59 protein-coding genes and 1 tRNA gene (2 of these 60 only partly in view) are annotated in these 57671 nt (G+C 40.6%); 36 read left to right on the top strand and 24 right to left on the bottom strand.

The genetic code is table 11. From position 1 onward, the window contains the following. The 5 genes from ispH to agaF all read left to right on the top strand — a co-directional run. A protein-coding gene (ispH, locus tag L4F93_RS02375) for a 4-hydroxy-3-methylbut-2-enyl diphosphate reductase (protein ID WP_250350950.1) crosses the window boundary here: on the top strand, window positions 1-718 show its 3' portion. Its footprint begins 227 nt before the window's first position; 718 of the gene's 945 nt are visible here — the last part of the coding sequence; its start codon lies off the left edge, out of view; it ends in the stop codon at window positions 716-718. 375 nt (window positions 719-1093) lie between these two features. Further along, a complete protein-coding gene (gene agaV / locus L4F93_RS02370; protein WP_250350949.1) occupies window positions 1094-1567 on the top strand; it encodes a PTS N-acetylgalactosamine transporter subunit IIB in 474 nt (157 codons plus the stop codon). Between the two features lie 18 nt (window positions 1568-1585). Continuing rightward, window positions 1586-2362, top strand: coding sequence for a PTS N-acetylgalactosamine transporter subunit IIC (gene agaW / locus L4F93_RS02365; RefSeq protein ID WP_250350948.1), 777 nt, complete (start codon window positions 1586-1588; stop codon window positions 2360-2362). Continuing rightward, window positions 2352-3194 carry a PTS N-acetylgalactosamine transporter subunit IID gene (agaE, locus tag L4F93_RS02360; protein WP_250350947.1) on the top strand — a complete coding sequence of 281 codons (843 nt, stop codon included), beginning with the start codon at window positions 2352-2354 and terminating at the stop codon, window positions 3192-3194. Before agaW ends, agaE begins: the two co-directional genes overlap by 11 nt. A gap of 59 nt (window positions 3195-3253) precedes the next feature. Next, window positions 3254-3688, top strand: a complete 435-nt coding sequence (agaF, locus tag L4F93_RS02355) for a PTS galactosamine/N-acetylgalactosamine transporter subunit IIA (protein WP_250350946.1) — start codon at window positions 3254-3256, stop codon at window positions 3686-3688. Window positions 3689-3703: 15 nt separating this feature from the next. On the opposite strand, the gene greB is transcribed toward agaF, so the two are convergent. From greB to L4F93_RS02340, 3 genes are read right to left on the bottom strand one after another with little or no spacing between them, the layout of a single operon-like run. Continuing rightward, entirely contained in the window at window positions 3704-4180 is a 477-nt protein-coding gene (greB, locus tag L4F93_RS02350) for a transcription elongation factor GreB (protein ID WP_250350945.1), read from the bottom strand. A 33-nt stretch (window positions 4181-4213) separates the two neighbouring features. Further along, complete coding sequence (locus tag L4F93_RS02345; protein ID WP_250350944.1) at window positions 4214-4633, bottom strand: type II toxin-antitoxin system VapC family toxin; 420 nt, start codon at window positions 4631-4633, stop codon at window positions 4214-4216. A 7-nt stretch (window positions 4634-4640) separates the two neighbouring features. Further along, window positions 4641-4901, bottom strand: a complete 261-nt coding sequence (locus L4F93_RS02340; protein WP_250350943.1) for a type II toxin-antitoxin system Phd/YefM family antitoxin — start codon at window positions 4899-4901, stop codon at window positions 4641-4643. 160 nt (window positions 4902-5061) lie between these two features. Here L4F93_RS02340 and L4F93_RS02335 point away from each other — a divergent pair, with 160 nt between their 5' ends. Further along, entirely contained in the window at window positions 5062-7380 is a 2319-nt protein-coding gene (locus L4F93_RS02335; RefSeq protein ID WP_250350942.1) for a Tex family protein, read from the top strand. Window positions 7381-7392: 12 nt separating this feature from the next. Then, window positions 7393-8715: a branched-chain amino acid transport system II carrier protein gene (gene brnQ, locus L4F93_RS02330; protein WP_250350941.1), complete on the top strand. Its 1323-nt coding sequence runs from the start codon at window positions 7393-7395 to the stop codon at window positions 8713-8715. 32 nt (window positions 8716-8747) lie between these two features. Here brnQ and glpE read toward each other — a convergent pair whose 3' ends face one another. Then, the gene (gene glpE, locus L4F93_RS02325) at window positions 8748-9083 is read right to left on the bottom strand and encodes a thiosulfate sulfurtransferase GlpE (RefSeq protein WP_250350940.1); all 336 of its coding nucleotides are present in this window, start codon (window positions 9081-9083) and stop codon (window positions 8748-8750) included. A 130-nt stretch (window positions 9084-9213) separates the two neighbouring features. Between glpE and ubiA the strand changes: the two genes are divergently transcribed. The 4 genes from ubiA to hslU all read left to right on the top strand — a co-directional run bounded on the left by ubiA (window position 9214) and on the right by hslU (window position 12394). Then, window positions 9214-10089 carry a 4-hydroxybenzoate octaprenyltransferase gene (ubiA, locus tag L4F93_RS02320; protein WP_250350939.1) on the top strand — a complete coding sequence of 292 codons (876 nt, stop codon included), beginning with the start codon at window positions 9214-9216 and terminating at the stop codon, window positions 10087-10089. Window positions 10090-10171: 82 nt separating this feature from the next. After that, on the top strand, window positions 10172-10696 hold the full coding sequence (hslV, locus tag L4F93_RS02315) for an ATP-dependent protease subunit HslV (protein WP_017805350.1): 525 nt from the start codon (window positions 10172-10174) through the stop codon (window positions 10694-10696). Beyond that, complete coding sequence (locus L4F93_RS02310) at window positions 10696-11016, top strand: DMT family transporter (RefSeq protein WP_250350938.1); 321 nt, start codon at window positions 10696-10698, stop codon at window positions 11014-11016. Before hslV ends, L4F93_RS02310 begins: the two co-directional genes overlap by 1 nt. Window positions 11017-11062: 46 nt before the next feature. Then, window positions 11063-12394 carry an HslU--HslV peptidase ATPase subunit gene (hslU, locus tag L4F93_RS02305; protein WP_250350937.1) on the top strand — a complete coding sequence of 444 codons (1332 nt, stop codon included), beginning with the start codon at window positions 11063-11065 and terminating at the stop codon, window positions 12392-12394. A 75-nt stretch (window positions 12395-12469) separates the two neighbouring features. Here hslU and ligA read toward each other — a convergent pair whose 3' ends face one another. Together ligA and zipA are read right to left on the bottom strand one after the other, a co-directional pair. After that, window positions 12470-14494 carry an NAD-dependent DNA ligase LigA gene (gene ligA, locus L4F93_RS02300; RefSeq protein WP_250350936.1) on the bottom strand — a complete coding sequence of 675 codons (2025 nt, stop codon included), beginning with the start codon at window positions 14492-14494 and terminating at the stop codon, window positions 12470-12472. 118 nt (window positions 14495-14612) lie between these two features. Next, entirely contained in the window at window positions 14613-15605 is a 993-nt protein-coding gene (zipA, locus tag L4F93_RS02295; protein WP_250350935.1) for a cell division protein ZipA, read from the bottom strand. 149 nt (window positions 15606-15754) lie between these two features. Between zipA and cysZ the strand changes: the two genes are divergently transcribed. Together cysZ and cysK are read left to right on the top strand one after the other, a co-directional pair. After that, window positions 15755-16603: a sulfate transporter CysZ gene (gene cysZ / locus L4F93_RS02290; RefSeq protein ID WP_250350934.1), complete on the top strand. Its 849-nt coding sequence runs from the start codon at window positions 15755-15757 to the stop codon at window positions 16601-16603. Window positions 16604-16721: 118 nt separating this feature from the next. Next, window positions 16722-17672, top strand: a complete 951-nt coding sequence (cysK, locus tag L4F93_RS02285) for a cysteine synthase A (RefSeq protein WP_250350933.1) — start codon at window positions 16722-16724, stop codon at window positions 17670-17672. A 281-nt stretch (window positions 17673-17953) separates the two neighbouring features. Here cysK and L4F93_RS02280 read toward each other — a convergent pair whose 3' ends face one another. The 4 genes from L4F93_RS02280 to L4F93_RS02265 all read right to left on the bottom strand — a co-directional run bounded on the left by L4F93_RS02280 (window position 17954) and on the right by L4F93_RS02265 (window position 19234). Then, window positions 17954-18244, bottom strand: coding sequence for a type II toxin-antitoxin system RelE family toxin (locus tag L4F93_RS02280; RefSeq protein WP_250350932.1), 291 nt, complete (start codon window positions 18242-18244; stop codon window positions 17954-17956). Continuing rightward, entirely contained in the window at window positions 18234-18494 is a 261-nt protein-coding gene (locus tag L4F93_RS02275) for a type II toxin-antitoxin system Phd/YefM family antitoxin (protein ID WP_250350931.1), read from the bottom strand. The genes L4F93_RS02280 and L4F93_RS02275 overlap by 11 nt, the downstream gene beginning before the upstream one ends. Window positions 18495-18625: 131 nt before the next feature. Then, window positions 18626-18916, bottom strand: coding sequence for an Arm DNA-binding domain-containing protein (locus L4F93_RS02270; RefSeq protein WP_250350930.1), 291 nt, complete (start codon window positions 18914-18916; stop codon window positions 18626-18628). Window positions 18917-19144: 228 nt separating this feature from the next. Further along, window positions 19145-19234 (bottom strand) — tRNA-Ser (locus L4F93_RS02265). Window positions 19235-19464: 230 nt separating this feature from the next. On the opposite strand from L4F93_RS02265, the gene mfd reads away from it, so the two are divergent. The 3 genes from mfd to mltF all read left to right on the top strand — a co-directional run bounded on the left by mfd (window position 19465) and on the right by mltF (window position 25070). Beyond that, a complete protein-coding gene (mfd, locus tag L4F93_RS02260) occupies window positions 19465-22899 on the top strand; it encodes a transcription-repair coupling factor (protein WP_250351604.1) in 3435 nt (1144 codons plus the stop codon). Between the two features lie 86 nt (window positions 22900-22985). Then, window positions 22986-23570 carry a D-sedoheptulose 7-phosphate isomerase gene (gene lpcA, locus L4F93_RS02255; RefSeq protein WP_250350929.1) on the top strand — a complete coding sequence of 195 codons (585 nt, stop codon included), beginning with the start codon at window positions 22986-22988 and terminating at the stop codon, window positions 23568-23570. Window positions 23571-23681: 111 nt separating this feature from the next. Continuing rightward, window positions 23682-25070, top strand: coding sequence for a membrane-bound lytic murein transglycosylase MltF (gene mltF, locus L4F93_RS02250; protein ID WP_250350928.1), 1389 nt, complete (start codon window positions 23682-23684; stop codon window positions 25068-25070). Window positions 25071-25530: 460 nt separating this feature from the next. Here the strand turns inward: mltF and mutT are convergent, their stop codons facing one another. The 3 genes from mutT to secM form a co-directional block, all read right to left on the bottom strand. Further along, a complete protein-coding gene (mutT, locus tag L4F93_RS02245) occupies window positions 25531-25932 on the bottom strand; it encodes an 8-oxo-dGTP diphosphatase MutT (protein WP_250350927.1) in 402 nt (133 codons plus the stop codon). Window positions 25933-26046: 114 nt separating this feature from the next. Beyond that, entirely contained in the window at window positions 26047-28755 is a 2709-nt protein-coding gene (gene secA / locus L4F93_RS02240; protein ID WP_250350926.1) for a preprotein translocase subunit SecA, read from the bottom strand. A gap of 85 nt (window positions 28756-28840) precedes the next feature. After that, the gene (secM, locus tag L4F93_RS02235; protein WP_250350925.1) at window positions 28841-29152 is read right to left on the bottom strand and encodes a secA translation cis-regulator SecM; all 312 of its coding nucleotides are present in this window, start codon (window positions 29150-29152) and stop codon (window positions 28841-28843) included. A gap of 106 nt (window positions 29153-29258) precedes the next feature. On the opposite strand from secM, the gene L4F93_RS02230 reads away from it, so the two are divergent. Beyond that, on the top strand, window positions 29259-29573 hold the full coding sequence (locus L4F93_RS02230) for a DciA family protein (protein WP_250350924.1): 315 nt from the start codon (window positions 29259-29261) through the stop codon (window positions 29571-29573). Here L4F93_RS02230 and L4F93_RS02225 read toward each other — a convergent pair. The 8 genes from L4F93_RS02225 to L4F93_RS02190 all read right to left on the bottom strand — a co-directional run bounded on the left by L4F93_RS02225 (window position 29561) and on the right by L4F93_RS02190 (window position 35832). Next, window positions 29561-30427, bottom strand: a complete 867-nt coding sequence (locus tag L4F93_RS02225; RefSeq protein WP_250350923.1) for a Dam family site-specific DNA-(adenine-N6)-methyltransferase — start codon at window positions 30425-30427, stop codon at window positions 29561-29563. The two genes, L4F93_RS02230 and L4F93_RS02225, sit on opposite strands and share 13 nt — an antisense overlap. A 5-nt stretch (window positions 30428-30432) precedes the next feature. Continuing rightward, window positions 30433-31521 (bottom strand): 3-dehydroquinate synthase, encoded by a 1089-nt coding sequence (gene aroB, locus L4F93_RS02220; RefSeq protein WP_250351603.1) that lies wholly within the window; start codon window positions 31519-31521, stop codon window positions 30433-30435. Between the two features lie 20 nt (window positions 31522-31541). After that, a complete protein-coding gene (gene aroK, locus L4F93_RS02215) occupies window positions 31542-32090 on the bottom strand; it encodes a shikimate kinase AroK (RefSeq protein WP_326938203.1) in 549 nt (182 codons plus the stop codon). Between the two features lie 135 nt (window positions 32091-32225). Further along, the gene (locus tag L4F93_RS02210; protein ID WP_250350921.1) at window positions 32226-33638 is read right to left on the bottom strand and encodes a type IV pilus secretin PilQ; all 1413 of its coding nucleotides are present in this window, start codon (window positions 33636-33638) and stop codon (window positions 32226-32228) included. A gap of 9 nt (window positions 33639-33647) precedes the next feature. Further along, window positions 33648-34013, bottom strand: a complete 366-nt coding sequence (locus L4F93_RS02205) for a pilus assembly protein PilP (RefSeq protein WP_250350920.1) — start codon at window positions 34011-34013, stop codon at window positions 33648-33650. Further along, the gene (locus L4F93_RS02200; protein WP_250350919.1) at window positions 34010-34549 is read right to left on the bottom strand and encodes a hypothetical protein; all 540 of its coding nucleotides are present in this window, start codon (window positions 34547-34549) and stop codon (window positions 34010-34012) included. Before L4F93_RS02200 ends, L4F93_RS02205 begins: the two co-directional genes overlap by 4 nt. Further along, window positions 34530-35054, bottom strand: a complete 525-nt coding sequence (locus L4F93_RS02195; RefSeq protein WP_250350918.1) for a hypothetical protein — start codon at window positions 35052-35054, stop codon at window positions 34530-34532. The genes L4F93_RS02200 and L4F93_RS02195 overlap by 20 nt, the downstream gene beginning before the upstream one ends. Then, window positions 35044-35832 (bottom strand): competence protein ComA, encoded by a 789-nt coding sequence (locus L4F93_RS02190; RefSeq protein ID WP_250350917.1) that lies wholly within the window; start codon window positions 35830-35832, stop codon window positions 35044-35046. Before L4F93_RS02190 ends, L4F93_RS02195 begins: the two co-directional genes overlap by 11 nt. Before the next feature lie 157 nt (window positions 35833-35989). Between L4F93_RS02190 and L4F93_RS02185 the strand changes: the two genes are divergently transcribed. Then, window positions 35990-38563 carry a penicillin-binding protein 1A gene (locus L4F93_RS02185; protein ID WP_250350916.1) on the top strand — a complete coding sequence of 858 codons (2574 nt, stop codon included), beginning with the start codon at window positions 35990-35992 and terminating at the stop codon, window positions 38561-38563. 100 nt (window positions 38564-38663) lie between these two features. Here the strand turns inward: L4F93_RS02185 and L4F93_RS02180 are convergent, their stop codons facing one another. Continuing rightward, the gene (locus tag L4F93_RS02180) at window positions 38664-39041 is read right to left on the bottom strand and encodes a helix-turn-helix domain-containing protein (protein WP_250350915.1); all 378 of its coding nucleotides are present in this window, start codon (window positions 39039-39041) and stop codon (window positions 38664-38666) included. A 125-nt stretch (window positions 39042-39166) separates the two neighbouring features. Between L4F93_RS02180 and L4F93_RS02175 the strand changes: the two genes are divergently transcribed. Further along, on the top strand, window positions 39167-39508 hold the full coding sequence (locus L4F93_RS02175) for a hypothetical protein (RefSeq protein ID WP_250350914.1): 342 nt from the start codon (window positions 39167-39169) through the stop codon (window positions 39506-39508). A 210-nt stretch (window positions 39509-39718) separates the two neighbouring features. Here L4F93_RS02175 and L4F93_RS02170 read toward each other — a convergent pair whose 3' ends face one another. Together L4F93_RS02170 and asd are read right to left on the bottom strand one after the other, a co-directional pair. After that, window positions 39719-40351 (bottom strand): FKBP-type peptidyl-prolyl cis-trans isomerase, encoded by a 633-nt coding sequence (locus L4F93_RS02170; RefSeq protein WP_250350913.1) that lies wholly within the window; start codon window positions 40349-40351, stop codon window positions 39719-39721. A 25-nt stretch (window positions 40352-40376) separates the two neighbouring features. After that, a complete protein-coding gene (asd, locus tag L4F93_RS02165) occupies window positions 40377-41261 on the bottom strand; it encodes an archaetidylserine decarboxylase (RefSeq protein ID WP_250350912.1) in 885 nt (294 codons plus the stop codon). 773 nt (window positions 41262-42034) lie between these two features. On the opposite strand from asd, the gene bioA reads away from it, so the two are divergent. The 17 genes from bioA to hflK all read left to right on the top strand — a co-directional run. Next, window positions 42035-43324, top strand: a complete 1290-nt coding sequence (gene bioA, locus L4F93_RS02160; RefSeq protein WP_250350911.1) for an adenosylmethionine--8-amino-7-oxononanoate transaminase — start codon at window positions 42035-42037, stop codon at window positions 43322-43324. After that, a complete protein-coding gene (gene bioF / locus L4F93_RS02155; RefSeq protein WP_250350910.1) occupies window positions 43317-44486 on the top strand; it encodes an 8-amino-7-oxononanoate synthase in 1170 nt (389 codons plus the stop codon). Before bioA ends, bioF begins: the two co-directional genes overlap by 8 nt. Before the next feature lie 5 nt (window positions 44487-44491). Next, window positions 44492-45196, top strand: coding sequence for a DUF452 family protein (locus L4F93_RS02150; protein WP_250350909.1), 705 nt, complete (start codon window positions 44492-44494; stop codon window positions 45194-45196). After that, window positions 45196-45957 (top strand): malonyl-ACP O-methyltransferase BioC, encoded by a 762-nt coding sequence (gene bioC, locus L4F93_RS02145; RefSeq protein WP_250350908.1) that lies wholly within the window; start codon window positions 45196-45198, stop codon window positions 45955-45957. Before L4F93_RS02150 ends, bioC begins: the two co-directional genes overlap by 1 nt. Before the next feature lie 10 nt (window positions 45958-45967). After that, entirely contained in the window at window positions 45968-46618 is a 651-nt protein-coding gene (gene bioD / locus L4F93_RS02140; protein ID WP_250350907.1) for a dethiobiotin synthase, read from the top strand. A gap of 80 nt (window positions 46619-46698) precedes the next feature. After that, entirely contained in the window at window positions 46699-47223 is a 525-nt protein-coding gene (yceD, locus tag L4F93_RS02135) for a 23S rRNA accumulation protein YceD (RefSeq protein WP_250350906.1), read from the top strand. A gap of 17 nt (window positions 47224-47240) precedes the next feature. Continuing rightward, complete coding sequence (gene rpmF, locus L4F93_RS02130; protein WP_005544470.1) at window positions 47241-47411, top strand: 50S ribosomal protein L32; 171 nt, start codon at window positions 47241-47243, stop codon at window positions 47409-47411. 23 nt (window positions 47412-47434) lie between these two features. Further along, window positions 47435-48466 carry a phosphate acyltransferase PlsX gene (gene plsX, locus L4F93_RS02125; RefSeq protein ID WP_250350905.1) on the top strand — a complete coding sequence of 344 codons (1032 nt, stop codon included), beginning with the start codon at window positions 47435-47437 and terminating at the stop codon, window positions 48464-48466. 141 nt (window positions 48467-48607) lie between these two features. Beyond that, window positions 48608-49558 (top strand): beta-ketoacyl-ACP synthase III, encoded by a 951-nt coding sequence (locus L4F93_RS02120; protein ID WP_250350904.1) that lies wholly within the window; start codon window positions 48608-48610, stop codon window positions 49556-49558. 47 nt (window positions 49559-49605) lie between these two features. Then, entirely contained in the window at window positions 49606-50550 is a 945-nt protein-coding gene (fabD, locus tag L4F93_RS02115; RefSeq protein WP_250350903.1) for an ACP S-malonyltransferase, read from the top strand. 17 nt (window positions 50551-50567) lie between these two features. Then, window positions 50568-51296 carry a 3-oxoacyl-ACP reductase FabG gene (gene fabG / locus L4F93_RS02110; protein ID WP_250350902.1) on the top strand — a complete coding sequence of 243 codons (729 nt, stop codon included), beginning with the start codon at window positions 50568-50570 and terminating at the stop codon, window positions 51294-51296. Between the two features lie 295 nt (window positions 51297-51591). After that, window positions 51592-51822 carry an acyl carrier protein gene (gene acpP, locus L4F93_RS02105; RefSeq protein WP_005544465.1) on the top strand — a complete coding sequence of 77 codons (231 nt, stop codon included), beginning with the start codon at window positions 51592-51594 and terminating at the stop codon, window positions 51820-51822. Window positions 51823-51987: 165 nt separating this feature from the next. Beyond that, a complete protein-coding gene (locus L4F93_RS02100) occupies window positions 51988-53322 on the top strand; it encodes an anaerobic C4-dicarboxylate transporter (protein WP_250350901.1) in 1335 nt (444 codons plus the stop codon). Window positions 53323-53469: 147 nt separating this feature from the next. After that, a complete protein-coding gene (gene htpG / locus L4F93_RS02095; protein WP_250350900.1) occupies window positions 53470-55353 on the top strand; it encodes a molecular chaperone HtpG in 1884 nt (627 codons plus the stop codon). A gap of 70 nt (window positions 55354-55423) precedes the next feature. Then, entirely contained in the window at window positions 55424-55687 is a 264-nt protein-coding gene (locus L4F93_RS02090; RefSeq protein WP_250350899.1) for a DUF5339 family protein, read from the top strand. A 30-nt stretch (window positions 55688-55717) separates the two neighbouring features. After that, window positions 55718-56455 carry a 4'-phosphopantetheinyl transferase family protein gene (locus L4F93_RS02085; RefSeq protein WP_250350898.1) on the top strand — a complete coding sequence of 246 codons (738 nt, stop codon included), beginning with the start codon at window positions 55718-55720 and terminating at the stop codon, window positions 56453-56455. Between the two features lie 97 nt (window positions 56456-56552). Continuing rightward, window positions 56553-57671: the 5' portion of an FtsH protease activity modulator HflK gene (gene hflK / locus L4F93_RS02080; RefSeq protein WP_250350897.1), read on the top strand. It continues 102 nt past the right edge of the window; the window shows 1119 of its 1221 coding nt (coding positions 1-1119); the start codon lies at window positions 56553-56555; its stop codon lies beyond the right edge, outside the window.

Here is a 57671-nt window from a genome sequence, read left to right as displayed (position 1 = left end):
TTCTCAAGCTGTTCGTCAAGAAGCCAAAAGACGTGCATTGAAAGTCTTTGATGCGACTTGTCCGTTAGTAACCAAAGTGCATATGCAAGTGGCACGAGCTAGCCGAAAAGGCACTAAAGCTGTGCTAATCGGACACGAAGGCCACCCAGAAGTAGAAGGTACAATGGGGCAATATGATAATGCAGAAGGCGGAATTTATTTGGTGGAAGATGTGGAAGATATAGCAAAATTAGCCTTAACAAAGGATGATGACATCACTTTTATGACGCAAACCACCCTTTCTATTGATGATACCAGTGAAGTGATCGCCGCGTTGAAAGAGAAATATCCCGCTATTCAAGGACCGCGTAAAAATGATATTTGTTATGCCACCACCAATCGCCAACAAGCGGTAAGAGAATTAGCTAAGATGGCGGATTTAGTCATCGTAGTTGGCTCAAAAAACTCTTCAAATTCCAACCGCTTAGCAGAACTTGCCACAAGAATGGGGGTAACGGCTCAATTGATTGATGATGCTAATGATATTGACATTGCTTGGCTCAAAGAGGTCTCCACCATAGGCATTACCGCCGGCGCTTCTGCGCCAGAAGTGCTAGTGCAATCTGTGGTAAATCGCTTAAAAGAACTAGGTGTAACGCAAGTAGAAGAGCTACAAGGCTGCGAAGAAAACACCGTGTTTGAAGTACCAAAAGAGCTGCGAATTAAAGAGGTGCATTGATCCTCAATCCGTTACGAAACCACTTATAGGATAAGTGGTTTTTTTATCGCTAATCAAAATTAAGAATAATACCCTTGCTTTCTTATTATCGTTAGTTGAAATCATTATTTCATATCAGTTGTAACTTATTGTCTTATTTATTTGAAAGGTAAGTGATGTGTATTTTGCGTATAATCTATGTGCTTGTCTTTTTTCTTTTTATTATTCTATTTTAAAATGAGACCGCATAAGCTGATTTTTATGATGCTAATGTTCCTTACTATACGATAAAAATATTTTTAGATCTTCATCACACTTCCTTATTTTGTTCTTTGCATTTCCTATTTTTTAGGCGTAAAAAGAAGATACTCAGAATGAGTTATCAAGGAGTGTACTATGCCAAATATTGTGTTAAATCGAATTGATGAGCGTTTAATCCACGGGCAGGTTGGGGTGCAGTGGGTTGGTTTTGCGGGAGCTAATTTGGTGCTGGTTGCTAATGATGAAGTGGCCGAAGATCCAATGCAACAAAACCTAATGGAAATGGTATTAGCGGAAGGGATCGATGTGCGTTTTTGGCCATTACAAAAGGTGATTGATAATATCCATCGCGCAGCGGATAGGCAAAAAATCTTGCTTGTGTGCAAAACACCGAGTGATTTTTTAACCTTAGTGCAAGGTGGGGTACCCATTGACAAAATCAACGTAGGCAATATGCATTATGAGGAGGGCAAAACGCAGATCCATAAAACCGTATCCGTAAATGAGAAAGATAGAGCGGCATTTGAACAGCTACGTCAGCTTGGTGTGCAGTGTTTTATCCAAGGTGTACCAACCGAAGAGGCAATAGATTTATTTAAATTATTGTAAGAAAGAAGAGAGGAAACGATGGAAATTGGACTTTTACAGGCACTCTTATTGGGTGTACTCGCATTTTTTGCAGGTCTTGACCTCTATAATGGTTTAACACATTTTCATAGACCCGTTGTATTAGGACCTATTGTAGGGGCGATTTTAGGGGATTTGCAAACAGGGATCTTAGTTGGCGGTACCCTCGAATTAGTCTGGATGGGGCTTGCACCATTGGCAGGTGCGCAACCACCCAATGTGATTATCGGCACTATTGTGGGAACTGCATTTGCCATCACGACGAAAACCGATCCGAAAGTTGCGGTTGGTGTGGCAGTGCCTTTTGCTATTGCGGTACAAATGGGAATCACCTTTCTGTTCTCTGTTATGTCAGCGGTGATGTCTCGTTGTGATCAAATGGCGGAAGAAGCGAATCTCAAAGGCATTGATTATGTGAACTACCTTGGTTTGTTAGTGCTAGGTACGTTCTATTTCTTCTGTGCGTTCTTGCCAACTTACTTTGGCGCGGAATATGCAGGGAAAATCATTGCAATGTTGCCAAAAGAAGTGATTGACGGCTTGGGTGTTGCTGGAGGCATTATGCCGGCCATCGGGTTTGCAGTATTGATGAAAATTATGATGAAAAATGCCTATATCCCTTATTTTATTCTCGGTTTTGTGGGGGCAGCTTGGCTTAAGCTTCCTGTGTTAGCGATTGCTGCTGCAGCGGTTGCAATGGCTCTTATTGACTATATGCGTAAGGGGAATACTGAAACGAAAGCAACGCCAAAAGAGGAGTTTCAAGATGGAATCTAAAGCACGTCAAAACGTACAAAATGATAATGTGTACGAAGATCAAACAATGGGAAAAGAACTGACTAAAGCTGATATTAATACGATGGCGTGGCGTTCTTTATTACTTCAAGCCTCTTTCAATTATGAGCGTATGCAAGCAGCAGGTTGGTTATATGGAATTAGCCCTGCATTGAAAAAAATTCATACTAACAAAGCGGATTTAAGTAAGGCAATGAAAGGGCATTTGGGCTTTTTTAATACCCATCCATTCCTTGTTACGTTCGTTATGGGAATTGTGCTGGCAATGGAGCGCTCCAAACAGGAAGTAAACGCGATTCAAAGTACAAAAATTGCAGTGGGTGCGCCCTTAGGCGGCATTGGGGATGCCTTATTTTGGTTTACCTTGCTACCCATTTGTGGCGGGATCGGTGCAAGCCTTGCTTTACAAGGTTCGATCCTTGGAGCGATTTTCTTCTTTGTCGTATTCAATATCGTGCATTTCGGTTTACGTTTTGGTTTAGCACACTATGCCTACAAAATGGGGGTAGCAGCTATTCCAACCATTAAAGCTAACACGAAAAAAGTGTCGCACGCCGCATCAATGATTGGTATGACTGTGATTGGGGCATTAGTTGCCACTTACATTCGTTTCCAAACTAGCGCAGAAATCACCGCAGGCGATGCCGTGGTGAAAGTGCAAGCGGATGTGCTTGATAAACTTATGCCAGCTTTCTTGCCGTTGGTGTACACCTTATTGATGTACTACTTGGTGAAACGTAATTGGTCGCCATTACGCTTAATTATTCTCACCGTAGTTATTGGTATTGGCGGACGTTTTGCGGGTATCTTATAAAATGAGTGATGACAAATGCCGAGTATTTGCTCGGCATTTTTTATCAATAAGGAGAAAAAATGACAATCTTGATCGTGAGTGGACACGGACATTTCGCCACAGGACTACAAAGCGCGTTGGAACAAATTATCGGGCAATATCCCAATGTGGCATTTTTTGATTTTGATGATAAGCAAATCACGCCCGAACAGCTACATCAAAACATCGCACAATATCTCATAGCGGAAAATGCAAGTGCGGTACTTTTTTGCTGTGATATTTTAGGTGGCACACCATTTCGTCAATGTGCAATGATTGCCCAACAGTTTGAGCGCACAGAAGTTATTGTTGGCACGAATTTACAAATGTTGATTGAAACCATAATGGCAAAGGATGAACTGACATTTCCAGAATTGGTGGCGCAAGCCCTAGCCAGTGCAAATCAAGGCATCACGACCCTTTCAGCACAACAAAAAATAAAAAGAACGGCTTGCGTAGAAAATGAGGGGATTTGATGAGGGGATTTGAGGCTATATCTCATACCAAATTTTATTCACAAATAATGTTACCAAGCCCGATGGTGTATGGACTTTCACTTCATCATCGACTTCTTTGCCAATCAACGCGCGGGCTACGGGGCTGTCGATGGAAATCCAATTCTTAGCTGGATCAAATTCATCGCAGCCCACAATACGGTATTGACTTTCCTCGCCATTTTCATTTTCAAGGCTAACCCAAGCACCAAAAAAAATTTTGCCTTCTTGTCTTGGGTGATAATCTACAATCTGCAACACTTCTAAACGTTTTGTCAAAAAACGCACACGGCGATCAATTTCACGTAAACGGCGTTTACCATAAATATATTCGGCATTTTCACTACGATCGCCTAACGCAGCGGCATCAGAAACCGCTTGAGTAACTTTTGGGCGCTCTTCTTTCCATAGAAATTTTAATTCTTGATCTAATTTATTCCAGCCACTGCGTGTGATGTAGTTTGATTTTGGCATTTTGCTATTCCTTTACCTTTGAATGGATAAAACTTATTTATCAAATGGATTCAATAATTTTACGCCCATACGCGAGAAATCTGCGGTATTTCGTGTAACTAGCGTCAGACCATATTGAATAGCGCTGGCAGCAATCCAAGCGTCATTCTCAGGACAATGATCGGGAATGTGTAAGGTAGCACAAATTTTCGCTGTTTTATCATTAAGATGAAGGATACGATTTGAAAAGCCTGTCTTTATCGTATGTTCAAACCATTGACGGAGTATTTTTCCTTGCCAAGGATCTTTACGTTCTTTGGCTAAAATGCCACGTTCCAATTCCATCATTACGATAATATTCGTATAAATTTGTTGTTCATTAATTTCAGATAACCAATTAATGACCCCTTGGTTTGCTTTACCACTTTTAATTTTACGAATTTCACTTAATACATTGGTGTCAATAAAATACATTTTTCCCTCATTCATCAAACTCAAGCGGCGTGCGTTGCTTTATTGAACGAGGTGGAATGTCTAACTCAATATCCGCCTCATCTTGTGGCGTTAATGCCTCTAAAGCATTACGGGGAGAATGAGATTGCAACATTTTCTGGTAATCTGCATAGCTCATTAGTACATAAGTGGGTTCACCGCGATTTGTTACAATAACAGGCGCGATTTGTGCTGCTTTTTGTGCCTGATTGAGATGCTGGTTAAATTCTCGGCTAGTCATAATCGTCATTTTTATTTCCTTATAGCAACGTTTCTACAATTTAGTGTAAAAGTAAAAAAATAACAAGAAAAATTGTAGGCTAACTTTATGAGCAAAGAAACATTTGAGCAAAGCCCATAAAACCAGTATCCTATGGCGAATTTTTACTTTTACTAATGAATAAACGCCAATGTTAAATCAACAAATTTCACAGATCATTGCCGCTGAATTAACGGTGCAACCACAGCAAATTCTTGCTGCCATTCAATTATTAGATGAAGGCAATACCATTCCTTTTATTGCTCGTTATCGTAAAGAGGTTACTGGTGGCTTAGATGACACTCAATTACGCCATTTTGAAACGCGCTTGATTTATTTGCGTGAGTTAGAAGATCGCCGTCAAACGATTTTAAAATCTATTGAAGAACAGGGCAAATTAACGGACGAATTACGCAACCAAATCCAACAAACTCAAAGCAAGACGGAGTTAGAAGATTTATATTTGCCGTACAAGCCGAAACGCCGTACCAAAGGGCAAATCGCCATTGAAGCAGGGCTTGAACCGCTGGCTGATCGTTTATGGAATGATCCAAACCAAGATCCTGAAACCGTAGCAAGCGCTTATATTGATGCGGAAAAAGGCTTTGCCGATAGCAAGGCGGTATTAGACGGCGCACGTTATATTTTAATGGAACGCTTTGCGGAAGATGCCCAATTATTGGCGAAAGTGCGTCAGTATTTACAACAAAGTGCGGTGTTAATTTCTAAAGTTTTAGAGGGCAAAGAACAAGAAGGCGAAAAATTCCAAGATTATTTTGAGCACCAAGAGCTTTGGCATAATGTGCCTTCTCACCGCGCTTTGGCAATGTTCCGTGGACGCAATGAAGGCATTTTACAGTTAAGTTTAAATGCGGATCCCGAACAAGAAGAAGGGGCGCGTCAAAGTTATTGCGAGGAAATTATTCGTCAGCATCTGGGCGTACATTTTAACCAACAGCCAGCGGACAAATGGCGTGAGCAGGTGATAAGCTGGACGTGGCGGATTAAGGTTTCACTCCATTTAGAAACGGAATTAATGAGCCAATTGCGTGAAAAAGCAGAAGATGAGGCAATCAATGTATTTGCTCGAAATCTTACCGCACTTTTAATGGCGGCACCAGCCGGAGCAAAAAACACAATGGGGCTAGATCCCGGTTTGCGAACAGGGGTAAAAGTGGCGGTTGTGGATAATACGGGTAAATTATTGGCAACGGATACGGTTTATCCACACACAGGACAAACGGCAGCAGCAATGGCAAGCCTTTATCAATTAATCGAACGCCATAATGTGGAACTGATTGCTATTGGTAATGGTACGGCATCAAGAGAAACGGAGCGTTTTGCTAAAGAGGTGGTAAAACAAATCTCAGGGCAAAAACCACAAACGGTAGTCGTCAGTGAAGCGGGGGCTTCCGTGTATTCTGCATCAGAATTAGCCGCACAAGAATTTCCACAGCTTGATGTGTCTTTACGGGGGGCGGTGTCTATTGCGCGCCGTTTGCAAGATCCATTGGCAGAATTAGTGAAAATTGAGCCGAAAGCCATTGGCGTGGGGCAATACCAGCACGATGTCAATCAAACTCAACTGGCGCGTAAATTAGATGCGGTGGTGGAAGATTGTGTAAATGCGGTGGGCGTGGATCTCAATACCGCCTCTGTACCGTTGCTTTCTCGCGTGGCAGGAATGACCAAAACGCTCGCGCAAAATATCGTGCAATTTCGTGATGAAAATGGCCGTTTTGAAAACCGCGAAGAGCTGAAAAAAGTTTCTCGTTTAGGGCCAAAAGCCTTTGAACAATGCGCAGGCTTTATGCGTATTTCAGCTGGGCAAAATCCTCTTGATGCGTCAGGTGTTCACCCAGAAACCTATCCCGTGGTGGAAAAAATCTTGCAAGCAACTCAGCAATCTATTCAAGATTTAATGGGCAACGCCAGTGCGATTCGTCAGTTAGATGCAAAACAATTTATTGATGAACAATTTGGTTTACCAACAGTGCAAGATATTTTCAAAGAATTAGAAAAACCGGGACGTGATCCGCGTGGCGAGTTTAAAACGGCCACCTTTATGGACGGTGTGGAAGAAATCAGTGATTTGAAAGCAGGAATGATCCTTGAAGGCACGGTAACTAATGTAACCAATTTTGGGGCGTTTGTGGATATTGGTGTTCATCAAGATGGGCTTGTGCATATTTCTTCGCTTTCCAATAAATTTGTTGAAGATCCGCACGATGTGGTGAAAACCGGTGATATTGTAAAAGTGAAAGTCTTGGAAGTGGATGTGGCCCGCAAGCGTATCGCCTTAACGATGCGTTTAGATGAACAAGCAGGGGATAAAGCAGAAAATAATGAAAAAAATCACCGCACTTTAGCGGCAAAAAATCCTCGTAGTCCACAGCTACAGCGTAAACCACAAAATAATAGTGCAATGGGTAATGCCTTTGCCGATGCGTTGAAAAACTGGAAAAAATAAAGGAAAAGTTGAATGACAAAAAATACCTTTATTATTGGGTTTATGCTTTTTGCGATTTTTTTTGGTGCGGGAAATCTGATTTTCCCGCCTAAATTAGGCTTTGAAACAGGAACGGCATTTTTGCCTTCTATTTCAGGCTTTGTGCTAACTGGTGTGGGCTTGCCATTGCTTGGTATTATTGTGAGCGCTTTTTACCGTGGTGGATATATTGTGGCATTAAGGCAAATTCATCCGTGGTTTTCTGTACTGTTTTTGGTTTCCATTTCCCTTGCAGTTGGGCCTTTTTTTGCTGGACCAAGAACCGGCGCAATGTCTTATGAAATGGTGATGATTCCCTTTCTTAAAGAAGCCGATAGCCTTTCTCAATTGTTATTTACGTTTGTATATTTTATGCTCAGCTTATGGTTGAGCCTAAATCCGTCTAAAATGGTGGAGCGTATTGGCTCTATTCTCACGCCAGTATTGTTGCTTGCGATAATTGCTTTAGTGGTAAAAGCGGGGATAATGCTGGTTGGGAAAACACCTTTGCCAATGCCGACTGTTGCAAGTCATACGGATTTCTTCAATGGAGCAATTAACGGCTATTTAACGATGGATGCATTGGCTTCTATCGCATTTTCTACGATGGTGTTAGGGGCGATCAAATCCAGTGCGGTAAAAACCGTTTCATTACAAAAACAAACCATTTTTGCCGCAATAATCGCCGGTATTGCCTTAGCATTGATTTACATTTCCCTTGGCTGGGTAGGCAATAACTTAATGATTAGCCCTGACGTGCTGGCACAGTTACAGCAAAATAAGCAGGATCTTGGTACTTATATTTTAAATCAGGTTACGACAATGGCTTTTGGTGAGCTAGGACGAATGGTGCTGAATATCATTGTATCGTTGGCTTGTTTGACTACCGCGGTAGGGCTGTGTGCTTCGGTTAGTAGTTATTTTCACCAACAATTTCCGCGATTTTCTTACCGCACTTATGCTATCTTATTTTGTCTGATTAGCTTTGTAATCGCCAATCTTGGGTTGAAAGAAGTGATTGGGCTTTCTTTGCCTGTGTTGATGATTTTATACCCTATTACCATTACGGTGATTTTGCTGTTGCTACTGAATTTATTTTTGCCAATGCCGATCTTGGCTCACCGCTTAGCGATTGGTTTGGTGACATTTGTGTCGATTTTATCCGTGCTAGGTTCAGGCAAAATTGATTTGCTCGACCAACTTCCACTTAAGCCTTATTCCATCGAATGGCTACCTTTTGCATTGGTGGGCTTGGTGGCAGGATATTTGTTAGCTAAATCAAAAGAAAAAGTGATTTTTCCGATTAAATCAGAATAAACAGAAGGCGGTATTTCCGCCTTTTTTCTTGCTTAACTTTCTGATACAGCTTCGCCTTCTAGCGGTAAATCAGCTTGTTCCCACCCCATAAAGCCACCCTGCATACTATATACGTTATCGTAGCCTTGCTCGATAAGAAACGCCCCCACATTGCGGCTGCTGATACCGTGATAACAGCTCACGATGATAGGATCATCATAATCCACTTTTTGTTGAAATTCGCCATAGCTTTGATTCGTCAAATGAAAAGCCCCTTTTGGGTGGCTATGGGTAAAACGAGGGAAATCGCGAATATCCACCAACGTGGCATTTTCTTCATTCATCATTTGCCAAGCTTGCTGTGGTGTGATTTCTTTAAGTGCGGTCATTTTTTTCCTTGTTTTTGGCGGTAAATAAAAGAATAAAACGCTATCTTATTGATATAGATCAATTTGTTCAAGACCTTTTCCCTTTTTTCAAGTAAAATAACCGCACTTTTGATTTAGCTAATTTAGGACTATGCCACAACTTTCGGAAAAACTGACTGCTTACGCACAATTAATGCGTTTTGACAAACCCATTGGCACATTATTGTTATTGTGGCCAACACTTTGGGCATTGTTTTTGGCAGAGAAAAGCATTCCGCCGGTTTCGGTGTTAATCGTTTTTGTCCTTGGCGTCATCATTATGCGTGCCGCTGGTTGTGTGATCAATGATTATGCCGATCGTCATATTGATGGCAAAGTGAAACGCACGTCACAACGCCCTTTGGCAACAGGAAAAGTCAGCGAGAAAGAGGCGAAATTACTTTTTGCAGGGCTTATTTTCTGCGCTTTTATTTTGGTGCTATTTTTGAATTACTACGCGATTGGTTTGTCCTTTATTGCCGTCTTGTTAGCCTTTATTTATCCCTTTATGAAGCGTTATACCCATCTTCCCCAGTTTTTCTTAGGGGCGGCTTTCGGCTGGTCTATTCCAATGGCTTATGGCGCATTAATTGAACAACTTCCTTTGGAATGTTGGTTATTATTTATTGCCAATCTTGCTTGGACAGTGGCTTATGACACCCAATATGCAATGGTGGATCGTGATGACGATTTACGAATTGGGGTGAAATCCACGGCGATCTTATTTGCGCAATATGACAATAAAATCATTGCATTATTGCAATCTATTGCTTTGGGGCTGTTGGTTATTATCGGCTACCAATCTCATTTGCATTACAGCTATTTTATTGTACTTGCGCTAACCGCACTGCTTTTTATTTATCAATGTAAACTCACCCGTCATCGTCGTCGTGAAGACTGCTTTAACGCCTTTCTTAATAATAATTATGTGGGATTAGGCATTTTTCTTGCTTTTCTTATGGGAATAGCTGGGACAGCATTTTTCTAAAAGAAATACAGATTATTATCTTGAAATTTAAATTTTTGCCCTAATTTTATAGCCATCTCTTTTAGCTAAAAAAGGAAAAAGTATGACCACAATAGTAAGTGTCCGTCGCAACGGGAAAGTTGTTGTCGGTGGCGATGGCCAAGTCTCTCTCGGCAATACGGTAATGAAAGGCAATGCCCGTAAAGTTCGCCGTTTATATAATAACAAAGTGTTAGCAGGATTTGCTGGAGGAACAGCAGATGCCTTTACCTTATTTGAATTATTTGAGCGTAAATTGGAAATGCACCAAGGGCATTTACTAAAAAGTGCGGTGGAATTAGCGAAAGATTGGCGGACAGATCGTGCGTTACGCAAGTTAGAAGCGATGCTTATTGTCGCCGATGAAAAAGAAAGTTTAATTATTACGGGGATTGGTGATGTGGTTCAGCCAGAAGAAGATCAAATTCTGGCGATTGGTTCAGGCGGCAATTATGCGATGTCTGCGGCACGTGCGTTAGTACAAAACACCGATCTTTCTGCCCGTGAAATCGTAGAAAAATCACTCAAAATTGCTGGCGATATTTGCGTTTATACCAACACAAATTTCACCATTGAAGAATTGCCATAATGGCGTGGCTTTATTTAGTTTGTGCCGGCTTGCTTGAAATTGGCTGGCCAATTGGACTAAAAATGGCCACTCAACCCAATAAAGTGGTGCTAGGTTCATTACTTGCCGTTGTTTTTATGGTAGGCAGTGGATTATTACTTTACCTTGCACAACGGACTATCCCAATGGGAACCGCCTATGCGGTATGGACAGGAATCGGTGCTGCTGGTGCGTTTATCGTTGGCGTGCTTTGTTGCAATGATGCACTCACATTTTGGCGAGCATTGGGAGCAATAATGATTGTAAGTGGTGTTATTGTACTTAAATTAGCATCACATTAATTCCATTTATTCATACTATAAATGGCTTATCAAAAAGGATTAAATTATGTCTGAAATGACCCCTCGTGAAATTGTTTCTGAATTAGATCAACATATTATCGGACAAGCTGATGCCAAAAGAGCCGTGGCAATCGCATTGCGTAATCGCTGGCGTAGAATGCAATTACAAGAGCCATTACGCCACGAAGTAACACCAAAAAATATTTTAATGATCGGGCCTACTGGGGTGGGTAAAACGGAAATTGCCCGCCGTTTAGCAAAATTAGCCAATGCGCCTTTCATTAAAGTGGAGGCCACCAAATTTACCGAAGTGGGCTATGTCGGGAAAGAAGTGGATTCGATCATTCGTGATCTAACCGACAGTGCGATGAAATTAGTTCGTCAGACAGAAATTGAAAAAAATCGTTTCCGTGCAGAAGAAGCGGCAGAAGATCGCATTTTAGATGCACTCTTACCACCGGCAAAAAACCAATGGGGTGAAGTGGAAAATCACGATACCAATAGCAGTACTCGTCAAGTATTCCGCAAAAAATTACGTGAAGGACAGCTTGATGATCGTGAAATTGATATTGATGTTGCTGCCCCTTCAATGGGCGTTGAAATTATGGCGCCACCGGGAATGGAAGAAATGACAAGCCAGTTGCAATCAATGTTCCAAAATCTTTCCAGTGGCAAAACCAAAACTCGCAAAATGAAAATTAAGGACGCATTCAAAGCCCTTGTTGATGATGAAGCGGCGAAATTAATTAACCCTGAAGATCTCAAACAAAAAGCAATTGAAGCGGTAGAACAAAACGGTATTGTCTTTATTGATGAAATCGACAAAATCTGTAAAAAAGGCGAATACAGCGGTGCAGATGTTTCCCGTGAAGGCGTACAGCGTGATTTATTGCCATTAGTTGAAGGCTCAACGGTTAGCACCAAACACGGAATGGTAAAAACCGATCATATTTTATTTATTGCCTCTGGCGCATTCCAAGTGGCGCGCCCTTCTGATCTCATCCCTGAATTACAAGGTCGCTTGCCAATTCGCGTAGAACTCTCAGCACTAAGTGCAGAGGATTTTGAGCGAATTCTTACTGAACCAAACGCCTCTCTAACAGAGCAATATAAAGCGTTAATGGCAACAGAAGGCGTAAACATCACCTTTACCCAAGATGCAATTAAGAAAATTGCTGAAGCAGCTTTCCGTGTAAACGAGAAAACGGAAAACATCGGTGCACGTCGCTTACATACGGTGATGGAACGCTTAATGGATAAAATCTCGTTTAATGCCAGCGATATGAATGGTGAGCAAGTAGTCATTGATGGCGCTTATGTTGCAGAGGCCTTAGGCGAAGTGGTAGAAAATGAAGATTTAAGTCGTTTTATTCTATAACTGATTGATTTAAAATAAAAAAGAGCGGTGGTAAATGTGATGATTTTTTACCGCTCTTTATTATTTTCGGCATAATTAAATTGAATTCGCCATAGCGAGAAATTCCTCTTCGGTTAAAATCTTGACGCCTAATTCAAGGGCTTTGTTGAGTTTTGAACCTGCGTTATCGCCTGCGATCAAATAATCCGTTTTGGCAGAGACACTGCCTGTTACTTTACTGCCGAGTTGTTGCAATAAGGCTTTGGCATCATTGCGTGCCATTTGGGTGAGTGTGCCAGTGAGTACCACGGTTTTACCTTTCAGTGGATTTTCGCCCACTTCTTGCACTTGCACATCGTCCCAGTGTATGCCTTGGTTGATAAGATCATTCACCACATCTACATTATGCTGTTCACGCCAGAAGACAAAAATACGGTTTGCCACAACTTCGCCAACATCTGGAACTTCTTGGAGTTGTGCGATCTCTGCCTGTTTAATGGCATCCAGATTTTTGAAATGATTAGCGAGATTTTGCGCGGTCGCTTCTCCAACATCTCGAATGCCTAAGGCAAAAATAAAGCGTGCAAGCGTGGTATTTTTGGCTTTTTCTAAGCTATTTAACGCATTTTCTGCCGATTTTGCCCCCATACGTTCTAAACGCATTAAGGTTACTTCATCTAATTTAAACAGATCCGCTGGGGTGTGAATAAGCTCACGATCTACCAGTTGTTCAATCAGTTTTGCGCCCACACCATCAATATCCATTGCTTTACGAGAAACGAAGTGTTTGAGTGCTTCTTTACGTTGTGCCTCGCAGAATAAGCCACCGGTGCAACGTGCTACGGCTTCGCCATCAATACGCACGATCACAGAACCACATACAGGACAATGGCTTGGAAAAATAATGGGTTTGGCATCGGCTGGACGGCGATCTGCCACTACGCCAATAATTTGTGGGATCACATCACCAGCGCGACGGATAATGACTGTGTCGCCAATAGCGATATTCAAACGTTCGATTTCATCGCCATTATGTAATGTGGCATTGCTGACGGTAACCCCGCCAACAAAGACCGGTTCAAGTTTTGCCACAGGTGTGATTGCCCCCGTTCTGCCAACTTGAAATTCCACATCATTTAGCACGGTGAGTTCTTCTTGCGCGGGGAATTTATAAGCAATTGCCCAACGTGGTGCTTTGGAAATAAAGCCAAGCTGTTCCTGCAATGCAATATCGTTAATTTTTAGCACCGTACCATCAATGTCGTAGCCTAAATGAGGGCGTTTTTCTGCCATAGTGCGGTAGAATTTCAGCACATTTTCGACACCATTACAGCGTTCAATTTCTTTATTAATAGGAATACCGATAGATTTTAGCCATTGTAGGCGATCAAAATGGGTATTAGGTAGCGATACGCCTTCGGCAACGCCAATACCATAAGCATTCAGCATTAATGGGCGTTGGCGAGTGATTTTTGGATCAAGCTGACGCAATGAGCCTGCTGCCGCATTGCGAGGATTGGCAAAGGTTTTTTCCCCTTTGGCTAACGCCATTTCATTGAGTTTTTCAAAACCTGCTTGTGGCATAAACACTTCACCGCGAACTTCCAAACGTACGGGAGGGTTGTCAGTTAAAAGTTGCAAAGGAATATTGCGAATGGTACGAATATTCGCTGTGATGTCCTCCCCAGTCGTTCCATCGCCACGGGTGGCGGCTTGGGTGAGGATACCATTTTCATACAAAATACTTACCGCTAAACCATCTAATTTGGGTTCACAACAGAAGGTTAATGGATCGGGCAACACGCCTAAACGATCTTGAATACGTTTTACAAAGGCAGTAAATTCCTCATCAGAAAATGCGTTATCTAAGGATAGCATTGGAATTTCGTGGGTTACCTGAGCAAAGCCCGAAAGCGGTTTTGCCCCCACGCGTTGGGTGGGCGAATGACTATCCAAAAATTCAGGATGTGCCTGTTCTAAGGCTTTTAACTGGTGAAATAAACGATCATATTCTGCATCAGGAATTTGTGGGTCGTCCAAGACGTGATACTGATATTCGTGATATCTCAAGGTTTGGCGTAATTGTTCAATTTGTTGGACAAGAGGATTTTGTTCTGTCATTATCAATTCCTTCTAAAAAATCACCGCACTGCTGTTTTACTATAAGGCAAATAATTAAGGCGGACACTTCGGCCCGCCATTTGCGATAAAAGAAAGTGCGGTGCTTTTTTCAGTCTTTTTAAGCACTCACTTTGGCGAAATACGTTTTTTCCGCATTATCATCAAAAATTTCTTGTTTATCGGTAAGTACAAAACCACCCAGTTCTTCGGCAATGGTTTTGGCGGCACGGATCATCATTCGTAAATTGACTAAATCATTACCGTGCGACGGTAGTTGCATAAATAACGCAATGCCGACTGTGTAGAAATCTGCCATATTGTTTGGATCAAACGTACCGGGCTGTTGAATATTTGCTGCACTGAATAGCACTGGGCTTGCAACGCTGAGATCCAAATGACGGTGGTAAATTTGTTGATGTCCAAAAAGAAAACCAAGGTCATCAAGCACTTTGGCTAACTCCGCCCCATTAAAATCACGATTTTCTGGTGAGACGACATAGAGCATTAGAAAATCTGCTGCTTGCGTTGTCTGTTTTTCTTCCACTTGTGGTGTTGGCGTGTTTTCTGCGACTTCCTCAAATTCGATGGTTGGACGTTCACGTTCAATTTGAAGGTGAGTTTCAGACGCGCTAGCTAGCACCTCAGATAATTTGTGTTCGGCGTGAATTCCTTCATCAGTATTGAGCGTTGCTTCAATTTCCGAGATGGTTGCCGTTGCCAAATGTTGGGGTGTTTGATAGTTCACAACTGGCTCAACACTGGCTTGAATGGGTTCTGGCTCATTTGGCAAGCTAATTTTAATTTGATTAATTGCCTGCTCTACATTTTGAGATTCTTCTCGTTGCGGTGTTGAAAAGTTATATTGTTCAGCCTCAAAATCTAAATGCTGTTGGGCTGGCTGAAGGTTTTCAGGCACAGATTGTGAAGCATTTTCATTCTGAATGTGCTGATTAATATTTTCTTGTGGCTGGCGAACGCGATAATCTTTGCTAAATGTATTGCCATTTTCAAAAATTTGCGATTTTTCACGGCGATTAGACCATATCCCGTGAGCCACTAAAACGATTAAGGCAATTACCCCTAAAATAATCAAAATAGTATTCAAATCCATTACTTGCATTCTCCCAACATTAAATTAAAGGGCGGAATAAATTTGCCGATAGCTTACCATATTTTGCAAATTCGGTGATATGTAAAAATTGATTTTTTTTACCGCACTTTGTATGCTACATCGCATTTTATTTGATTAGGAAACAAAAAATGTTACAAGCAAAGGAACTTAGCGAAGGTTTTCATTATTTCGTGATGGGCTGGCATTTGATTACACAAAAAGGCTTAAGACGTTTTGTTATTATGCCGGTTTTGCTCAATATCTTATTACTTTCAGGCTTGTTTTGGCTATTTATCAGTAATATTGGTGGATTAATTGATGAATTGATGAGTTATGTGCCTGATTGGTTAGCGTGGCTTAGTGGGATTTTGTTAGCATTATCCATTTTTATGATTTTAACCCTGTTTTATTTTGCATTTACTATGCTTTCAGGCTTTATTGCCGCCCCGTTTAATGGTTTATTAGCGGAAAAAGTGGAGCAAAGGCTCACGGGGGAAAATCTGATTGAAATGAGTACAATCGATTTCCTCAAAGATATTCCTCGAATGTTAGGGCGTGAATGGCAAAAATTATGGTATAGCCTACCAAAAATAATTGCCTTGTTTTTATTAAGTTTTATCCCTGTATTAGGGCAATCCGTGGTGCCTGTGCTAACCTTTTTATTTACCGCGTGGATGATGGCGATTCAGTATTGTGATTATCCTTTTGATAACCATAAAATTCCTTTTCGCATTATGCGTAATGAATTAGGCGAAACGCGTACGCTCAGCTTAACCTTTGGTAGCTTAGTAACTTTTTGTACTTTTGTACCAGTCATTAATTTAGTGATTATTCCCGTCGCAGTATGCGGTGCAACAGCAATGTGGGTGGAAAAATATCGAGATAATGCCTTATTTGCATTTAAACCACATAAGCAGTCAGCGCAAAATCACCGCACCAAAATTGTTAATCATCAACAAGAGCAATTAAAACATCAGCCAAATCGTTTTATTAATTAGTTGAAATGAGTGCGTAAATAGCCGTTGGTTATAAAATATAGCCAACGGCTATTTTTTATTGCAGAAAAACTATGCTAAAACTAACCGCACTTTCAATTAAATCAAATAGGTGAACACAATGACGATTTACAGTGATAATTCTTATTCAATCGGCAATACGCCATTAGTCCGTTTAAAACATTTTGGTAATAATGGAAATCTGGTCGTAAAAATTGAAGGGCGAAATCCAAGTTTTAGTGTGAAATGCCGTATTGGGGCGAATATGATTTGGCAAGCGGAAAAAGATGGCATTCTCACCAAAGAGAAAGAAATTGTTGATGCCACTAGCGGTAATACAGGCATCGCACTCGCTTATGTGGCAGCAGCGCGAGGTTATAAACTGACTCTCACTATGCCTGAAACAATGAGTTCTGAACGTAAACGTTTATTAAGAGGTTTAGGTGTCAATCTAGTGTTAACAGAAGGCGCAAAAGGAATGAAAGGGGCAATTGCTGCCGCAGAAGAAATTGTGGTCAGTGATCCTAACCGTTATGTGATGCTTAAACAATTTGAAAATCCAGCGAATCCTGATATTCATCGTCAAACTACGGGCGTAGAAATTTGGAATGATACAGAAGGCAAGGTAGATGTTGTGGTAGCTGGCGTGGGAACTGGCGGGACAATCACAGGGATCTCACGTGCGATCAAACTAGATAAAGGGAAACAAATTCTTTCTGTTGCCGTTGAACCCGAAGAAAGTCCAGTCATTACGCAAACCTTAAATGGCGAAGAAGTGAAACCTGGTCCACATAAAATCCAAGGTATTGGTGCCGGGTTTATCCCGAAAAACCTTGATCTTTCTTTAATTGATCGCGTAGAGCAGGTAAACAGTGAAACCGCTATTGCCACAGCTCGCCGTTTAATGGCGGAAGAAGGGATTTTAGCGGGGATTTCATCAGGTGCGGCGGTCGCAGCAGCCGATCGTCTGGCAAAATTGCCTGAATTTGCCGATAAACTGATCGTTGCGATCCTTCCTTCCGCCGCAGAGCGTTATTTAAGTACCGCATTGTTTGAAGGGATTGAGGGATAATCATCATTTTACAATGAATAGACTAAGGGATTTATTTTACGGAATAAATCCTTTTTTAATGACAAAAAAGAGAATTTTGAAAGATAGAATGGCGGTGAGAGGGTATTTCAATTCTTTTGCCTAACTTACTGTATTTTCTATGGTTTTCTATTTTCTTTATCTGCTTCAGGGATCTAAACCCCCTTGCTTGAGTATAAAGTAGGAATAGAAAAGGCGGCAAGGCTAGGGATTTTTACAAGCGATTTCCCCATTTTGTTCCGTTCAGCTAGCACAAAATCCCGTTACTGGGTTTTTCTTAATAGGGCTTTTTTATAGGCTTCTAGTCGATTTCTTTTGCCAACTGAAAGCACGATCACCGTAATTTTATTGTCATTTACATCATAAACAAGCCGATAGCCTGCTGATCGCAATTTGATTTTATAGAGTGTTTGATAACCGTGCAATTTATCACTTGGAACGTGAGGGTTTTCTAACCGTTCAATAAGTTTTGCTTTGAATTGCTGGCGTAAGGTGTCGCCTAATTTTTGCCATTCCTTTAATGCCCGTTTATCGAAAAGCAGTTTATAGGTCATCTAGGCTAACCTCTACAGGGTCAAGAGTGGCAAGACGTTTTGTGGCAATTTCGCCTAATTCTTTATCTTCTAGCATTTCTTGGATAGCAGCAAACAGTGCGGGATTGATACAGTAAAAAACGGGTTCATTACGGTTTAGAATAGCGATTGCACCTTCTTCTACTGTACCTTCTGATACGATCCCCATTGGATTTTTTTTCAAGTCGCTAATGCTTGCGGTGTGGCGGGTTAAGATTTGATGAATTGCCATTATGTTATTCCTTATTATGTTTAATTCGGTCAAATATTAGCACTATTAAAAATCTTATAAAAGATTTTTAAGTCTTGATGTAGTAAAAAAGGCGGTGATAAAACCGCCCAAAGTTTACAGCCTAACGAAAGCTAATCTAGCATATTGATGTTCTCAATTAATGCTAAGGCGTTATAGTTTTTAATAATAAAATCAGCTAAGTAAGAAATCGTCATATTTAACGCTTCTTCAAGGGAAATAATATCAGCCCGCCCAAGGTTCTTTTTTCTAATCGCCTTAGTATCGGGTAAGCGGTAAATATAACGATAAGACTTGCTACCCTTAGGGGTCATCACTAAAAAGAGTTTATGCCCTAATGAATAGCGTTCTTCTTTGCCTGTGGCTTTCAGTTTATTGATAAAAGTCTGGTTAATTTTAGTCATAGTGTTAGCTCTTGATTTAGTTAAAAAATTTCAAGAAATGATCCCTAAAATCTAAAAAATCCATTTTTGTAAGTGAGAGCTAACAAAAAAGGGATCATTTGGGATCATTTCGCCAAGAACAAAAACACGCAAAAAGAACAGAAAAAAACAGAACGAACTACAAAAAGCCTTGTTTTTTAATAAGTTAGTGAACAATACGAACAAAAAGAACTGAAAAAATATCAGCGATGGCGGTGAGAGGGGGATTCGAACCCCCGATGCACTTTCGCACATACACGCTTTCCAGGCGTGCTCCTTCAACCACTCGGACATCTCACCATTGGGAATAGAGGCAGAATATAAAGATTTCATCGGCTTTCGTCAAGCGTTTTTCTGTCTTCATCACCTAACTGATTAAAATAGGGACAGTCAATGCGAGTGGTCATTTTTGGCATTTTTATACTGTGTAAAAAAACAGTGTTCTTCTTTGCAAATGCGTGGATTTCCGTTAGACTAACCGTATTTTTAATCTTAAAAAAGACGGAAAAAACACCGCACTTAGTATGATGATGTATTTTGATTTGAATATCCCAACAAAAGCGAATGATCACAAAATTTTAGCTAATGTCATTGCAGGTAGTGATGTTTTAGCAATTGCTGAAATTGCCCAACAACATCAAGGACTAACGGTTGTTGTTACGCCAGACACACGAAGTGCGGTACGTTTATCTAAAATTTTGGCAGAAATTATCTCTGAGCCGATTACCTTTTTTCCTGATTGGGAAACCTTGCCTTATGACAGTTTTTCGCCACATCAAGATATTATTTCTTCCCGACTCAGTGCGTTATTCCATTTGCAAAATGCAAAAAATGGTATTTTTATTTTGCCAATCAGTACCTTAATGCAAAAAATTTGCCCGCCAGCGTATTTGCAACATAATGTTTTACTGGTTAAAAAAGGTGATCGTATTGTCATTAACGATTTCCGTTTGCAGTTAGAAAATGCAGGATATCGTGCTGTGGAACAAGTGTTGGAACACGGTGAATACGCATTGCGTGGTGCGTTACTCGATCTCTTTCCTATGGGAAGTGCGGTGCCTTTTCGCTTAGATTTTTTTGATGAGGAAATTGAGAGCATTCGCACCTTTGATGTAGATAGCCAGCGAACATTAGAAGAAATTCCTTCTATTCGTTTATTGCCAGCACAAGAATTTCCTACGGATCATAAAGGCATTGAGTTTTTCCGTACAAAATTTCGTGATACTTTTGGTGAAATTCGCCGTGATCCAGAGCATATTTATCAGCAAGTGAGCAAAGGCACGTTGGCGGCAGGGATTGAATATTGGCAACCTCTGTTTTTTGAGCAAATGGCAACCTTATTTGATTACTTGCCTGAACAGACTTTATTTGTTGATTTTGCTAGCAATCAGCAACAAGGCGAGCGTTTTTATCAAGATTGTGAGCAACGTTATGAAAGTCGCCGTGTTGATCCTATGCGTCCTTTATTACCGCCAGATCAGCTTTGGTTGCCGATTGACCAAATTAATCATCAGATCAAACACTTTCCTAAAATCACCTTGAAAGCGGAGAAAGTGGCGCGCGCTTCTGTACGTCAGCAAAACTTACCCGTGCAAGGCTTACCGGATTTAAGCTTAAAGCTACAACAAAAAGAACCTCTCCAAAATTTGCGTGAGTTTATGACGCAATTTAATGGGAATATTGTGTTTTGTGTTGAAACAGAAGGGCGACGAGAAACCCTGCTTGATTTGCTTAGTTCGTTGAAGTTAAGACCAAAGCAAATTACTCATCTTTCCGATTTACAAGCGAAGCAAAATTTACTGATTTGTAGCCAAGATCGAGGCTTTATTATTGATAAAGGCAACGATTCCATTGCATTGATTACGGAAACGGAATTACTTGGTGAACGTGTGCAACAGCGTAGCCGAGATCGACAAAAATCGGTTAATCCAGATACCTTAATCCGCCATTTGGCTGAACTGAAAATTGGTCAGCCTGTGGTGCATTTAGATCACGGCGTAGGGCGTTATGCAGGCTTGGTGACACTAGAAAATGCAGGGATAAAATCGGAATTCTTACTGTTGCAATATGCTAATGATTCTAAACTTTATGTGCCTGTTACTTCACTCCACTTAATTAGCCGTTATGTAGGTGGTTCAGAAGAAACCGCACCATTACATAAATTAGGCAGTGATGCTTGGGCGAAAAGCCGTCAGAAAGCGGCTGAGAAAATTCGTGATGTGGCGGCAGAATTATTAGATGTGTATGCTCGACGGGAAGCACAAAAAGGCTTTGCATTTCATTATGATCACGATGAATTTAGACAGTTTTCAGCTACTTTCCCTTTTGAGGAAACCCTAGACCAAATGACCGCAATCAATGCGGTGATTTTTGATATGTGCCAGCCGAAAGCAATGGATCGTTTGGTGTGTGGTGATGTTGGGTTCGGTAAAACAGAAGTGGCAATGCGTGCCGCATTTTTAGCGGTAATGAATCATAAGCAGGTTGCCGTACTTGTGCCGACCACTCTCCTTGCGCAACAACATTATGAAAATTTCAAAGATCGCTTTGCTAATTTACCTGTGAATGTGGAAGTGCTTTCCCGCTTTAAAACAGCAAAAGAGCAAAAAACGCTGCTTACAGCTTTAGCAGAGGGGAAAATTGATATTTTGATTGGCACACATAAACTTATTCAGCCAGAAGTTAAATTTAACGATCTAGGCTTGCTGATTATTGATGAGGAACACCGTTTCGGCGTGCGTCAAAAAGAAAAAATTAAGCAATTGCGAGCCAATGTGGATATTCTCACCCTTACGGCAACGCCGATTCCACGCACGCTAAATATGGCAATGAATGGTATTCGCGATCTCTCTATTATCTCCACGCCACCAGCACGCCGTTTGACGATTAAAACCTTTGTACGGCAAGCTGATGATTTAATTATCCGCGAAGCCATTTTGCGTGAAATTCTACGTGGTGGGCAGGTTTATTATTTGCATAATGATGTGGCAAGTATTGAAAATTGTGCTGAAAATTTAACCGCACTTGTGCCTGAAGCGCGCATTGTTATTGGACACGGACAAATGCGTGAACGCGAGTTAGAGCGTGTGATGTCAGATTTTTATCATCAGCGCTACAACGTACTGGTTTGCTCGACCATTATTGAAACAGGGATTGATGTGCCTACTGCGAACACTATCATCATCGAGCGTGCGGATCGTTTTGGTTTAGCCCAATTACACCAACTGCGTGGGCGAGTGGGGCGTTCTCATCATCAAGCTTATGCCTATTTATTGACGCCTCATCCGAAAGCGATGACAAAAGATGCGGTAAAACGCCTTGAGGCATTAGAAAATCTCGATAACCTTGGCGCAGGTTTTATGTTGGCAACGCAAGATTTAGAAATTCGTGGAGCTGGGGAATTACTTGGTGATGAACAAAGCGGACAAATTGAAAGCATTGGTTTCTCTTTGTATATGGATCTGCTAGAAAGTGCCGTGAATGCGCAGAAAGAGGGACGTGAGCCTTCCCTTGATGAACTCACTCAGCGTCAAGTTGAAATGGATTTACGCATTCCCGCCTTGTTACCTGATGATTATTTAGGCGATGTGAATATGCGTCTTGGTTTTTATAAACGCATTGCTGGTGCTGAAAACGCCCAAGAGCTTGATGAATTAAAAGTGGAATTAATCGATCGCTTTGGCTTATTGCCGACACCTGCAAAAAATTTATTACAGATTGCCCAGTTGCGTTTGCAAGCTAAGCCATTACAGATTATTCGTATGGAAGCCACGGCGCAAGGTGGCTTTATTGAGTTTTCTCCTAAAGCCAGCCTTGATCCGACAAAATTCTTGCAACTTATTCAGCAATCGCCGGCGGTATATCGCTTTGACGGCCCAACGAAATTTAGATTTCAGCGTGATTTAACAGAGAATAAAGTGCGGTTGGATTTTGTAACGGAATTACTCCAAACATTAAACGCATAGCAACGGAAATATAATGAATTAATGGCAAAATCGTGATAGATTAACGCCATTTTAATTTTGAGGTGTGTTTGCAAAAGGAGAATAAAATGTACTTAGATCAAATTAAAGCCGAGCTTAACGAAGCACAAGATGTGCTTAATAAATTCGTCAATGATGAAAAAAATATTGAATTAATTCAACAAGCTGCGTTGTTAATTGCAGAGAGTTTTAAACAAGGTGGAAAAGTGCTTTCGTGCGGAAATGGTGGATCGCACTGCGATGCAATGCATTTTGCTGAAGAACTCACGGGGCGTTATCGTGAAAACCGCCCCGGCTACCCGGCTATTGCGATTTCTGATGTCAGCCATTTAAGTTGCGTGAGTAATGATTTTGGCTATGATTATGTGTTCTCTCGTTATATTGAGGCAGTGGGACAAAAAGGGGATGTACTCTTTGGTTTATCCACTTCAGGTAATTCTAAGAACATTTTGAATGCGATTAAAGCTGCAAAAGAGAAAGGAATGAAAGTGATTGCCATGACAGGTAAAGACGGGGGGCAAATGGCGGGGCTTGCCGATGTCGAAATTCGCGTGCCACATTTCCGTTATGCCGATCGCATTCAAGAAATTCATATCAAAGTGATCCATATTTTAATGATGTTGATTGAATTTGAAATGGCGAAAGCAGCATAATTTCGTTTTCATTTATTTGATAAGTGCGGTACAAAATTAAATGATTTTTTACCGCACTTTTAACTTTAACCAAGCACAGACAATGTGTTGTGATGATAGAGTAGAGCAAGATTGAAAGGTTTATTTTTACGTATAGTGAGTGCCGTTGCCTTATTATTGTGGGCCATTGATATGGTGTTCCCGTGGCAACGCATAATGCAATCGGAAGATAATCCTTATGCAATGGTGCAAACCAAAGGTAAATTGATTGTTGGCACACTGAATAATCCCATTTCTTATTTTATTGGTTCAGAGGGCGCAACGGGGTTTGAATATGAACTCACAAAAGCCTTTGCAGATTATTTGGATGTGGAATTGGATATTCGCCCAATGGAGAGTGTTCAAGCACTGTTTTCTGCCTTATCCGCGCATCAAATTGATTTAGCGGCAGCGAATTTGCTTTATCAACCCGAAAAGTTAGAACAATTTCAGCTTGGTCCTGCGTATTCTTCTGCCTCGTGGCAACTGGTTTACCGTAAAGGAGAAAATCGCCCTACTTCGTTAGAAAAATTAAATGGACGCTTAGTGGTGGCGAAAGGCTCTGAACTCAATCTGTTACTTAATCGTTTTAAAGAACAATATCCTGATTTGCAATGGACAACAGTGGATCAAAGCCAAGAGGAATTATTACTGCAAGTCGCAGAAGGTAAACTGGATTACACCATTGCCAATTCAATAGATATTTCTATTACGCAACAAATTAAGCCACAGCTGGCGGTTGCCTTTGATGTTACTGATGAAGCGACCATTCATTGGTATTTGGCGAATAATACCTATAATGAACTGCAAGCAGCCTTGCTCGATTTTATGAATAATGCTATTGAAACAGGGCTTATTGCACGCATTGAGGAAAAATATTTTAACCATTTAGCCCAATTTGACTATGTGGATACCCGTTCTTATTTAAATGCAATTGAAACGATTTTACCGAAATATGCGGATCTTTTTGATAAGTATAAAGGGGAGTTAGATTGGCGTTTATTGGCTGCGATTGCCTATCAAGAATCCCATTGGAATCCAGAAGCCACCTCGCCAACAGGCGTACGCGGAATGATGATGCTGACTAAGGTAACAGCGGAACGAATGAAAATCAACAATCGTTTAGATGCGGAACAAAGCATTAAAGCGGGATCGGAATATTTGCATTTATTACTGGCGCAAATGCCAAATACCATCCGCCAAGAAGATCGCATTTGGTTTGCTTTGTGTGCCTATAATATGGGGCTTGGGCATTTGCTTGATGTACGCCGCTTAACAAAGAGCCTTGGTGGCGATCCCGATAACTGGCTTGATGTGAAGAAAAATCTGCCTTTATTGGCGGAAAAACGTTATTACACTAATTTAAAATATGGCTATGCACGAGGTTATGAGGCTTATCAATATGTTGAAAATATTCGTCGCTATATGAACAGCATTGTGAATTATCACCGCATACAGCAAAACCAAGAAGCACCACACTAAGGTTTACCCTAACATAGAAAATCATTTAGAGGATTTTCCTTAGGCTGTGAATAGAGATAGAAAAGAGAAGGATATTATGGCAATAAAAAGAAAAACATTTTTGAAGAAAAACAACACGAAATTATTCCGTTTATCTCAGGTACGAGCGTTAAGACTAAAACGTTTGAAGCAAAGAAAATTCCGCTTACACGAACGTCATTCATTGCAATTTGTGATACAGGATATTTGTTGCTAAGGCGCTATTTGGGTAACGGGACTAAAAATAGCCAAAATCGCACACAACACAAGACAACGTGTTGTAGAGCATAGAGGAATTTTCTCAAGCAATTTAATCACGTTTTATAAGATTTTTTGGGTGAGATCACCACGTCGTTAGCGTGCTAAATGGGCATAGCACCTAATTCGTTGAAAAAAGAAAAGCATTATATTTTCCATATAATGCTTTTTTATTGGTGATAACTTATTGATTTTCAGCCAGTAAACGTTGAATAAGCTTGCTGTTAGCGGGCGGAAATTGACTGGCATCAAGTTCAGATTGTGCGATCCACATTCCTTCTTGCCCTTCTCGACCAAAAGGTTCGCCCACCCATTGTTCCACAAGGTAAAAATAAAATTGAATGACCTTGCTGGGATATTCAAAGGTAAAACGCTCAAATAACTCGGCGTTGAGAATATGAATGCCGATTTCTTCTTCAAGTTCTCTGGCAAGGGCTTGCTCGGGCGTTTCACCTTTATCGACTTTCCCACCGGGGAATTCTAAAGATTGCGCAAAATCCTGCCCTTCAAGGCGTTGAGTAAGATAAATTTGCCCAAATTCATTACGAATGATCCCGGCTGCAACTTGGATAATCGGTTTTGCCATTTTTTCTCCTTAGGGTTTGTGGATAACTCAAATGTAAAATGAATGATCAACAGACCCTCTATAAAGTGTGGTAAAAAAATCAGAAATTTTTACCGCACTTTTATATTTTATCAATTAACGATAGTTCGCCGCACGATTGCCGTGGCAATGTTTGTATTTTTTCCCTGAACCGCACGGGCAAGGCTCATTACGCCCAATCTTACGATCTGAAGGCGGCAATGGGGTTTGTTCCGCTTGTTCATCGTCAGTGTTATATTGCATTTGCGCCTGTTCACGGGCAGCCATTTCTTGTTGTAATCTTTCTGCTTGTTCAATTTCTTCTTGCGTACGGATTTGTACACGGCTGAGTGTCGTGATAACGCTGAGCTTTAATGCATCAAGCATATCTGTGAACATTTGGAAAGATTCTTTCTTATACTCTTGTTTTGGATCTTTTTGTGCATAACCACGCAAGTGAATGCCACGGCGCAGGTGATCCATTGCCGATAAATGCTCTTTCCAAAGTTCATCAAGGGTTTGCAACATAATACCTTTTTCAAAATGGCGCATTGATTCCGAACCAACTAGTTCTTCTTTACGTTTATATTCCGCAACAGCCGCTTCAATAATGCGTTCACGCAAGGTTTCTTCGTGTAAGGCATTATTTTCTTCTAACCATTGTGCGATAGGTAAATCTAACGCAAAATCTTGTTTTAAACGTTGTTCTAACGCGGGAATATCCCACATTTCTTCCAGAGAATTTGGTGGAATATATTGATCAATAACCGTGTTAAACACATCTTGGCGGATCACTTCAATGGTGTCAGCGATGTTTTCATTATCCAGTAATTCATTACGTTGCTGATAAATCGCGTGGCGTTGATCGTTCGCAACGTCATCAAATTCTAATAAGTTTTTACGCCCGTCGAAGTTATGCGCTTCCACTTTCGCTTGCGCTGAGGCAATTACTTTGGTGAGCAACTTAGATTCCATTGCTTCCCCCGGTGTGCTGAAGGCTTTACGCATCATATTCAATTTACCTTCATTCAGGTAAATTCGCATTAAGGCATCATCTAAGGATAAGTAGAAACGTGATGAACCGGGATCGCCTTGACGTCCTGAACGTCCACGCAATTGGTTATCAATACGGCGTGACTCGTGGCGTTCTGTGCCGATAATATGCAAACCGCCAGCTTGTTTTACAATGTCGTGGCGTGTTTGCCAGTTGGCTTTGATCGCGTCGATTTGTGCGTCAGTTGGATTATCTAATTTCGCCACTTCTGCTTTCCAATTCCCGCCAAGTACAATATCTGTACCGCGTCCTGCCATATTGGTGGCAATAGTAACTGCAGCGGGATAACCAGCATTAGCAATGATTTCAGCTTCTTGTGCGTGGAATTTGGCATTTAACACACTGTGCTTAATTCCCGCTTTGGTTAACGCATCAGATAATAATTCTGATTTTTCAATCGATGCTGTCCCTACTAATACAGGTTGGTTACGGGCAATGCAGTCTTTGATTTCTTCGATAATTGCCGCAAATTTGTATTGTTCATTTTCAAACATTAAATCAGTACGATCATCACGAATCATTGGTCGATTGGTTGGGATTACAATGGTTTCCAAGCCATAAATTTGTTGAAATTCAAAGGCTTCCGTATCTGCTGTTCCGGTCATTCCGGCTAATTTTTCATAAAGACGGAAATAATTTTGGTAAGTAATGGACGCTACCGTTTGATTTTCATTTTGGATTGGCACCCCTTCTTTGGCTTCAATGGCTTGGTGTAAACCTTCAGACCAACGACGCCCTGCCATTGTACGCCCTGTATGTTCATCAACAATGATAATTTCACCATCTTTTACGATATAATCAACATCACGTTCAAAGAGGGTATGCGCACGCAATGCAGCATAAACGTGGTGTAACAATGCGACTTTGGCTGGGGAATAAAGGGATTCTGACTCTTGCATTAATCCTTGTTCAATCAGCCACGTTTCGATTTTTTCTTGCCCACGTTCAGTCAGATAGGCTTGTTTTGTTTTTAAATCTAAGGTGTAGTCCCCATCACCTTGATAGTCTTCAGTGTCTTCTTTATCTTGTTTAATTAAGTGTGGGATTAACTTATCAATAGCGATATAAAGTTCCGAACTATCTTCCGCAGGCCCTGAAATAATCAGCGGAGTACGAGCTTCGTCAATCAAAATAGAATCCACTTCATCCACTAAGGCGTAGTAGAGTTCTTTCTGGAAACGTTCTTGAGCAGAATGAGCAAGGTTATCGCGTAAATAATCAAAGCCTAATTCGCTATTTGTTGCATAAGTAATATCTGCGGCATAAGCAGCACGTTTTTCCTCAGCAGGTAATCCCGGAATATTTACGCCCACAGTCATACCTAAAAATTCAAATAAAGGACGGTTAGTTTCTGCATCTCGACGAGCAAGATAATCGTTTACCGTTACAACGTGTACCCCTTTTCCTGTTAAGGCATTAAGATAGCAAGGTAATGTAGCAGTCAGCGTTTTCCCTTCCCCAGTACGCATTTCTGCAATGCAACGATCATTCAGCACCATTCCACCAATTAATTGGACATCAAAATGACGCATACCAAGTACACGTTTACTTGCCTCACGCACCGTAGCAAAAGCTTCAGGTAATAGACTTTGTAAGGTTTCACCGTTTTTTAGGCGTTCACGAAATTCTGCGGTTTTGCCTTGTAATTGTTCATCGCTTAACGCTTCAAATTCCGGTTCCATTTTGTTGATTTTTGCCACTTGTTTATTTAAGCGACGTAGAATGCGGTCATTACGACTGCCAAAAATTTTTGTAAAAATAGTTCTAAACATAATCTTATTTCTTTTATATCAATAGGTTAAATTAAACTTCAGCAAGGCGCTGAAATCATTCAAAGGGTAATATTTGGCGGAAAAGTTAAGCAACAGGGCCAGCGCGGATTGGTGTAGCCACACGCAATACAGGAGAAATAAAGTGTGGTGCTTTTTGATGGAGAATTTTTGGGGCAACAAAATGGCTTTTCGTTGGTTTTTGTTGCTGTTGAATACTTTGTTTGTGCGCAACAAGCTGATGACAAGCAAGCTGTTGCGTTTGGCGTTGTTCCCGAGAATAATTTTCACAAGCAAGCCCCGCATTTTCTATACCTTGTGCATTAGGCAAGGCAAAGATCGCAATCATACTGAGTAGGAATTGCGACCAAAAATTCTGTGTGCTTTTAGATGAAATCATTCGGTAACTTATTTTTAATCAAAAAATCACTGTCATTGTAGCGGAAAATCACTACAATGTCTTACTTTGATGTGTAATATTAGGTCAAAAAAGTAGAAAACAAGTAATGCGATACAGTAAACCCACCAATGTACAAGACGTGTTAGAAAATTCTCGCCTTGGCAAAATTATGCAAAAAGGCATTTTGTTACAACAATTAAACGAGCAATTAGCTCGGTTATTTCCAAGTCAATTTAACGGTTTTTATCGTGTGGCGAATTTTTCTGAAACGGTATTGGTGATTGAGGTGGCAAATGCGATGGTGCGCCAAGGTTTGTTATTCAGAGAAAAAGAGCTATTAGCAAAAGTAAAGGAGTTAAATCCGCAAATTCAGCAACTTCAATTTAACGTCAATCCTGCCTTGCTCAGTCAGCCTCGTTGAGTTTGGTTGCCGTGAAAAGTCGCGATTAACTCATTGACTTTAATCCGTTTATGAGAGGCTTGGCTGATTGAACGTTGCACTTTTAAACGTTTGATTTTCGCCCCTTGATAAATTTGACGTGTAAATTTGGTATCGTGATTGGAAATCAAGACAGGAATTTGATGTTCCTTGGCGGTATGTTGTGCCAAGTTTGCCAAGGCTTGTTGATGTGCTAAAGAAAAATCATTCCCCGCATAACTGGTGAAATTGCTTTCTTGCTTAATCGGCGCATAAGGCGGATCACAATAAATAACGGAATTTTCATCCGCAAATTTAAACGCTTCGTGAAAATCGGCGCAAATAAACACCGCACTTTGTGCTTTATGAGCAAAATAACGTAGCTCAAGTTCCGGGAAATAATGGGTTTTATAACTTCCGAAAGGCACGTTAAATTCCTGCTTGCTGTTATAACGGCATAACCCATTGAAACCAAAACGGTTGAGATACAAAAACAAAACGGAACGTTCAAAGTGATTGCTGGATTGATTAAATTGGCTACGCTGTGCGTAATAATACTCAGGTGTATTGGCATCAGGGTGGAAAAAGACCGTTTTCACTGCCTCAATATACAAATTTACATCTTGCTTAACCGTATTAAACAGATTGATTAAATCCGCATTAATATCTACCAAAATATAGCGTTCAAATTGGCTATTCAAAAAAACTGCCCCAGCGCCGACGAAAGGTTCAATAAGGCATTGTTTTTTCTTAGGAAATAATTTATTAATTTGATCGGTAAGACGAAATTTTCCGCCCGCCCATTTTAGAAAAGGGCGGTATTTTTGTTGTGGGAAAATTGTCGCATTAGGAGACATTGAAGTTAGTCAGTTTGTGTGCAACAGGCAATGGCTGCAAGAACAAGATCTTTGTCGCTATCGGTGGCAACATAAGCCTGTCCGAGTGATTTCAGCAATACGAGGCGTAATTTTCCGGCTAATACTTTTTTATCACGCATCATATGTGGTAGGTAATCTTCAGGTTGCATTGTATCTGGCGAAACCGTAGGTAAGTTCGCGCGCGCAAAAAGTTTTTCTAAACGCCCCACATCTTGTACGGATAAATCGCCTAACATTTCAGAAAGGGCTGCTGCCATCATTGAGCCAGCGGCGACGGCTTCACCGTGTAACCATTGCCCATAGCCTAAATGGGTTTCAATGGCGTGACCAAAAGTATGACCTAAATTAAGTAAGGCTCGGTCGCCTTTTTCGGTTTCATCTCTTGCCACCACATCAGCCTTAATTTGGCAACAACGGGCAATACAGTGCTGTAACGGGGCTTGTTCAAGGGCAACCAATTCATCAATATGTTGTTCTAACCATTCAAAGAATGGGTAATCTAAAATAGCGCCGTATTTAATCACTTCTGCTAAACCTGCATTGACTTCGCGTTTCGGTAAGGTATGAAGGGTGAGCGTATCCACAATCACTGTACAAGGTTGATAAAACGCCCCAATCATATTTTTACCGAGTGGGTGATTCACGGCGGTTTTTCCACCAACAGAAGAATCGACTTGAGCAAGTAGCGTGGTTGGAATTTGGATAAAACGTACACCACGTTGATAACTGGCTGCAGCATAGCCCACGACATCGCCAATTACCCCGCCACCTAACGCAATCAAAGTCGTGTCACGACCGTGATTTTTTTCTAATAATGCAGTGAAGATCAGATTGAGCGACTCAAGATTTTTATATTGCTCACCATCGGGTAACAATACGTGATCAATTTGACAACCCAGCTGAGTTAATGTTTCTGTGACTGGAGCAAGATAATGTTGTGCAATGGTTGGATTGCTCACAAGCATTACTTTATCGCCTGCTTTTAGGGGATAAACACTAGGATCGGAGAGCAAGCCAGCGCCGATATAAATAGGATAACGACGTTCTTTTAATTCAACATTTACGCACAACATCATTTTTTCCTTTTGCTTAATTAGCCGTTGATATTTTCAATTAAATCAACGATTTGATTTGCCATTACTTTGGCACTTTGATCATCAGTGGGTAAGGTAATATCCGCCACTTCTTGATACAGCGGATTACGAATTTTTGAAAGTTCCTCAAGCACTTGGCGTGGATCTTCTACATCTTGTAGTAACGGACGTTTTTTATCGCGTTGCGTACGTTGAAATTGTTTTTCTACGGTGGTTTCTAAATAGATCACAATGCCACGCGCAGAAAGATGGTTGCGGTTTTCTTTTGACATTACCGCTCCGCCACCCGTGGAAAGCACAATGCCTTGTTTTTGTGTTAATTCATTAATAATACGTTCTTCGCGCTTGCGGAAACCTTCTTCGCCTTCAACATCAAAAATCCAGCTAATGTCAGCACCGGCACGTTGTTCAATTTCCGCATCGGTATCAATAAAATCCATTCCTAACATTTGCGCTAATTGACGACCAATAGTGCTTTTTCCCGCGCCCATTGGACCTACTAAGAAAATATTACGTTTTTCTGCCATTTCTCGTTGTTCTTCTTTAATAAAATTTAAAATAATTGATCTTAACGACAAATAAAAAGACAACCATAAAAAGAAATATGGTTGGAAAAGATCACCCAAAAAAATAATGGCGATTATCTCAATAAATGCCCACCTTTTTCAACCGTCAAAATAAATTTATTTACGAGATTTGGACGAAATTTTCAAAGAAGATGGCGAAGTGCGGTGATTTTTTGGTGGATTTTTCACCGCACTTGGTTTTTCTGCGCGTTGCCCTTTTTTGATCAAATGTGGTGTAACGAAAATAACCAGTTCCCGTTTTTGATGACGTTCCACTTCTTTACTGAATAAACGTTTAATCACGGGAATATCACCTAGCACAGGCACTTTATCTAAGGCTTTGGTAATGGTGTCGTGGAAAATACCCCCTAACACAATGGTTTCCCCATCTTGGGCAAAGACTTGCGTGTTAATTTCTTGCTTATCAATGGCAATCACTTCGTTTTCACCGTAAGCAACACGTCGCCCCGGCGCATTTTGGCTGACGACTAAATCCAGTAAAATGCCGTTATCTTTTGATAAATGAGGGGTAACGTCTAATCCTAGCACGGCTTCGCGAAACTCAATGGTCTGGCTATCATTTTTACTATTATTCACCACATAAGGGATTTCCGTCCCTTGCTTGATGCTAGCACTTTTCTTATTCGTTGTAAGCAAGCTTGGGCTAGCGATGATTTCCACGCTATTTTCGCGCTCCAACGCAGTTAATTCTAAATCAAGCAATCGTCCATTAATTTTGGCAATTTGCAGTGCCACTGAGCCGGCGGGCGTATTCGTGGTGGCAAAATTCACATTAAGATTATCCGTAATATTGGTAAAGCCATTCGCATTCAGACTGCCACTCACTTTATGGCTTGCCTCTGTCGGCGTGAAAATCCCCCAACGCACGCCAAGTTCTTTCAGGCTTTCATCGCTAATGGTAACAATACGCGCTTCAATAGCGATTTGCTCAATGGGTTTATCCATTTCCGTTACTATCCCTTTAATTTGTTTCAATATTGCTTTTTCATCTTTAATGATCAAGAGGTTGCTACGATCGTCAAAGCTTATACTGCCATTTCCAGAAAGCAATGAACCACTGCCTGAAGTCAGTGTTTTCATCATTTCAGAGGCTTTAGCATAGTGTAATTTTATCGTCATTGTGGATAGCGAGGGCAACACGGGGGCGCTCATTTCGGGCAATGTATCGACAAATTCAATGGGAAGGGGATTGGCACTTTCTGATGAAGAATGTGGCGTGGCTTTGCTCAAATAATAAATGCCATTTTCCTGCCAAAATTGGAGTTGTTTAATTTTAGCCACCACTTGCAGAAATTGAGCAAGCGTTGTTTGTTGCAGTTGTAACGAAATCGAGCCTTGCAATTCATCATCGATCACTAAATTCACGTTTTGTTGTGCCGCGAGTTGTTGCACGGTATGTACCAAAGGGGCTTGCTGTAAGCGAATTGAAAAGGTTTCATTGGTTTTTTCGCTTGCTGAGACAAGTAATGAAAAACTCAGAAAAAATGCACCGCACTTTAATAATCGCATTTTTCTCTCCTAAAAGGTTAGATAAACAACTTGTGATTGCGCACAGTCAAAAAGTGTAATTTGCTGTGGTGAGATTTCCGTAATCTGTAATCTTTCTTGAGCGATCACATCTTGGTTTTTAACAAAGATAATTTGTTGATGTTGATGACTAAAAATGGCGTTGAGATGTTCTGGTAACTGAATAATGCCGACTAACTTAAGTTGCTGGAAAGAGGAATTTTCCGCCAAGACTTTTTGATGACTAGGACAGTGTGCAGAATTTGCTTGATTGATAACTTTCGTTTGTGTTTTACGTTGAGTATGATCAAAGGGATCCTGTGCTTGCGCAGAAAAAAAGGCATTGAACAGGATCAAAAAAAGAAACGATTTTTTCATTGCTTATCCTTATATAAAGAAAGTTTAAAGCGAACCTCAGTGATGAGTGAACGTTGTGAGAATGGATTTTCTTGTGTTTTGTAAATGTGAAGTTGTAATACATTGAGCTGTGGCGTGCGATCTAAAAGTGCGGTCAAAAATTGGCGTAAATGCTCAAATTTGCCAGCCAACTGCATTGTTAAATAAGGGGCTTGGTAAAAATGCCACTGGCTATTTTTGACTTGTAATTGAAAATCCTGTGGGCGTAGTGCTTGGTTTATTTCAGCGATATCGCGTGTGAGTTCGGGTGTAAAGGAGCGTTGTTTACTTTGCTGTAATGAACTTAAAATTTGTTTTTGATGATCCAAATCTTGCGTTAATTGCACAATTTGACGCGCGGTTTGCGCATTTTGCTGTTGGGCTTGCTGATATTCGATCACCAAGAAAAACAACGGCAAAAAGGTGCAAATGAGCAATATGGCATATTGCTTGAAGGCGGAAAGTTGGGCGAACTTGCCAAGTAAATTATGTGGATTGTTAAAAAGTAGCATCGTCATCTTGTTCATTGCTTAATTGAAATTCAAACGTCAGTTGTGAACCCGTGGGCTGAAATTGGGTAAGTTGTGAGTGGTTAAATTGTTCTAATTGCGTAATACGTTGCTGTAATTGTTCAAATTCTTGCTGATTTTCCGTAAAACCGCTGAGTAATAATTTTTGTTGTGTCAGCGACACTTCATTTAATTCCCCTTGTTGCAAAGGAAGCGCCGCAAGCCAGTTTAAAAATTGAACAATGCTTTGTGCTGGCAAAGGTTGTTGTTCTTGTTGAGAAACATAGTTTTGCCTTAACGCATTAATTTGTTCAATGGTTTCGGTTAAACGCTGTGAGAGGGTTTCATATTGCTCATTTTTTTGTGGTGCGATGGCTTGCTCTGCGTGCAAAACGTGGCGCATCATAATCTGACTAGCAAGACCAATGGCTAAGCAAATGCCTGCCCGAATCAGCAATTTTTTTACATTCTTATGATGAGTCGCCAATCGCCACGGTAGTAAATTAATCGCCATTCCCTGCTCCTTCTTGTTGCCATAACGCATTACCTAACGCGATAAAAGGCAAATGGGTTTCTACGGTCTGCCATTGGCTAGGCAAGGGTTGGGCTTGTACATCACCGCAATAGACATAAATTTGTTCAGGCTGAAAGGAATAACGTTGGCAGAACATTTCAGCAAGTGCGGGGAGATTTTTATCAATATGTTGTATAAATTGCATCGTGGGTGCGTTGGGCTGAATGGCAAAGGTGTATTGCTCATCTTGGTAAAGAAAAAGTACCTGACTTCCCGTGCCAATCCCCGTCAGGTAGTGAAATGCTCGGATAATGGCGTGAATACAGCAATCTAGCACTTGAATGGGCAAAGGGGCGTAAGCGTTTAGATAATCCAAGGCGGTTTGTCTTTTTATCGCAACAATACTCAGTTTCACGCCCTGTTTGAGCGTTTCTAATTGATAATCAAACCAAATTTCTTCAAGAGGAAGAGGCAAGGCTTGTGAGAATAAAAATCGGCATTGTTGCTCACATTCTGCGGCCGTTAAAATTTGTGGTAATAACAGATTTTGTATCCACGTGTATTGTGGTGAGATTGCGGTAATAAACCTCATTGTTTTCAAGGAATGGCGACTTGATGATGGCATATGTCGCGCAAGCTGTGGTAACGAAATTGGTGAGGATAGCGTGCAACACTGCACTTGATTGGTTTCATCAAACCAAACACATTGGTAATTTTCGCCCTTTTTCCATACACCCACTTGTTGTTTTTGTGCGGCACAATGCGTTATTTTCCTCATTCTTTCTACCTAATATTCATTTTAAATGCACTTTTAGCTTTGGATTTCTTTGACTAAACTTTATACTTACGTTTTAAGGAAGTAGTTAAGCTAAAATTTCGGGTTTTAGTTTTTCTGATTTTTTTCAATTTTGCACGAATGAAGAGAGAATTTTACGATGCGGATCGCAAAATTAATTTTAAGTAGCTTGCTGACAATCATTATTTTAGGCTGTGTTGTCGCAGGAATTTTTTATGTTCAATTAAAATCAAGCTTGCCGAGTGTAGATTCCCTAAAAACGGTGGAATTACAACAGCCGATGCAGATTTATACGGCTGATGGCAAGCTCATTGGTGAAGTGGGAGAACAGCGCCGTATTCCTGTGAAACTGAATGAAGTGCCAAAAAAATTAATTGATGCCGTATTGGCAACAGAAGATAGCCGTTTTTATGAACATCACGGTTTAGACCCTGTGGGGATTGCGCGTGCAATTAGTGTCGCGGTGATGAAAGGGGGGGCTTCCCAAGGTGCAAGTACTATTACTCAACAGCTTGCACGAAATTTCTTTTTAACGCCAGAAAAAAACATCGTGCGTAAAGCAAAAGAAGCCATTTTGGCGATCGAAATTGAAAACACCCTAAGCAAAGATGAAATTTTGGCGCTTTATCTGAATAAGATTTATCTTGGCTACCGTGCTTATGGTGTTGCTGCGGCGGCAAAAACCTATTTCGGCAAATCGCTCGATCAACTTACTTTGTCAGAAATGGCGGTCATTGCAGGATTACCAAAAGCGCCCTCCACAATGAACCCTCTCTATTCGCTTAAACGTGCCACCGCACGCCGAAACGTGGTACTTGGACGAATGTTAGAGATGAAATATATCAACCAAGCAGAATATGATGAAGCGATTAACGAACCGATTGTGGCAAGCTATCACGGCGCACAATTAGATTTTAAAGCGGATTATGTTACTGAAATGGTTCGCCAAGAAATGGTGAAACGTTTTGGTGAAGAAAATGCCTATACCAGCGGCTATAAAGTTTATACGACGGTGCTTTCTGCTGATCAGGCAGAAGCACAAAAAGCAGTGCGTGATAATTTGCTCGTCTATGATATGCGTCACGGTTATCGTGGTGCAACGGTGTTATGGAAAAAAGAGGAAAGCGCGTGGGACGAAGATAAAATTATCGACGCCCTAAAAAAATTACCTGATTCAGCTCCTCTTGTACCTGCTGCGGTATTGGAAAATAGTAAAGCTGGCACAAAAGTGTTATTAGATGATGGCAGCAGCCTAACCCTTTCGCCAAACGCAATGCGCTGGGCGGGTAAAAAACAGCCAAAAGCAGGTGAACAAATTTGGTTGCGCCAACGTGGTAATGGAGAGTGGCAACTTTCCCAACTCCCTGAAGTCAATTCCGCGTTGGTTTCTCTCAATAGTGATAATGGCGCGATTGAAGCATTAGTCGGTGGCTTTAGCTTTGAACAAAGCAAATTTAACCGTGCCACTCAATCTTTAGTGCAAGTGGGATCATCTATCAAACCTTTTATCTATGCAGCCGCCTTAGAAAAAGGGCTAACCTTATCAAGTGTGCTACAAGATTCCCCGATTGTGATCAAAAAACCGGGGCAAAACGTGTGGACACCGAAGAATTCACCAAACCGCTATGATGGACCAATGCGCTTGCGCGTGGGGCTAGGGCAATCCAAAAATATGATTGCGATCCGAGCAATCCAAATGGCAGGCATTGAGTTTACTGCGGATTTCCTACAACGCTTTGGTTTCCAACGCGATCAATATTTTGCCAGTGAAGCCTTGGCTTTAGGTGCAGCGTCATTCACCCCACTTGAAATGGCGCGTGCTTATGCCGTGTTTGATAATGGGGGGTTCTTGGTAAATCCTTACCTTATCGAAAAAATCCTAGATAATAGCGGCAAAGAACTATTTGTTGCGAACCCACAAATTGCGTGTGTAAGCTGTGATAACATTCCTGTGATTTATGGGGAAACTGAAAAATTAGATGGTTTTAAAAACCTTGATTTAGAAAAACCAGATAATTTAGCCGCCACGGATAGCAGTACCAATGGTGAAGAACTAGATCAAGATGAGCAGCCTAACGATATTCCAGAACTTGATCGTCAAAATAAAAAGTTAGATGAAAATGCACTGGATTTTATGGCACAAGATAAAAAAGCCAATGCCCAAGTACAGTATGCCCCTCGCGTCATTAGTGGTGAACTGGCGTTCTTAATTCGTAGTGCGTTGAACACCGCAATTTATGGCGAACAAGGCTTAGGTTGGAAAGGAACCAGCTGGCGAATGGCAAATCAAATTAAGCGTTCGGATATTGGCGGAAAAACAGGGACTACCAATAATTCAAAAGTGGCTTGGTATGCAGGTTTTGGGGCAAATATCACCACGGCGGTCTATGTTGGCTTTGATGATAATAAACGTAATTTAGGAAAAGGCGAGGCTGGCGCACAAACAGCAATGCCAGCGTGGATTGATTATATGAAAACGAGCTTGAAAGATGTACCCGAGCGTATTCTTCCACTTCCACAAAATATTATAGAAAAGCGTATTGATACAGGTTCTGGTTTGCTTTCTAATAGTGGTGGACGTAAGGAATACTTCATCAAAGGTACTGAACCTAAACGCGCTTATGTGAAAGAACGTGGTTATTATGTACCGCCTGAATTATTGGAGCGTTTAAACGGTGGAGTGAAATCCTCTGAGCAACAAGAACTATTCTAGTCTGACTTAAGTGAGCGCATAAAAACAAAGTGCGGTTATTTTTCCACGCATTTTTCTAATTGAAAAAAAAGACCTAGCCGATCAGCTAGGTCTTTCTATGTTATTTCTTTTGTAATAACTCAACAAGAGTCTTTAATGTATTAATTTCGCTGTCTTTTTGCAGAAGTAATTCTTTTTGGTGGTTGATAATTAATTGTAGTTTTTCATTTTCTTGTATTTGTTTATCCGAACTACCATAATAATTCGTATTATGATCATTCATAAGAAAAGTAACATTTTTCTCTCCTGAATTCATTAACTCCAGAACATCGATATTAAAAACATTGGCAATTTGCTCTAAACGATGAAGATTAAGTTTTGTTTCACCACGTTCTAATTTTGCATAATTATTCGTTGACATATGCAACCGATTTGCCATTTCTTCTTGTGTCCATTTATTGGCTTCTCTTCTCATTTTAATTTGGTCTTTAACTTTCATTGCTCACCATTCATTAACTTTGTCAACACCTTTATTGATTGTGCTTTATACCTATTTATAACTAGATAAACAAGTTTCTCTAGTAAATAATGTGAATGATTCTAACATATATTTTATGAGGTATAATGATGAAACTTATTTCTAAATCTATTTTTGTTGCAGCCACTACATTAATGTTGAGTGCTTGTGTCACTCAACGAATAGCTGATTTTACGTTGGCTAGCACGAAAAATGTGAATTTTAGTTCAGGAAAACTAGTTCTTGGTGCAAGAGTTAAAGGTGAAGATAAAACCACATTTGGTGTCGTCTATATGAAAAATGCTGTAGATAGAGCTATTGAAACAGATCGATGTGCAGTCGCACTTTCTGATGTTGTTATTTCAGTGGAAAGTGGATTTGGAATAAAATATATTGCAGAAGGAACACAAGTTTTGGATCGTAGTTTACCGGGTTGTGGAGTAAAATAATAACGCTGATTTGGGGTTAATTTCTTTGGGGATATCTTATGCTATTATTTATCCCCATTCTTTTAGTGGTTTTATCGGAACACTCTTTTTTTTCGATTGTGGTTGATGTGGTAGCTGTTGTGATATTCGCTTTATTAGGTGTAGATATTGATCTATTTGGTATAAAAAAGACCTAGCCATTAGCTAGGTCTTTTTTACGGAGAAGATCAATTAAAGAATATCTAATAATTCCACTTCAAAAACAAGGGGGCTAAATGGTGGGATTGACGCACCAGCACCGCGTTCACCGTAGGCAAGATTGTGTGGAATAGTGAGTTTCCATTTTGAGCCTACTGGCATCATTGAAAGGGCTTCAACCCAACCTGCAATCACGCCACTTACAGGGAATTCCGCCGGCTGACCGCGTTGTACAGAGCTGTCAAAAACGGTGCCATCAGTAAGGGTACCTGTGTAATGAACGCGTACTTGATCTTGTTTACTTGGGATCTTGCCATTGCCTTCAACTAAGATTTCATATTGTAAGCCTGAATCTGTTACTTGCACGCCCTCTTTTTTGGCATTTTCCGCAAGATAGGCTTTGCCTGCTTCTTCAATTTGTTTGAATTGTGCTTTCGCCGCCTCGGCAGCTTGTTGTTGAAGTTGTTGTAAGGCTTGAGTTACTTCGTTTAAATCAATTGCAGGTGGATTTTGATTTAACACATCGAAAATCCCTTTTGCAACGGCTTCAGGCTTAACCGCCAATTTACTTTCTACTAATTGTTGACCGATTTGTAAACCGATACCATAGCTACCTTTTGCTGAGATATCATCTAAAGAGACTTGATTAAAAAATTGTTCTGACATTGTTTTTTCCTTTTCATTAAATAAATTACTGTTTATAGGCTAAGACTTCACCCATATGGACTGGCGTATCAACGGCTAATTGCTCAGCTAATTTCACTTGATTTTGTTGGAATAAGTTAATTACCGTAGAACCAAGTTGGAAAGCCCCCATTTCTTGCCCTTTGTGCAGTTTTACCGCATTTTCACCCTCATAGGTCCAAACTTTCACTTCATTTGAGCGTGGAGGATTAATAATGCCAGCCCATTGTGTGCTAATGCTCGCCGTGATGGTCGCACCAACTAAAATTTGTACCATTTGCCCAAATTCTGTATCAAAAAGACAAATAACACGCTCATTACGTGCAAATAGATTTGGTATATGCTCGGCTAAAAATGGATTTACTGAAAAAAGCGCACCCGGAACATAAATCATTTTGCGTAATGTGCCATCACAAGGCATATGTACACGGTGATAATCTCTCGGTGAAAGATAGATAGTGGCGAATTCACCATTTTTAAAGGTCTGGGCTAATTCGTCATCATTCGCTAATAGATCCTCTAAATGAAAATTATGCCCTTTAGCTTGTAATAAACGATTGTCGTCAATGTGTCCTAATTGGCTGATTCTGCCGTCCGCAGGTAAACAAAGTGCGGTAGGATTTTCATCAATTTTTCTTGCACCTTCTGCTAAGGGACGGATAAAAAATTCATTGAACGTCGCATAATCATTAAAGTGAGGTTTTGCGGCCTCTTGCATATTGACTTGATATTTTTTAGCAAATAATTTGATGACAAAATGGGTAACAACTCCCCAGCGTTGTTTAGCAAACCAACCCGCAAGTTGAGTTAAATAAAGCTGAGGCATCAGATATTGAAATGCCACTTTTACACGTTGCCAATAAGTTAAAGGCATTTGCGTTTTTACTGTCATAACGTTTTCCTTTGTTAAAATGGGAAGGGGATTATATCAACTTATCCTACTTGTGCAATGATATGCAGAATTTGCCTTGATTTCTCGTGGGAATAGGGGTAGTGTTCATTTTCGATTATATGGCTGTAGGGGCAGATCTATGTGTCTGCCCGAAACATTAATGATTATACGGACGGACACATAGGTCCGTCCCTACAGAAAAATGATATGAAATACGGGCGAATACATCATTCCCCTAGCATAGGTTGGAATAATAGATTAAAAAATAGTAATGTTCGTCCTCTATTATAATTGGTGTAGGGGCAGATCTATGTGTCTGTCCGAAACATTAATGATTATACGGACGGACACACTGGTCCGTCCCTACAGAAAAATGATACGAGATGCGGGCGAATACATCGTTTTCTAGGATAGGTTGGAATAATAGATTAAAAATAGTAATGTTCGTCCTCTATTATAATTGGTGTAGGGGCAGACCTATGTGTCTGCCCGAAAAATTAATGATTATACGGACGGACACACTGGTCCGTCCCTACAGAAAAATGATACGAGATGCGGGCGAATACATCATTCCCCTAGCATAGGTTGGAATAATAGATTAAAAAATAGTAATGTTCGTTCTCTATTATAATTGGTGTAGGGGAGACTTATGTGTCAGCCCAAAACATTAATGATTACGGACGGACACACAGGTCCGTCCCTACAGAAAAATGATATGAAATACGGGCGAATATATCGTTTTTCCTAAAATTTGCTGGAATAATAGGATAAAAATGCAAGAACAATCCCTTCTTAATATTGATAAAAATCATATCTGGCATCCTTATTCATCAATAAATAGCGATGCGCCTATTTTTGCGGTGGAACGTGCTGACGGGGTGGAGATCACATTAAAAAATGGCAACACCTTGATTGATGGAATGTCCTCTTGGTGGGCGGCATTACACGGTTATAATCACCCCAAATTGAATCAAGCGGCGAAAGCCCAGTTAGACAAAATGAGCCATATTATGTTTGGCGGATTGACTCACGATCCTGCGGGAGAATTAGCACAACGCTTGGTGAAATTATTGCCTGAAGGACTGGATAAAATTTTTTTTGCAGATAGTGGCTCTGTCGCGGTTGAAGTCGCGATGAAAATGGTGGTGCAATATCAGCAAGCAAAAGGTGAAACTGGACGATATAAATTTGCCACGATACGTTCGGGCTATCACGGCGATACTTGGCACGCAATGTCAGTGTGTGATCCTGTTACGGGAATGCACAGCCTGTTCGCTAAAGGCTTGCCCGTGCAATATTTTTTACCGCAACCTAAAACCCCCTTTGATGGACAATGGCAAGAAGCGGATATTCAACCGCTTAAAGCATTACTTGCAGAAAAGAGCAGTGAAATTGCCGCCTTAATTTTAGAGCCGATTGTACAAGGTGCTGGCGGAATGTATTTTTATTCGCCCACCTATTTAGAAAAAGCACGGGCGTTGTGTGATGAATATGGCGTATTGCTGATTTTCGATGAAATCGCCACAGGATTTGGACGCACGGGTAAGCTGTTTGCCACCGACTATACCGCCATTAAACCGGATATTATGTGCTTAGGCAAAGCCTTAACGGGCGGTTATTTAACACTTTCTGCAACGGTAACCACCGCGCATATTGCCCAAACCATTTGTCATGGCGAAGCAAAATGCTTTATGCACGGGCCAACGTTTATGGGGAATCCACTTGCTTGCGCCATTGCCAGTGCATCCATTGATTTATTATTAGAAAGTGATTGGCAAGGCAAGGTCAAAGCCATTGAACAACAATTAAAAACAGAGCTTGCGGTAGCGAAAGATTTTCAATCGGTGAAAGACGTTCGTGTATTAGGGGCCATTGGGGTGTTAGAAATGAAATCCCCTGTGGATTTAGCCGTATTACAGCCAAAATTTGTTGAAAAAGGCATTTGGTTACGTCCTTTTGGGCATTTGGTGTATATTATGCCACCTTTTATTATTTCGCCAACGCAACTTAGCCAGCTCACGCAAGGCTTATTGTCTGTACTTAAAGAGGTTTACAATGAATAATCATCTCGCTGATTTTGCACAAACCTTGGCTGAACTCAAGGCGGCTGGGCAGTTTCGTCAGCTTCCGCAGTTAGATCATCAAGGCAAAATGATCGAAAAAGATGGGCGCTTAATGCTCAATATGTCTTCTAATGATTATTTAGGTCTTGCCAATGATGAGGCATTAAAAACCGAATTTTTACAAAAATACGGCGAAAAATTACCGCACTTTACTTCTTCATCTTCCCGTTTATTGACGGGATCTTTTGCGGTTTATCAACAATTAGAAAGTCTAATGGCGCGATGTTTTGGGCGAGAGGCGTGCTTATTGTTTAATAGTGGCTATCACGCTAACATCGGTATTTTGCCCGCAGTGGCGAATAAAAAAACGTTAATTCTAGCGGATAAACTGGTTCACGCCAGTATTATTGATGGCATTCGTTTGAGTGAAGCGGATTTTGTACGCTATCGACATAATGATTTTACCCATTTAGAAACCCTATTAGGTAAGTATCAGAACCAATATCAACGAATGATCATTGTTACCGAAAGTGTATTTAGTATGGACGGTGATGTGGTAGATTTGCCTCAGCTCGTGGCTCTCAAGCAACGCTTTGGCAATGTCTTATTATATGTGGACGAAGCCCACGCTATTGGTGCTTACGGCAAAACAGGGCTAGGTATCGCTGAACAGCAAGGTTGTATTCAAGAGATTGATTTTTTAGTTGGCACTTTTGGTAAGGCTTTAGCTTCAATGGGCGCTTATGTGGTATGCGATGAATTGATTAAAGCATATTTAATAAATAAAATGCGACCATTGATTTTTTCTACTGCTCTGCCTCCGCTGTGTGTGGCGTGGACGACATTTTTATTTGAAAAACTTCCGTACTTTACCCAAAGACGCCAGCATTTACACCAGTTAAGTGAAAAAGTGCGGTCGTTTTTTAAGCAGAATTTAGCCCAGTCTCTTGTTAGTGAAAGCTGTATCATTCCTTATATTATTGGCGATAATGAAAAAACAGTGGTAAAGGCACTTGCGTTACAAGAGCAAGGCTATTATTGTTTGCCAATCCGACCACCTACAGTGCCTAAAGGCACATCGCGTATTCGCTTATCTTTAACCGCAGATATGACAGAACAAGACGTGAACGCTTTTCTCACAACCTTAGTAAAATTTGAGTAACAACAATGCAAACAGAATTGATCAAAGGCGCAGAACATAGCCCGAATTTAATCCTCTATTTTGCTGGTTGGGGAACACCAGCCAGTGTCGTATCTCACTTGGTGTTACCAGAAAAAACGGATTTATTACTGTGCTATGACTATCAAGATCTGAATTTTCATTTTGATCTTTCTCATTATGCACAGATCCGTGTCGTAGCTTGGTCAATGGGCGTGTGGGTGGCAAATCAAGTGCTAGGACAAATGCCTCTTGTGAGTGCCACCGCAATAAACGGCACAGGCAAACCTTGTGATGATACAATGGGCATTCCGCAAGCCGTATTTATCGGTACACTGGAACAGCTAGATGAACGCCATTTAGCGAAATTTCAACGCAGAATGTGCGGTGATAGCGCTACATTTGAGCAATATTGTCAATTAGAAGGACAACGTGATTGGCAACAAGTGCGGTCAGAATTAGGCGAACTTTATCAATATATTCAGCAGGATAAGGGAAACGCAATTGATTGGACACGCGCCATTATTGGTGAGAAAGATCGCATTTTTCCTAGTCCGAATCAGTGTGTTTATTGGCAAACTTATATGAGTGAAAAAACAGGCAATACTGCACAACCGAGTGCGGTGCAAAATTCCACAGAATTTGTCTTGCAAACAATGCCATTGCCTCACTATCCCTTTGCACAATTTCATACTTGGGCTGAGTTATTTTAATGAACGTGGTGGATAAATCTCGTGTCGCACAATGCTTTAGCCAAGCCTTACCCAGCTATGACAGTCAAGCTAAAGCACAACAGCAAATTAATCAACAACTGTTGCAGCTTTTATTGCAAACGGGTCGCACTGCGTTTTCACAGGTGTTAGAAATTGGTTGTGGAACAGGGCATTTTAGCCAACTTTTGGCACAACATTTACAAGTAAAATCTTGGGCGTTTAACGATTTATGTGATGTAAAAAATCAACTTGATACATTATTCCCACAAGATAATTTTGTTTTTTATCAAGGAGATGGAGAAATTTATCCCTTTCCTACCGATTATGATCTGATCGCTTCAGCATCAGCAGTACAGTGGTTTGCCGATCCGCAAGCGTTCGTCAATAAATGTGCCGATTTATTACGTGAAAAAGGCATTTTACTTATTAGCACTTTTGCACCGAAAAATTTAGCAGAAATTCGTGCTTTGACGGGAATTGGTTTAGACTATCCTGATCTATCGCAGTGGCAACAATGGTTGAGTGCTAGATTTGAAATCAAAGCGCTGTTTGAGCAAGCGATTCCGCTTTATTTTGCTAGTCCGTTGGCGGTCTTGCAACATCTCAAAGTGACTGGTGTAACAGCGACAGGACAAGGGGGCTGGACAAAAGGGCGCTTACAACAATTTATTGCAGATTACAACGCGCAATATCAAAATACGCAAGGACAAGTGCGGTTGAATTATCAGCCACTTTTTATTTTGGCAGAAAAATTAACGTAAGAGGAATAAAATGGCAGGGCAAGTATTATTCATCTCTGGGATTGATACGGATGTGGGCAAAACTATTGCCACAGGTTGGTATGCGAAAAAGCTCGCCGACCAAGGAGCTTCTGTGATTACGCAGAAAATGATCCAAACGGGCTGTGAAGACATTTCAGAAGACATCATACAGCATCGTAAATTACAAGGCATAGGCTTATTGCCAGAAGATAAGCAAGGGCTGACTTGTCCTTATTTATTTTCTTACCCTTGTTCGCCGCATTTAGCAGCACAGCTAGAAAATCGAAAAATTTCTACCGCACTTATCCGTCAAGCCACAGATGAACTGGCAAGCCGTTATGATTATGTTTTACTGGAAGGTGCTGGGGGCTTGTGTGTGCCTTATGATGATCAACATACCACATTGGATTATATTGCCCAGCAACAATATCCCCTTATCCTTGTTACTTCAGGGAAATTAGGCAGCATTAATCACACCTTACTCAGCTTGTTAGCCTGTAAACAGTATCATATTGAAGTAAAAGGATTAATTTATAATCGCTATCCATTAGGTGATGAAATGATTAACAAGGAAACGGCACAATATTTGCAAAATTATTTGCAAAAACATTTTCCGCAAGCGGAATTTCTCTCTTTAGAAAAATTAACGTCAATCTGCTAAAAAGGAAATTTGGCTTTTTCACATAAAAAATTATAATTTCCTTTGACTATTTGCACATCAAAAGGTAATATTCACGCCCTATGCAAAAGGTAAAATTACCCCTTACAACTGATCCAGTAAGAGATGCGCAACGTAGGTTGGATTATGATGGTTATTATGCGATCAAGCAACTTTGCCGTCTGGCTGAATCAGTAGATAAAGTGCTCAGCGATGCACAGGTAACATTATCATTTTTCATTGATCCACAAAAATTAGTTGTTATGAAAGGCAACGCACGCGTTGAGGTGGCACTTACTTGTCAGCGCTGTGGAGAACCTTTTAATCAGCTTTTAGAAACTGAATTTGCATATAGCCCTGTTTCTGATTTGGATCAAGCTGATGCGTTACCAGACATTTATGAACCAATAGAACTTAACGAATTTGGTGAAATAGATTTATTGGCAACGATTGAAGATGAACTTATGTTATGTCTGCCGATTGTGCCGATGCATTCATCTGAACACTGTGAAGTGTCCGTGGCTGAACAGGTTTTTGGAACATTGCCCGAAGCGTTGGCAAAAAAACCGAACCCGTTCGCTGTATTAGCTAGTTTAAAGCAAAAGTAAATTTAGGAGTATAGCCAATGGCTGTTCAACAAAATAAAAAATCTCGTTCACGTCGTGATATGCGTCGTTCACACGATGCCTTAACTACTGCTGCAGTATCAGTAGATAAAGCAAGTGGCGAAACTCATTTACGTCATCACGTTACCGCTGACGGTTATTACCGTGGCCGTAAAGTGATCAACAAGTAATTCCTTTTCTATAAGGTATTGACTTGAGCCGTCTAACCCTTGCGTTAGATGTGATGGGCGGGGACATTGGTCCCCGTGTTACTATCCCCGCATCAATAAAAGCGTTGGAGCAAGATCCAATGCTTTCTGTTTTATTATTTGGCGATAGCCAACAAATTCTTCCTTTATTAGAAAACCTCTCTTCATCTTTGCAAGAACGAATTAAAGTTTGCCACTGCACTAAGGTGATTGATAATAGCCAAGATTTATCTTATGCCTTGCGTCATAGTAAAGGGACGTCAATGCGTTTAGCCATTGAGGCCGTGCAGAAAGGTGAGGCACAAGCTTGTGTCAGTGCAGGGAATACTGGGGCATTAATGGGCTTAGCAAAAATTTTATTGCAACCGCTTAAAGGAATCGAACGCCCAGCACTCGTTTCACTTATTCCTACGATTAATGGCGATCGCAGTGTGATGTTAGATTTAGGGGCAAATATTGATTGTTCTGCACAGAATCTTTATCAGTTTGCCTTAATGGGTGCAATTTTTGCGGAAAGTTGTCTTGGATTGGTTTATCCCCGTATTGCGTTATTGAATATTGGTATTGAAGAAATTAAAGGGCATAAGTCTATTCGTGAGGCCGCCACCCTGTTGAAGCAAAATCCGGCGTTAAATTATATCGGATTTATTGAAGGGGATTTATTACTTAATGGTAAAGCAGATGTTATCGTAAATGATGGTTTTGCGGGTAATATTGCGCTCAAAACCTTAGAGGGCGCAGCGAAGAATGTGATTTCTTTATTCAAAGGGCATTCAACATTGAATAAAACAAATCATATTTGTAAATTTATTGGGCGTTGGTTCGTCAAAACTTTTTTATTAAAAGGAAGTTTTCAGCGATTAAGACAAATTAATCCTGATCAATATAACGGTGCAACCCTAATCGGTTTAACTGCCGTGGTTGTAAAAAGCCACGGTAGTGCAAATATTGATGGTTTTGCTTATGCAATCCTTGATGCCGTACAGCAAGCAAGGTATAACCTTCCAGAAAAAATTTTGGCAGGGTTAGAAAAGTAATCTCGGAGATGATTATTCTGTCAAGCTGATAGGATAAACGGTGTTTTAGTAAAAATGTGCAAAAAACAGACCGCACTTTTAATACACTTTCTTTTTCAGCGGGCTTTCCTCGTTAGTGAACATTAATTATTTGAAATTATTATGTATAGTAGAATTTTAGCCACTGGTAGCTATGCACCAGAGCAAGTGAGAACAAATGCGGATTTAGAAAAAATGGTGGATACCTCGGACGAATGGATTACGACTCGTTCAGGTATTAAAGAACGTCGCATAGCTGGTGAGAATCAAACCGTTGCAACAATGGGCGCAGCAGCAGCAAAAAATGCTTTGGCAATGGCAAATCTTGATCCACAAGAAATTGATCTGATTGTGGTGGGGACAACGACAAATTCTCATTCTTATCCAAGTGCCGCCTGTCAAATACAAGGCTTATTAGGAATTAAAGATGCGATTGCATTTGATGTCGCAGCAGCTTGTACAGGCTTTATTTATGCGCTTTCTGTTGCTGATCAATTTGTGCGTAACGGACAGGTAAAAAAAGCCTTGGTGCTTGGTGCAGATCTAAATTCTCGCCATCTTGATGAAACAGATCGTAGTACTGTGGTGCTATTCGGTGATGGGGCAGGGGCTGTGATTTTGGAAGCAAGTGAAAAAGCGGGAATTATTTCTACCCATCTACACGCTTCACCAGATACAGAAGATATGCTCGTCTTACCGCAGGCGCAACGTGGTAATGAGCAGTCTGGTTATATTTCAATGCAAGGCAATGCGACCTTTAAACTGGCGGTAAGTCAATTATCTAACGTGGTGGAAGAAACCCTTTCTTTCAATAAATTAGATAAAAAAGATCTAGATTGGTTAGTGCCACATCAAGCAAACTTACGCATTATTAGTGCCACCGCGAAAAAACTAGAAATGGATATGGCACAAGTGGTTATTACCCTTGATCGTTATGGTAATACCAGTGCCGCAACCGTTCCTACCGCGCTAGATGAAGCAGTACGCGATGGGCGTATTCAGCGCGGTCAATTACTTTTATTAGAAGCCTTTGGTGGTGGTTGGACTTGGGGATCAGCCTTAGTTCGTTTTTAACTTTATCTGCTAGAATAGCAACTCAATTTCAAAAATAGGATATAAGAATGAAAAAATTTGCAATGGTTTTCCCCGGACAAGGATCACAAACAGTGGGAATGTTAGCGGAATTAGCTGAGCAATTTCCTGTTGTAGAACAAATCTTTAAGCAAGCTTCAGAGGTACTTGGCTATGATTTATGGCAATTAGTCCAACAAGGACCCGCTGAAGAATTAAATAAAACGTGGCAAACTCAACCCGCTCTTTTAGCGGCATCTGTTGCAATTTATCGAGTATGGCAACAGCAATATCCACAGTTAGTGCCTGCTGTTATGGCGGGGCATAGCTTAGGTGAATATTCAGCCTTAGTCTGTGCTGGGGTAATTGATTTTCAAGATGCTATCCAATTAGTTGAGTTACGTGGAAAATTAATGCAGCAAGCCGTGCCAGAGGGAACTGGGGCAATGTATGCCATTATTGGTTTAGATAATGAATCAATCATTAAAGCCTGTAAAGAGGCAGAGCAGGGTGAAGTGGTTTCAGCGGTGAACTTTAATTCACCGGGACAAGTGGTAATTGCCGGTGCAAAAGCTGCAGTAGAACGAGCCGCAGCGGCTTGTAAAGAAGCGGGCGCAAAACGTGCTTTACCACTTGCAGTAAGCGTACCATCTCATTGTGCATTAATGAAACCCGCTGCCGATCAATTAGCAGTCTCTTTAGAAAGCATTGCCATCAAAACGCCTGAAATTGCGGTGATTAACAATGTTGATGTAAAAGCAGAAGAAAAAAGTCACGAAATTCGCACCGCACTTGTTCGCCAGCTATATAGCCCAGTACGTTGGACTGAAAGCGTAGAAGCAATGGCGCAGAATGGTATTGAAGTGTTACTTGAAATCGGACCAAATAAAGTATTAACAGGATTAACGAGTCGTATTGTGAAAGAATTAACGGCTGTTGCGGTAAATGATCTTGCCTCATTAGAAAAGGCGCACACTTTATTAACTGAAGCCTAAAAATTAGGAGAAACATTATGCAAGGTAAAATTGCGTTAGTAACAGGAGCAACCCGTGGCATTGGTCGTGCAATTGCCGAAGAGTTAAGTGCTAAAGGTGCTTTTGTGATTGGTACAGCAACCTCTGAAAAAGGGGCGGAAAGTATTTCAGCTTACTTAGGTGAGAAAGGTAAAGGTTTAGTTTTAAATGTTGCAGATCAGCAATCTATTGAAGATGTATTAGCGAAAATTAAAGCAGACTTTGGTGATATTGATATTCTGGTTAATAACGCAGGGATCACCCGTGATAACCTATTAATGAGAATGAAAGAAGAAGAATGGTTTGATATTTTACAAACTAACCTTACTTCCGTATTCCATCTTTCTAAGGCGATGCTACGTACAATGATGAAAAAACGTTTTGGGCGTATTATTACTATCGGTTCTGTGGTTGGTTCAATGGGTAACCCTGGACAATCAAATTATTGCGCGGCAAAAGCGGGGCTTATTGGATTTAGTAAAGCATTAGCAAAAGAAGTGGCTTCCCGTGGCATTACGGTTAATGTTGTTGCGCCCGGCTTTATTGCAACAGATATGACTGATGCGTTAACCGAAGAACAAAAAGCAGCGACGTTGGCTAACGTGCCTGCTGGGCGTTTAGGCGAGCCAAAAGATATTGCCAAAGCAGTGGCTTTCTTAGCCTCTGATGATGCTGGCTATATTACAGGAACCACATTGCACGTTAATGGCGGTATGTATATGGCTTAAGATAGAAACATTTCGTGGAGGTATTCCATTAAATTTGTTTGATCTATCTTGAATTTAACGCAATTTATCGAATGAAAACATAGCCAAAAACTAGCCTTAATGCTAGAATCATTGGTAGCGATGTAAATTATTTACGTTGGCTGTTGCGTTAGCAGAGTAAGCTAACGTATTTTAACAAGTGTATTTTCATTAAGAATTTGTGGTTTGACCTTGTAAAAAGAGGTTGCAACTTAGCAAAAAATAAATACACTATAAAACCATTATTTTATGGCTAACTATAAATAGGAAAAAGCAAATGAGCATTGAAGAACGCGTAAAAAAAATCATTGTTGAACAATTAGGTGTTAAAGAAGAAGATGTAAAACCAGAAGCTTCATTCGTTGAAGATTTAGGTGCGGATTCTTTAGATACTGTTGAATTAGTAATGGCTTTAGAAGAAGAATTTGATATTGAAATTCCTGATGAAGAAGCAGAAAAAATTACGACAGTTCAATCTGCAATTGATTACGTTCAAAACAATCAATAATTATAGTTAAGGCGGTTTTTAGACCGCCTTAATTTTTTCTCTTTTCTGTAAAATTTGATTTAGATAGCCTTTTCATTAAATAATTTCTCTTCCCATATTGTAGAAAATAGTAAATAACGTATTATTGTGAGTAGAATTTTTTATAACTCATTTTAGGGATAGACTATGCTTTATTTAGAATTTTTATTTCTACTTTTAATGCTTTATATCGGTAGCCGTTATGGCGGGATTGGTCTTGGTGTTGTTTCAGGAATAGGTCTTGCCATTGAGGTTTTTGTATTACGAATGCCCGTAGGGAAAGCGCCTATCAGTGTAATGCTAATCATCTTAGCGGTTGTTACTTGTGCTTCTGTATTAGAAGCCGCGGGTGGGTTAAAATTTATGTTACAAGTGGCAGAGCGAATTTTGCGTAATAACCCTAAGCGCGTTACGCTACTTGGGCCAATCGTCACTTATTTGATGACCTTTATGCTTGGTACAGGCCATTCCGTGTATTCTATTATGCCAATTATTGGTGATGTTGCGCTAAAAAATAAAATTCGTCCAGAAAGACCAATGGCTGCAGCCTCTGTTGCCTCTCAGTTAGCGATTACATCAAGCCCACTTTCTGCGGCAGTGGTATATTATCTAGGTAAAATTACGGAATTACCGGGATTTGAGCATATTAGTTTATTGGATATTATTTGTGTTACTGTTCCTGCTACGTTTGCCGGTACGATTGCACTTGCGTTATATAGTATGCGTCGTGGCAAAGAATTAGAACAAGATCCAGAATATCAACGCCGTTTACAAGATCCTATTTGGCGTGAACGTATTTTAAATACAACAAGCACTACATTGAATGAAGAATTACCACCCGCAGCGAAACAGTCTGTTTATCTTTTCATTCTTTCACTTATTGTGATTGTTTGTATCGCAATGTTCCCAGAAGTACGTACTATCGGCGAGGGGACAAAAGTCATTTCAATGTCTATCATTATTCAAATGATGATGCTATGTTTCGGTGGGATTATTCTCTTAGTAACAAAAACCAACCCGCAAATTGTGCCTAATGGTGTGGTTTTTAAATCAGGAATGGTTGCGGCAATTGCGATTTTTGGGATTGCGTGGATGAGCGATACATATTTCCAATATGCTATGCCACAATTTAAAGCGGGCATTACTGAAATGGTAAAAGCCTACCCTTGGACATTTGCTTTCGCCTTGTTTGCTGTTTCTGTTGTGATTAACAGTCAAGCCGCTACGGCAGTAATGATGTTGCCTGTTGGTATTGGTTTAGGTTTACCAGCACCGCTACTGGTTGGTTTGATGCCGGCAACTTACGGTTATTTCTTCATTCCAAATTATCCGTCAGATATTGCAACCGTGAACTTTGACGTAACAGGAACAACCAAAATTGGTAAATACTATTTCAATCACAGCTTTATGATGCCGGGCTTAATTGGCGTGGTTGTCGCTTGTATGGTTGGTTATGTCATCGCAGAAATTGTGATTAGATAATTGATTTCATAAATAAAAAAGTGCGGTGGTTTTTCACCGCATTTTTATTGTGTAGAAATGCTTAAACTTTCATCGAATAAAACTTCACCCATTGAAATTCCTTCATTTATTCTTATATAAGATCCCATTAAAAAGAGAGGATACAATATGAACAAAAATCAAGAAACCCGTGGATTTCAGTCTGAAGTTAAACAATTGCTTCAATTAATGATCCACTCACTTTATTCCAATAAAGAAATCTTTTTACGTGAGCTAATTTCAAATGCTTCTGATGCAGCGGACAAGTTGCGCTTTAAAGCCCTTTCTGCTCCTGAACTGTATGAGGGCGAAGGTGATTTAAAAGTACGTATCAGCTTTAATGAGGAAAAAGGCACGATCACCATTAGCGATAATGGCATTGGAATGACACGCGAGCAAGTTATCGACCATTTAGGTACAATTGCCAAATCAGGTACGAAAGAATTTTTGAGCGCACTGGGGGCTGATCAAGCTAAAGATAGCCAGCTTATTGGACAGTTTGGTGTAGGGTTCTATTCAGCCTTTATTGTGGCGGATAAAGTTACGGTGAAAACCCGTGCTGCGGGCGCGCCTGCCGATCAAGGCGTGTTATGGGAATCCACTGGTGAAGGTGAATATACCGTTGAAAATATTGAGAAAAAAGATCGTGGCACCGAGATTACTTTACACTTACGCGAGGAAGATAAAGGGTTTGCCAATGCGTGGCGTTTGCGTGAAATCATCAGCAAATATTCTGATCATATCGGCTTGCCAGTAGAAATTTTAACGCAAGAATATGATGATGAAGGCAAAGAAACGGGCGTAAAATGGGAAAAAATTAACAAAGCGCAAGCACTTTGGACACGAGCAAAAGGCGATATTTCTGATGAGGAATATAAGGAATTTTATAAGCATTTAAGCCACGACTTTGCTGATCCGCTTTTATGGGCGCACAATAAAGTGGAAGGCAATCAAGAATATACGAGCCTGCTTTATGTGCCATCTAAAGCCCCTTGGGATCTGTTCAACCGTGATCATAAACAGGGCTTGAAGCTCTATGTGCAACGTGTATTTATTATGGACGATGCAGAACAATTTATGCCGAACTATCTGCGTTTTATGCGTGGTTTAATTGACAGCAATGATTTACCGCTTAACGTATCTCGCGAAATTTTGCAAGATAACAAAGTTACCGCAGCCTTACGTAAAGCGCTCACCAAGCGTTCATTACAAATGCTAGAAAAATTAGCAAAAGACAACCCAGAGCAATACTTACAATTCTGGAAAGAATTTGGTTTGGTGTTAAAAGAAGGGGTTGCAGAAGATTTTGCTAATCGTGAGCAAATTGCGCGCTTGTATCGCTTTGCTTCAACACATAATGATAGCAACGAGCAAACCGTTTCTTTAGATGATTATGTTTCACGAATGAAAGAAGGGCAAAAAGCCATTTATTACATCACCGCAGATAGCTATATTGCTGCGAAAAATAGCCCGCACTTAGAGCTATTTAATAAGAAAGGCATTGAAGTCTTATTGCTTTCTGATCGTATTGATGAATGGATGCTTAGCTATCTCACTGAATTTGATGGTAAACCATTGCAACCAATCACAAAATCCGATCTTGATTTAGGTGATTTGGCTGACCAAGAACAGGAAGAGCAAAAAGCCCAAGATCAAGCCTTTGGGTCTTTTATTGAACGAGTAACCACCTTATTAGGGGATCGCGTAAAAGCGGTGCGTTTAACCCATCGTTTAACAGACACCCCTGCTGTGGTATCAACGGACAATGATCAAATGACTACCCAAATGGCAAAATTGTTTGCGATGAGCGGTCAGCCTGTACCTGAAGTGAAATATACGTTCGAGTTAAATCCAGATCATCATTTAGTGAAAAAAGTCGCTGATATGGCAGATGAAGAACAATTTGCAAACTGGATTGAGTTACTGCTTGAGCAAGCGATGTTTGCGGAACGTGGTTCATTAGAAAACCCAACGGCATTCATTAAACGTGTAAATGAGTTGTTATCTAAATAAATTCGGTTAGAATAGAAGCGTTGTCTCAAATGCGGCAACGCTTATTTTTTGACTTATAAAAAGGAATGGTATGAAAAAATTTATTGTCGTTATCAGCTTATTGCTATCTGCGTGTAGTTCGGTATTGAATATCAGTCAATCGGATAAATTAGTGAACAGTTGCCAAACCTATTTCAATATTTTAGATGAGAATGTTGCCACCTCCACCTTACCTGCGGAAACCTTGCAGGCATTGCAACAAGATTTTGCGCAATATCGCAAAGCATTTACTCAACTTTCTGCCGAGAAACAAGCGCAATTCTGCCGTGCGCGTTTAGCTCGTTTTCAGCATTAATTTTCTTTCCCTGCGTAACAAGGAGCATCAATGAGCATTTTTATTGCGTGGGGAAATATTCATCAGTCTTATCCTTTCGAGCAAATTCCAACAGCATTACTCACGCCAAAATTGCGTCAAACACCGCCTGAACAACCGCGTTTGCTGCAACGTTATCGTTGCCGTTGGGTAGCACATTTTTTATTATGGGAGTTATTAAAAACAGCAAAAATTTCCACCGCACTTTTATCTCAGATTGCTTACAGCCAAAGCCAGAGACCTTATTTTCCTGACCCCTCGATTGATTTTAATATTAGCCATTCGGGAGATTGGGTGGCGGTGATGCTAAGCGTGAATGAAAAAGCAAGCCAAAAGCAAAGTGCGGTAGGAATTGATATTGAATTTCCGCAAAAAGCCCGAGATTATGCTGCCTTGCTTGGCTATTTTGCCTCAGAACAAGAACAGCAATGGTTTGCCAAACAGCCCGATAAAAAAAACGCCTTTTATCGCATTTGGTGTTTGCGTGAAGCACTGCTGAAATCTCAAGGAGTTGGCATTGTAAAATTGTCTGAAGTGGATCACCAAGCAGATGATTTGCAATTATTTTCTGCGCATTGCCCGCAAGGGGAAGCCATATTCACACAAGAATTGCCCTTTTATTTGTCCGCTTTTGCTAATGAAACGCTTGCCGCAGCGCATTATTTCTATTGGAATGACAAAGGGTTGAAACAAACCGAATTAAAGCAAAAAATTGGCTATAAAGTAAACCCCACTTTAACAGATTTTTGAAAGGAAAGGGAATGAGAAAGGGCAGGCAATCGGCCCTAGACTTCACGATATATTTTGTTTAGACTGATAACAATTTTTTGACAAATGGAGAAAAAAAATGTCCTTAAATGGTTCAGATCAAGATCCTTGGGGAAAACCGGGGAATAACCCAAATCAATCGGATAACAAAGCCAATCCGAATGACCAATGGGATAAGCGCAATAAGCAAGAACAATCCCCACCTGACCTTGAAGAAGTCTTTAGTAATTTATTGAAAAAACTTGGCGGTGGTCAAAATGGTGGTAACCATCACGGCGGTAAAGGTGCCTCTTTTGGCTTAGGTAAATTATTACCTATTGCCGCAGTAATTGGGGTGATTGTTTGGGGCGTGAGTGGGTTTTATACCGTGAAAGAAGCGGAACGAGGTGTTGTGCTACGCTTTGGCGAATTGGAAAAAATCGTCCAACCGGGTTTGAACTGGAGACCGACTTTCGTGGATAAAGTCATTCCTGTCAATGTAGAACAAGTGAAAGAATTGAAAACTCAAGGTGCAATGCTTACCCGCGATGAAAATATGGTGAAAGTAGAAATGACCGTACAATATCGTGTGAGTGATCCAGCGAAATATTTATTCAGCGTGACCAATGCTGACGATAGCTTAAACCAAGCTACCGACAGTGCCTTGCGTTATGTGATCGGACATATGTCAATGGATGATATTTTAACCACTGGGCGTTCAATTGTGCGTGAAGACACTTGGAAAGCCTTAAATGGCATTATTCAGCCTTATGATATGGGACTAGAAGTGCTTGATGTAAACTTCCAATCAGCCCGTCCGCCAGAAGAAGTCAAAGCGGCGTTTGATGATGCGATTAAAGCACAAGAAGATGAACAGCGCTACATTCGTGAAGCTGAGGCTTATGCCCGTGAGCAAGAGCCTATCGCGCGTGGTAATGCGCAACGTATTATCGAAGAAGCTACTGCCTATAAAGATCAAGTGGTGTTAAATGCGCAAGGGGAAGTAGAACGTTTCCAGCGTCTCTTACCTGAATTTAAAGCAGCACCGCAATTATTGCGTGATCGCTTATATATTCAAACAATGGAAAAAGTGATGGCAAACACGCCGAAAGTCTTGCTAGATAGCAACAGCAATAATTTAAGTGTGTTACCGTTGGATAAAATTTTATCGCAAAAAAATAGCGAAAAAAGCACCGCACCTAATTCATCAAATTCACAA

Source organism: Avibacterium sp. 20-132, assembly GCF_023611925.1.
GTDB lineage: Bacteria > Pseudomonadota > Gammaproteobacteria > Enterobacterales > Pasteurellaceae > Avibacterium.
Note: the sequence above shows the minus strand (reverse complement) of the source record. Positions and strands in the feature narration are given on the sequence as shown.

What these genes read in the sequence shown, in the direction of transcription:
- agaV (WP_250350949.1), top strand. Translation starts at nt 1,094, where the DNA reads ATGCCAAATATTGTGTTAAATCGAATTGATGAGCGTTTAATCCACGGG.
- agaW (WP_250350948.1), top strand. Translation starts at nt 1,586, where the DNA reads ATGGAAATTGGACTTTTACAGGCACTCTTATTGGGTGTACTCGCATTT.
- agaE (WP_250350947.1), top strand. Translation starts at nt 2,352, where the DNA reads ATGGAATCTAAAGCACGTCAAAACGTACAAAATGATAATGTGTACGAA.
- agaF (WP_250350946.1), top strand. Translation starts at nt 3,254, where the DNA reads ATGACAATCTTGATCGTGAGTGGACACGGACATTTCGCCACAGGACTA.
- greB (WP_250350945.1), bottom strand. Translation starts at nt 4,180, where the DNA reads ATGCCAAAATCAAACTACATCACACGCAGTGGCTGGAATAAATTAGAT.
- L4F93_RS02345 (WP_250350944.1), bottom strand. Translation starts at nt 4,633, where the DNA reads ATGTATTTTATTGACACCAATGTATTAAGTGAAATTCGTAAAATTAAA.
- L4F93_RS02340 (WP_250350943.1), bottom strand. Translation starts at nt 4,901, where the DNA reads ATGACGATTATGACTAGCCGAGAATTTAACCAGCATCTCAATCAGGCA.
- L4F93_RS02335 (WP_250350942.1), top strand. Translation starts at nt 5,062, where the DNA reads ATGTTAAATCAACAAATTTCACAGATCATTGCCGCTGAATTAACGGTG.
- brnQ (WP_250350941.1), top strand. Translation starts at nt 7,393, where the DNA reads ATGACAAAAAATACCTTTATTATTGGGTTTATGCTTTTTGCGATTTTT.
- glpE (WP_250350940.1), bottom strand. Translation starts at nt 9,083, where the DNA reads ATGACCGCACTTAAAGAAATCACACCACAGCAAGCTTGGCAAATGATG.
- ubiA (WP_250350939.1), top strand. Translation starts at nt 9,214, where the DNA reads ATGCCACAACTTTCGGAAAAACTGACTGCTTACGCACAATTAATGCGT.
- hslV (WP_017805350.1), top strand. Translation starts at nt 10,172, where the DNA reads ATGACCACAATAGTAAGTGTCCGTCGCAACGGGAAAGTTGTTGTCGGT.
- L4F93_RS02310 (WP_250350938.1), top strand. Translation starts at nt 10,696, where the DNA reads ATGGCGTGGCTTTATTTAGTTTGTGCCGGCTTGCTTGAAATTGGCTGG.
- hslU (WP_250350937.1), top strand. Translation starts at nt 11,063, where the DNA reads ATGTCTGAAATGACCCCTCGTGAAATTGTTTCTGAATTAGATCAACAT.
- ligA (WP_250350936.1), bottom strand. Translation starts at nt 14,494, where the DNA reads ATGACAGAACAAAATCCTCTTGTCCAACAAATTGAACAATTACGCCAA.
- zipA (WP_250350935.1), bottom strand. Translation starts at nt 15,605, where the DNA reads ATGGATTTGAATACTATTTTGATTATTTTAGGGGTAATTGCCTTAATC.
- cysZ (WP_250350934.1), top strand. Translation starts at nt 15,755, where the DNA reads ATGTTACAAGCAAAGGAACTTAGCGAAGGTTTTCATTATTTCGTGATG.
- cysK (WP_250350933.1), top strand. Translation starts at nt 16,722, where the DNA reads ATGACGATTTACAGTGATAATTCTTATTCAATCGGCAATACGCCATTA.
- L4F93_RS02280 (WP_250350932.1), bottom strand. Translation starts at nt 18,244, where the DNA reads ATGACCTATAAACTGCTTTTCGATAAACGGGCATTAAAGGAATGGCAA.
- L4F93_RS02275 (WP_250350931.1), bottom strand. Translation starts at nt 18,494, where the DNA reads ATGGCAATTCATCAAATCTTAACCCGCCACACCGCAAGCATTAGCGAC.
- L4F93_RS02270 (WP_250350930.1), bottom strand. Translation starts at nt 18,916, where the DNA reads ATGACTAAAATTAACCAGACTTTTATCAATAAACTGAAAGCCACAGGC.
- mfd (WP_250351604.1), top strand. Translation starts at nt 19,465, where the DNA reads ATGTATTTTGATTTGAATATCCCAACAAAAGCGAATGATCACAAAATT.
- lpcA (WP_250350929.1), top strand. Translation starts at nt 22,986, where the DNA reads ATGTACTTAGATCAAATTAAAGCCGAGCTTAACGAAGCACAAGATGTG.
- mutT (WP_250350927.1), bottom strand. Translation starts at nt 25,932, where the DNA reads ATGGCAAAACCGATTATCCAAGTTGCAGCCGGGATCATTCGTAATGAA.
- secA (WP_250350926.1), bottom strand. Translation starts at nt 28,755, where the DNA reads ATGTTTAGAACTATTTTTACAAAAATTTTTGGCAGTCGTAATGACCGC.
- secM (WP_250350925.1), bottom strand. Translation starts at nt 29,152, where the DNA reads ATGATTTCATCTAAAAGCACACAGAATTTTTGGTCGCAATTCCTACTC.
- L4F93_RS02230 (WP_250350924.1), top strand. Translation starts at nt 29,259, where the DNA reads ATGCGATACAGTAAACCCACCAATGTACAAGACGTGTTAGAAAATTCT.
- L4F93_RS02225 (WP_250350923.1), bottom strand. Translation starts at nt 30,427, where the DNA reads ATGTCTCCTAATGCGACAATTTTCCCACAACAAAAATACCGCCCTTTT.
- aroB (WP_250351603.1), bottom strand. Translation starts at nt 31,521, where the DNA reads ATGTTGTGCGTAAATGTTGAATTAAAAGAACGTCGTTATCCTATTTAT.
- L4F93_RS02210 (WP_250350921.1), bottom strand. Translation starts at nt 33,638, where the DNA reads ATGCGATTATTAAAGTGCGGTGCATTTTTTCTGAGTTTTTCATTACTT.
- L4F93_RS02205 (WP_250350920.1), bottom strand. Translation starts at nt 34,013, where the DNA reads ATGAAAAAATCGTTTCTTTTTTTGATCCTGTTCAATGCCTTTTTTTCT.
- L4F93_RS02200 (WP_250350919.1), bottom strand. Translation starts at nt 34,549, where the DNA reads ATGACGATGCTACTTTTTAACAATCCACATAATTTACTTGGCAAGTTC.
- L4F93_RS02195 (WP_250350918.1), bottom strand. Translation starts at nt 35,054, where the DNA reads ATGGCGATTAATTTACTACCGTGGCGATTGGCGACTCATCATAAGAAT.
- L4F93_RS02190 (WP_250350917.1), bottom strand. Translation starts at nt 35,832, where the DNA reads ATGAGGAAAATAACGCATTGTGCCGCACAAAAACAACAAGTGGGTGTA.
- L4F93_RS02185 (WP_250350916.1), top strand. Translation starts at nt 35,990, where the DNA reads ATGCGGATCGCAAAATTAATTTTAAGTAGCTTGCTGACAATCATTATT.
- L4F93_RS02180 (WP_250350915.1), bottom strand. Translation starts at nt 39,041, where the DNA reads ATGAAAGTTAAAGACCAAATTAAAATGAGAAGAGAAGCCAATAAATGG.
- L4F93_RS02175 (WP_250350914.1), top strand. Translation starts at nt 39,167, where the DNA reads ATGATGAAACTTATTTCTAAATCTATTTTTGTTGCAGCCACTACATTA.
- L4F93_RS02170 (WP_250350913.1), bottom strand. Translation starts at nt 40,351, where the DNA reads ATGTCAGAACAATTTTTTAATCAAGTCTCTTTAGATGATATCTCAGCA.
- asd (WP_250350912.1), bottom strand. Translation starts at nt 41,261, where the DNA reads ATGACAGTAAAAACGCAAATGCCTTTAACTTATTGGCAACGTGTAAAA.
- bioA (WP_250350911.1), top strand. Translation starts at nt 42,035, where the DNA reads ATGCAAGAACAATCCCTTCTTAATATTGATAAAAATCATATCTGGCAT.
- bioF (WP_250350910.1), top strand. Translation starts at nt 43,317, where the DNA reads ATGAATAATCATCTCGCTGATTTTGCACAAACCTTGGCTGAACTCAAG.
- L4F93_RS02150 (WP_250350909.1), top strand. Translation starts at nt 44,492, where the DNA reads ATGCAAACAGAATTGATCAAAGGCGCAGAACATAGCCCGAATTTAATC.
- bioC (WP_250350908.1), top strand. Translation starts at nt 45,196, where the DNA reads ATGAACGTGGTGGATAAATCTCGTGTCGCACAATGCTTTAGCCAAGCC.
- bioD (WP_250350907.1), top strand. Translation starts at nt 45,968, where the DNA reads ATGGCAGGGCAAGTATTATTCATCTCTGGGATTGATACGGATGTGGGC.
- yceD (WP_250350906.1), top strand. Translation starts at nt 46,699, where the DNA reads ATGCAAAAGGTAAAATTACCCCTTACAACTGATCCAGTAAGAGATGCG.
- rpmF (WP_005544470.1), top strand. Translation starts at nt 47,241, where the DNA reads ATGGCTGTTCAACAAAATAAAAAATCTCGTTCACGTCGTGATATGCGT.
- L4F93_RS02120 (WP_250350904.1), top strand. Translation starts at nt 48,608, where the DNA reads ATGTATAGTAGAATTTTAGCCACTGGTAGCTATGCACCAGAGCAAGTG.
- fabD (WP_250350903.1), top strand. Translation starts at nt 49,606, where the DNA reads ATGAAAAAATTTGCAATGGTTTTCCCCGGACAAGGATCACAAACAGTG.
- fabG (WP_250350902.1), top strand. Translation starts at nt 50,568, where the DNA reads ATGCAAGGTAAAATTGCGTTAGTAACAGGAGCAACCCGTGGCATTGGT.
- acpP (WP_005544465.1), top strand. Translation starts at nt 51,592, where the DNA reads ATGAGCATTGAAGAACGCGTAAAAAAAATCATTGTTGAACAATTAGGT.
- L4F93_RS02100 (WP_250350901.1), top strand. Translation starts at nt 51,988, where the DNA reads ATGCTTTATTTAGAATTTTTATTTCTACTTTTAATGCTTTATATCGGT.
- htpG (WP_250350900.1), top strand. Translation starts at nt 53,470, where the DNA reads ATGAACAAAAATCAAGAAACCCGTGGATTTCAGTCTGAAGTTAAACAA.
- L4F93_RS02090 (WP_250350899.1), top strand. Translation starts at nt 55,424, where the DNA reads ATGAAAAAATTTATTGTCGTTATCAGCTTATTGCTATCTGCGTGTAGT.
- L4F93_RS02085 (WP_250350898.1), top strand. Translation starts at nt 55,718, where the DNA reads ATGAGCATTTTTATTGCGTGGGGAAATATTCATCAGTCTTATCCTTTC.